This is a genomic window from Corallococcus aberystwythensis, from assembly GCF_003612165.1.
GTDB classification, from domain to species: domain Bacteria; phylum Myxococcota; class Myxococcia; order Myxococcales; family Myxococcaceae; genus Corallococcus; species Corallococcus aberystwythensis.
This window is the reverse complement of the sequence record NZ_RAWK01000029.1, coordinates 1-49,159: the sequence shown is the minus strand read 5'-3', so window position 1 is coordinate 49,159 and position 49,159 is coordinate 1. Positions and strand designations below refer to the sequence as shown.

At 69.3% G+C, this 49,159-nt stretch carries 41 protein-coding genes and 1 other RNA gene; 20 read left to right on the top strand and 22 right to left on the bottom strand.

Annotated elements, in window-relative coordinates; all coding sequences use genetic code 11:
* Positions 1-207: 207 nt before the first annotated feature.
* The gene (locus D7W81_RS06840; protein ID WP_120554517.1) at positions 208-4,794 is read left to right on the top strand and encodes a response regulator; all 4,587 of its coding nucleotides are present in this window, start codon (positions 208-210) and stop codon (positions 4,792-4,794) included.
* Between the two features lie 87 nt (positions 4,795-4,881).
* Here the strand turns inward: D7W81_RS06840 and D7W81_RS06835 are convergent, their stop codons facing one another.
* Positions 4,882-5,109, bottom strand: a complete 228-nt coding sequence (locus D7W81_RS06835) for a hypothetical protein (protein ID WP_120526513.1) — start codon at positions 5,107-5,109, stop codon at positions 4,882-4,884.
* A gap of 190 nt (positions 5,110-5,299) precedes the next feature.
* On the opposite strand from D7W81_RS06835, the gene D7W81_RS06830 reads away from it, so the two are divergent.
* The 7 genes from D7W81_RS06830 to D7W81_RS06800 all read left to right on the top strand — a co-directional run bounded on the left by D7W81_RS06830 (position 5,300) and on the right by D7W81_RS06800 (position 12,806).
* A complete protein-coding gene (locus D7W81_RS06830) occupies positions 5,300-6,241 on the top strand; it encodes an AAA family ATPase (protein ID WP_120554514.1) in 942 nt (313 codons plus the stop codon).
* 123 nt (positions 6,242-6,364) lie between these two features.
* Positions 6,365-7,315 carry a branched-chain amino acid transaminase gene (locus tag D7W81_RS06825; protein WP_120554513.1) on the top strand — a complete coding sequence of 317 codons (951 nt, stop codon included), beginning with the start codon at positions 6,365-6,367 and terminating at the stop codon, positions 7,313-7,315.
* A 59-nt stretch (positions 7,316-7,374) separates the two neighbouring features.
* On the top strand, positions 7,375-8,712 hold the full coding sequence (locus tag D7W81_RS06820) for a DUF8689 domain-containing protein (protein WP_120554512.1): 1,338 nt from the start codon (positions 7,375-7,377) through the stop codon (positions 8,710-8,712).
* Between the two features lie 121 nt (positions 8,713-8,833).
* Positions 8,834-9,673: a Fic family protein gene (locus D7W81_RS06815; protein WP_120554511.1), complete on the top strand. Its 840-nt coding sequence runs from the start codon at positions 8,834-8,836 to the stop codon at positions 9,671-9,673.
* 25 nt (positions 9,674-9,698) lie between these two features.
* Positions 9,699-10,532 (top strand): deoxyribonuclease IV, encoded by an 834-nt coding sequence (locus tag D7W81_RS06810; RefSeq protein WP_120554510.1) that lies wholly within the window; start codon positions 9,699-9,701, stop codon positions 10,530-10,532.
* Between the two features lie 13 nt (positions 10,533-10,545).
* Positions 10,546-11,667, top strand: a complete 1,122-nt coding sequence (locus D7W81_RS06805) for a DHH family phosphoesterase (protein WP_120554509.1) — start codon at positions 10,546-10,548, stop codon at positions 11,665-11,667.
* Positions 11,664-12,806, top strand: coding sequence for a cysteine desulfurase family protein (locus D7W81_RS06800; RefSeq protein WP_120554508.1), 1,143 nt, complete (start codon positions 11,664-11,666; stop codon positions 12,804-12,806). The genes D7W81_RS06805 and D7W81_RS06800 overlap by 4 nt, the downstream gene beginning before the upstream one ends.
* On the opposite strand, the gene D7W81_RS42755 is transcribed toward D7W81_RS06800, so the two are convergent.
* The 3 genes from D7W81_RS42755 to D7W81_RS06785 form a co-directional block, all read right to left on the bottom strand.
* The gene (locus D7W81_RS42755) at positions 12,807-12,980 is read right to left on the bottom strand and encodes a hypothetical protein (RefSeq protein ID WP_167508037.1); all 174 of its coding nucleotides are present in this window, start codon (positions 12,978-12,980) and stop codon (positions 12,807-12,809) included.
* Between the two features lie 108 nt (positions 12,981-13,088).
* Complete coding sequence (locus tag D7W81_RS06790) at positions 13,089-14,096, bottom strand: serine/threonine-protein kinase (protein ID WP_120554506.1); 1,008 nt, start codon at positions 14,094-14,096, stop codon at positions 13,089-13,091.
* The gene (locus D7W81_RS06785; protein WP_147445368.1) at positions 14,093-15,088 is read right to left on the bottom strand and encodes a tetratricopeptide repeat protein; all 996 of its coding nucleotides are present in this window, start codon (positions 15,086-15,088) and stop codon (positions 14,093-14,095) included. Before D7W81_RS06785 ends, D7W81_RS06790 begins: the two co-directional genes overlap by 4 nt.
* A 159-nt stretch (positions 15,089-15,247) precedes the next feature.
* Between D7W81_RS06785 and ssrS the strand changes: the two genes are divergently transcribed.
* From ssrS to tyrS, 3 genes are all read left to right on the top strand, one after another.
* A non-coding RNA gene (ssrS, locus tag D7W81_RS06780) (6S RNA) lies at positions 15,248-15,440 on the top strand.
* Between the two features lie 19 nt (positions 15,441-15,459).
* Positions 15,460-16,092: a 5-formyltetrahydrofolate cyclo-ligase gene (locus D7W81_RS06775; protein WP_120554504.1), complete on the top strand. Its 633-nt coding sequence runs from the start codon at positions 15,460-15,462 to the stop codon at positions 16,090-16,092.
* A 93-nt stretch (positions 16,093-16,185) separates the two neighbouring features.
* On the top strand, positions 16,186-17,448 hold the full coding sequence (gene tyrS / locus D7W81_RS06770) for a tyrosine--tRNA ligase (protein WP_120554503.1): 1,263 nt from the start codon (positions 16,186-16,188) through the stop codon (positions 17,446-17,448).
* Between the two features lie 27 nt (positions 17,449-17,475).
* On the opposite strand, the gene D7W81_RS06765 is transcribed toward tyrS, so the two are convergent.
* Positions 17,476-18,300 (bottom strand): SDR family NAD(P)-dependent oxidoreductase, encoded by an 825-nt coding sequence (locus D7W81_RS06765; protein WP_120554502.1) that lies wholly within the window; start codon positions 18,298-18,300, stop codon positions 17,476-17,478.
* 86 nt (positions 18,301-18,386) lie between these two features.
* Between D7W81_RS06765 and D7W81_RS06760 the strand changes: the two genes are divergently transcribed.
* Positions 18,387-19,559, top strand: coding sequence for an EndoU domain-containing protein (locus D7W81_RS06760; RefSeq protein WP_120554501.1), 1,173 nt, complete (start codon positions 18,387-18,389; stop codon positions 19,557-19,559).
* Between the two features lie 47 nt (positions 19,560-19,606).
* On the opposite strand, the gene D7W81_RS06755 is transcribed toward D7W81_RS06760, so the two are convergent.
* Positions 19,607-25,660 (bottom strand): alpha-2-macroglobulin family protein, encoded by a 6,054-nt coding sequence (locus D7W81_RS06755; RefSeq protein ID WP_120554500.1) that lies wholly within the window; start codon positions 25,658-25,660, stop codon positions 19,607-19,609.
* A 51-nt stretch (positions 25,661-25,711) separates the two neighbouring features.
* Complete coding sequence (locus tag D7W81_RS06750; RefSeq protein WP_120554499.1) at positions 25,712-26,353, bottom strand: SAM-dependent methyltransferase; 642 nt, start codon at positions 26,351-26,353, stop codon at positions 25,712-25,714.
* Between the two features lie 81 nt (positions 26,354-26,434).
* Between D7W81_RS06750 and D7W81_RS06745 the strand changes: the two genes are divergently transcribed.
* The gene (locus tag D7W81_RS06745; RefSeq protein ID WP_120554498.1) at positions 26,435-26,842 is read left to right on the top strand and encodes a hypothetical protein; all 408 of its coding nucleotides are present in this window, start codon (positions 26,435-26,437) and stop codon (positions 26,840-26,842) included.
* Between the two features lie 52 nt (positions 26,843-26,894).
* Positions 26,895-27,182 (top strand): hypothetical protein, encoded by a 288-nt coding sequence (locus D7W81_RS06740; RefSeq protein ID WP_120554497.1) that lies wholly within the window; start codon positions 26,895-26,897, stop codon positions 27,180-27,182.
* On the opposite strand, the gene D7W81_RS06735 is transcribed toward D7W81_RS06740, so the two are convergent.
* Positions 27,183-28,322, bottom strand: a complete 1,140-nt coding sequence (locus D7W81_RS06735) for an acyl-CoA dehydrogenase family protein (RefSeq protein ID WP_120554496.1) — start codon at positions 28,320-28,322, stop codon at positions 27,183-27,185.
* A 334-nt stretch (positions 28,323-28,656) separates the two neighbouring features.
* Here D7W81_RS06735 and D7W81_RS06730 point away from each other — a divergent pair, with 334 nt between their 5' ends.
* From D7W81_RS06730 to D7W81_RS06715, 4 genes are read left to right on the top strand one after another with little or no spacing between them, the layout of a single operon-like run.
* Positions 28,657-29,757 carry an efflux RND transporter periplasmic adaptor subunit gene (locus D7W81_RS06730; protein ID WP_120554495.1) on the top strand — a complete coding sequence of 367 codons (1,101 nt, stop codon included), beginning with the start codon at positions 28,657-28,659 and terminating at the stop codon, positions 29,755-29,757.
* A 35-nt stretch (positions 29,758-29,792) separates the two neighbouring features.
* Complete coding sequence (locus D7W81_RS06725; protein WP_120554494.1) at positions 29,793-32,945, top strand: efflux RND transporter permease subunit; 3,153 nt, start codon at positions 29,793-29,795, stop codon at positions 32,943-32,945.
* Positions 32,945-33,508 (top strand): MarR family winged helix-turn-helix transcriptional regulator, encoded by a 564-nt coding sequence (locus tag D7W81_RS06720; protein ID WP_120554493.1) that lies wholly within the window; start codon positions 32,945-32,947, stop codon positions 33,506-33,508. The genes D7W81_RS06725 and D7W81_RS06720 overlap by 1 nt, the downstream gene beginning before the upstream one ends.
* 52 nt (positions 33,509-33,560) lie before the next feature.
* Positions 33,561-34,670 carry a hypothetical protein gene (locus D7W81_RS06715; RefSeq protein WP_120554492.1) on the top strand — a complete coding sequence of 370 codons (1,110 nt, stop codon included), beginning with the start codon at positions 33,561-33,563 and terminating at the stop codon, positions 34,668-34,670.
* 32 nt (positions 34,671-34,702) lie between these two features.
* On the opposite strand, the gene D7W81_RS06710 is transcribed toward D7W81_RS06715, so the two are convergent.
* From D7W81_RS06710 to D7W81_RS06670, 9 genes are all read right to left on the bottom strand, one after another.
* Complete coding sequence (locus D7W81_RS06710) at positions 34,703-36,454, bottom strand: AMP-binding protein (protein ID WP_120554491.1); 1,752 nt, start codon at positions 36,452-36,454, stop codon at positions 34,703-34,705.
* A gap of 28 nt (positions 36,455-36,482) precedes the next feature.
* Positions 36,483-37,400, bottom strand: coding sequence for an alpha/beta fold hydrolase (locus tag D7W81_RS06705; RefSeq protein WP_120554490.1), 918 nt, complete (start codon positions 37,398-37,400; stop codon positions 36,483-36,485).
* Positions 37,397-37,846, bottom strand: coding sequence for an acyl-CoA thioesterase (locus tag D7W81_RS06700; RefSeq protein ID WP_120554489.1), 450 nt, complete (start codon positions 37,844-37,846; stop codon positions 37,397-37,399). Before D7W81_RS06700 ends, D7W81_RS06705 begins: the two co-directional genes overlap by 4 nt.
* Positions 37,847-37,885: 39 nt before the next feature.
* On the bottom strand, positions 37,886-38,251 hold the full coding sequence (locus D7W81_RS06695; protein WP_120554488.1) for a holo-ACP synthase: 366 nt from the start codon (positions 38,249-38,251) through the stop codon (positions 37,886-37,888).
* Positions 38,251-39,210, bottom strand: coding sequence for an acyl-ACP desaturase (locus D7W81_RS06690; RefSeq protein WP_120554487.1), 960 nt, complete (start codon positions 39,208-39,210; stop codon positions 38,251-38,253). Before D7W81_RS06690 ends, D7W81_RS06695 begins: the two co-directional genes overlap by 1 nt.
* Entirely contained in the window at positions 39,207-39,503 is a 297-nt protein-coding gene (locus tag D7W81_RS06685; protein WP_120554486.1) for a hypothetical protein, read from the bottom strand. The genes D7W81_RS06690 and D7W81_RS06685 overlap by 4 nt, the downstream gene beginning before the upstream one ends.
* 147 nt (positions 39,504-39,650) lie before the next feature.
* Entirely contained in the window at positions 39,651-40,829 is a 1,179-nt protein-coding gene (locus D7W81_RS06680) for a CaiB/BaiF CoA transferase family protein (RefSeq protein ID WP_120554485.1), read from the bottom strand.
* A gap of 90 nt (positions 40,830-40,919) precedes the next feature.
* Positions 40,920-41,249, bottom strand: coding sequence for an SCP2 sterol-binding domain-containing protein (locus tag D7W81_RS06675; protein ID WP_120554484.1), 330 nt, complete (start codon positions 41,247-41,249; stop codon positions 40,920-40,922).
* Between the two features lie 98 nt (positions 41,250-41,347).
* Entirely contained in the window at positions 41,348-41,722 is a 375-nt protein-coding gene (locus D7W81_RS06670; protein WP_120554483.1) for a response regulator, read from the bottom strand.
* Between the two features lie 208 nt (positions 41,723-41,930).
* On the opposite strand from D7W81_RS06670, the gene D7W81_RS06665 reads away from it, so the two are divergent.
* Together D7W81_RS06665 and D7W81_RS06660 are read left to right on the top strand one after the other, a co-directional pair.
* Complete coding sequence (locus tag D7W81_RS06665; RefSeq protein ID WP_120554482.1) at positions 41,931-42,986, top strand: sensor histidine kinase; 1,056 nt, start codon at positions 41,931-41,933, stop codon at positions 42,984-42,986.
* A gap of 74 nt (positions 42,987-43,060) precedes the next feature.
* A complete protein-coding gene (locus tag D7W81_RS06660; RefSeq protein WP_120554481.1) occupies positions 43,061-43,297 on the top strand; it encodes a twin-arginine translocase TatA/TatE family subunit in 237 nt (78 codons plus the stop codon).
* A 124-nt stretch (positions 43,298-43,421) separates the two neighbouring features.
* Here the strand turns inward: D7W81_RS06660 and D7W81_RS06655 are convergent, their stop codons facing one another.
* From D7W81_RS06655 to folE, 5 genes are all read right to left on the bottom strand, one after another.
* Positions 43,422-45,290: an AMP-dependent synthetase/ligase gene (locus D7W81_RS06655; protein WP_120554480.1), complete on the bottom strand. Its 1,869-nt coding sequence runs from the start codon at positions 45,288-45,290 to the stop codon at positions 43,422-43,424.
* Positions 45,287-46,027: a tetratricopeptide repeat protein gene (locus D7W81_RS06650; protein WP_120554479.1), complete on the bottom strand. Its 741-nt coding sequence runs from the start codon at positions 46,025-46,027 to the stop codon at positions 45,287-45,289. The genes D7W81_RS06655 and D7W81_RS06650 overlap by 4 nt, the downstream gene beginning before the upstream one ends.
* A 140-nt stretch (positions 46,028-46,167) precedes the next feature.
* Positions 46,168-46,908 (bottom strand): sigma-70 family RNA polymerase sigma factor, encoded by a 741-nt coding sequence (locus D7W81_RS06645; RefSeq protein WP_120554478.1) that lies wholly within the window; start codon positions 46,906-46,908, stop codon positions 46,168-46,170.
* Between the two features lie 230 nt (positions 46,909-47,138).
* Positions 47,139-48,566: an FAD-binding oxidoreductase gene (locus tag D7W81_RS06640; protein ID WP_120554516.1), complete on the bottom strand. Its 1,428-nt coding sequence runs from the start codon at positions 48,564-48,566 to the stop codon at positions 47,139-47,141.
* The coding region (gene folE / locus D7W81_RS06635; RefSeq protein WP_438503349.1) for a GTP cyclohydrolase I at positions 48,563-49,159 on the bottom strand (597 nt) is incomplete at its 5' end. The genes D7W81_RS06640 and folE, both read right to left, overlap by 4 nt.

The window sequence follows — 49,159 nt, the reverse complement described above, 5'->3', positions numbered from 1 at the left end:
GTCCGGATCCCGCCCACCAACTTCCCTGGGCGGGATCCGGACGCGGACGCGTCCCCCGGGTCGGTCCCCCCTGTCGGACAGGGAGCGGTTCGCGGCAAGAACTCGTGAGGCAGCCGACCGAGCACTGCTCGGAAACTTCCCAAGCCTTGCGCCCGCCCGATAGGATGTGGCGGTTTTCACTGCACTTTTTGCTGGGTGAAGGGCTTCATGGAGCGTCGCGTCCTCATCGTCGAAAGCCAGAACGACTTCGCACTCAGCATGGCCTCCGTGCTCAAGAGCGCGGGCTACAACACGGCCATGGCCACCACTGCGTCAGACGCGCAGCGGGAGCTGGAGAAGCGCCGACCCGACCTCGTGGTCGTGCGCGCGGAGCTGCCGGACCAGTCCGGATTCGCCCTCTGTGGGCAGATTAAAAAGGGCAAGTGGGGCCAGAACCTGAAGGTCCTGCTGCTCTCCTCCGATTCCGGGGTGGAGGGTCTGAACAAACACCGTGAGACGCCGGCCGCCGCGGACGGCTACCTCGTCATCCCGTTCGAGATGGGCGAGCTGGCCTCCATGAGCGCGGGCATCGTGCCGCCCGGCTCCGACGAGACGGACGCGGACCTGGACGCCGCGCTCTCCGGCGCACCGCGTGAAGCCCCGCCGCCCATGCCCGGCGTGCGCACGGGCGCCCCGCCGAAGCTGCCCAAGCGAGAGCGCCGCAGCGCGATGACGGACGAGGACAAGGCCTTCATGGACCGGGCCTTCACGTCCATCGCGGACCGCAAGGCGGAGCTGCTGGCGGAGTCGCGCCAGCTCAAGCGCCCGCCCCCGCGCCGCGAGCTGATGGGCACGCCCGAGGGCAAGATTCAAATCCTCCGGGACGAGCTGAAGACGCGCGAAGCCCAGCTGGCGCGACTGTCGGAGATCTGGAGCGTCCGCGAGCGCGAGCTGCTCTCCGTCGAGGACCGCCTCCACGAGAAGGACGTGGAGCTGCAGGGCCTGAAGATGCAGGTGGACGACCTGCTGCGGCGCTTCAACGACGCGCAGCAGTCCATCGTCCAGAAGGAGCGCGAGCACGGCGCCACCGTCGACGACCTGCTCCTCCAGAAGTTCTCCTCGGAGAAGGACCTCATCGAGGTCGTCGCCTCCAAGGAGAAGGACATCAACGTCCTGCGCAAGGAGGTCAACCTCCGCGACGAGGAGCTGGCCCGGCGCGGCACGGACCTGGAGAACTGGCGCAACGAATACGACAAGCTGGAGAAGCACCTCGGCGTCGTCACGCTGGAGTTCGAGGTCAAGGAGCAGAAGCTCCAGGACACCGTCCGCACCAACGAGGCGGACATCCTCCAGCTGCGCGAGCGCGGTGACCAGTTCGAGTCCGAGCTGTCCCGCACCGTCAGCGAGCGCGACCAGCGCTACGCGGAGCTCGACGGTGAGCTGCAGGCCCTCCAGGAGCGGCTGACCCAGACCGAGCAGGAGCGCGACGCCACCGTGCGCGGCCTGGAGGCCCGGGCCACCACCGCGGAGGAGCACGCCAGCCGTTCGGACGCGGAGATTGAACGCCTCAACGCCGAGCGCGCCGCCCTGGAGCAGCGCCTCACGCAGCAGGTGGCGGACCTGGAGTCCGACATCGCGCGCGTCACCGGCGAGCGGGACCAGCTGCGGCTGGACAAGGACGCCCTGGAGGCGGACCTCACGCAGCGCGTGGAGGAGCGGGACGGGAAGATCTCCTCGCTCGACCGCGAGCTGCAGGAGACCATCGCCCGCAACGAGAACAGCGAGGCGGAGCTCAACGCCACCATCCAGCAGCACCGCGAGCGCATCGGTGAGCTGGAAGGCGAAGTCGAGGCCGTCAAGACGCACCTGGAGGACCGCGAGAACGAGCTGAACGGCGAGATCCAGGCGCTCCAGCAGGCCAAGGACGCGCTGGAGCAGGACCTCACCAGCCAGCTGGAGGACCTGCGCGCCGCGAAGGACGCCCTGGAGGCGGACCTCAACGGACAGATCCAGGCGCTCACCGAGCAGCTGGACGCGGCCCAGCGTCAGGGCGAACAGCTCTCCGCGCGCGTGGCCTCGCTCGAGGACACCGTCGCCCAGCGCGACACCACCATCGAGGGCCTGCAGACCGACGTCTCCGACCGCGACGCGCGCATCTCCGAGCTGACCGGCAACCTGGAGGCCACGAGCCAGCAGCTCACCGAGACGCAGGGCACGCTCTCCAGCACGGAAGCCACCCTCGCGGAGACGCGCGGCGAGCTGGAGGCCACCAGCCAGCAGCTCTCCGAGACGCAGAACACGCTCTCCAACACCGAGGGCACGCTCGCGGAGACGCGCGGCGAGCTGGAGGCCACCAGCCAGCAGCTCTCCGAGACGCAGACGACGCTCGCCCGGACGGAGGAGACGCTCTCCACCACGCGCGGCGAGCTGGAGGCCACCAGCCAGACGCTGGCCACCACCGAGGCCACCCTCGCGCAGACGCAGGACACGCTGGCGCGCACGGAGACCACGCTCGCCGACACGCAGGGCACCCTCGCCAGCACCGAAGGCACGCTGGCGGAGACGCGCGGCGAGCTGGAGGCGACGAGCCAGACCCTCGCGGACACCCAGTCCCGGCTCGCGCAGACGGAGGAGACGCTCTCCACCACGCGCGGTGAGCTGGAGGCCACGAGCCAGACCCTCTCCGACACGCAGGCCACGCTCTCCAGCACCGAAGGCACGCTCGCGGAGACGCGCGGCGAGCTGGAGGCCACCAGCCAGACGCTGACGGAGACCCAGTCCAAGCTCGCGCAGACGGAAGGCACGCTCGCGTCCACCTTGAGCGAGCTGGAAGTCACCAGCACGACCCTGGCGCGCACCGAGGCCACCCTCGCGGACACGCAGGGCACGCTGGCGCGCACGGAAGGCACGCTCGCCGACACGCAGGCGACGCTGTCCAGCACCGAAGGCACCCTCGCGGAGACGCGCGGTGAGCTGGAGGCCACCAGCCAGACGCTCACGCAGACCCAGGAGACCCTGGAGACGACGCGTGGCGACCTGGCGAAGGTGACCTCGCACCGTGATGAGCTGGACGCGGAGCTCAACGAGACGCGCGACATCCTCCAGGAGACCAACGGCCTCCTGGCCCGCACCACCGAAGAGCGCGACGCGCGCATCGCCGAACTGCAGGCCCTCCACCAGACGAAGGACGCGCTGGAGCAGGACCTCACCGGCCAGATTGGCCAGCTGCGCGCGGACCTGTCCGAGACGCAGGGGCTCTACGACGCGGAGCGCACCGCCCACGCGTCGCTCGCGGAGGAGACCACCGCGCGCATCAACGCCCTCACCGGCGAGCGCGACAACCTGTTCGCCGAGCTGAACGCCACGTCGCAGCAACTGGCCGACACGCAGGGCCAGCTGGCCAGCACGCAGGACGTCCTGGCCCGCGAAGAGCAGGCCCACGCGCAGTCCCGCCAGACCGCCGCCAGCATGCAGGCGGAGCTCACGCGCCAGCTCACCGAGGCCCAGGCCAACGGCGAGGACCTGGCCGAACAGCTCATCGTCACCAAGCACGAGCTGGGCACCCGCGTGTCGGAAGTCACGCAGCTGTCCTCCAAGCTCGCGCAGACGGAGGACGCGCGGCACGACCTGGAGGACCGCCTCCAGACGCTCACCCACGAGTCGCAGCGCCGTGAGGAGCTCCTCCAGAACGAGGTCGACACCAAGGGCAAGGAGCTGTCGGACACGCTCCGCAAGCTCACGCACGTGACGCAGGAGAAGATGCGTCAGGCGGAGGTGCTCAACCGCGAGGTCGCCACCCGCACGGACCAGGTCAAGCAGCTGGAAGGCCAGCTGGAGGCCCAGGCCGCCGAGGCGAAGAAGCAGGCGGACGCGCTCCACCAGCAGCTGGGCAACGTCTCCGGCGAGCTGGACGGCGCGCGCAAGGGCATCGCGGATCGCGACGCGCAGCTGCAGCAGGCCTCGCAGCAGGCGAAGAAGCTCACCAGCGAGCGCGACGGACTGGCCGGGCAGCTCCAGCAGGCCCAGGCCCAGGCGCAAGCGCAGGCCCAGCAGGCGCAGGCCGCCGCCGCCGAGGCGAAGAAGCAGGCCGACGACCTCGCCGCGAAGCTCGCCAAGGCGGATCAGCGCATCGCGCAGCTCTCCCAGGAGGCCCAGAAGTTCGCGGCCGACACGGAGACGAAGCTCAAGGACGCCCAGGCCCAGCTGCAGGCCCGCACCAAGAAGGCCCAGGACCTGGAGCTGGCGCTGGAGAACGCCCAGAGCACCCGCGCCCGCGCGGAGAAGGACCTCAACGCCCGCGTCGCCGCGGCGGAGACCAAGGCCAACGAAGCGGCCGCGAAGCTCGCCACGGCGCAGAAGGACCGCAAGGACCTGGAGGCCCGTCAGGCCAAGGAGCTGGAGGACCTCAACGCCAAGCAGAAGGCGGAGCTCGAGCGCCGCGAAGCCATCAAGGCCCAGGAGGTCGCCCGCCTCCAGACCTCCGTCCAGGAGAAGAGCAAGGCGCTCAAGGTCGCGGAGCTGGAGCTGGCCCGCTACAAGACCAAGGCCCCGGCCGCCGCCGCGCCCGCCGCGAAGGGCGCCAAGGCCACCGAGGACGAGCACCTGGCCGCCACGGTCCAGGCGAACCCGGTCATCCCGGCCGCCGCGAAGCCCCCGGCGAAGGCCGGCGCCAAGCCCGCCGCGAAGAAGGCCGCCCCCACTCCCGTCCCCGTGGACGACGAGGCCCCGGAGCGCACCATGGTGATGCAGCTGCCCACCGCCCCCGAAGGCGGCGAGGACGACTGGACGGCGCTCGTCGACGAGCTCGACAAGTAGCCCTCCCCGCTGCACCGGAAACGACAAGGGCCCGCGCACTCCTGGGAGTGCCGGGCCCTTCGTCCATCTCAAGACGGCTGCTGCCGGTTACAGCGCCGTGGCCGCCCGCGCCTCACGGATGAGGTCCCGGAAGTGCAGCGCGCCCACCACGTCCCGCACCACCGACACCGGACGGCCCTCTTCGCGGGCCTGCGCCTGCGCCTGCCGCCAGCGCTCCAGCAATGTCCGCGTCGCGATGTACGCCAGCACGAGGGGAAAGCCCCCCGGCATCACCACCACCAGCACCGCCATCGCCAGCTTCAGCCACGCCCACATGACCCGCGACCTCGTCGTCCTGAGATACGCACGCTTCGATGCACGGTACGTGCCCACGGTGCGAAAATAATTACGCACCCTGATTCCGCAGGGTTACAGCTCCCACGGCCCTCAAGAGTGCGGACGGCGCCCCCACAACCCTGGCATTTTTGCCGCAGTCGGCGGGAAACCGTCGGTTAAGTTGACGGCTGTGAGCCCCCCTCAACTGACTCCGGAGATTCGCTCGTTCACCAGCGTGGAGGACGCGGCGCGTCGCCTGGAGGCGGTGGGCTACCTGTCGTCGCCCGAAATCGCCACGGCGGTGTTCCTGGCGGACCGGATGGGCAAGCCCATCCTGGTGGAGGGCCCGGCGGGGGTGGGCAAGACGGAGCTGGCCAAGGCCCTGGCGCAGGCGCTGGACCGCGGCTTCATCCGCCTCCAGTGCTACGAGGGACTGGACGAGGCCAAGGCCCTCTACGAGTGGGAGTACGCCAAGCAGCTGCTCTACACCCAGCTGCTCAAGGACAAGATTGGCGAGCTGACCCAGGGCACGTCCACGCTGGCGGAGGCCGCGGACCGGCTCGCGTCCGGTGACGCGGTGTTCTTCTCCGAGCGCTTCCTCCTGCCCCGCCCCATCCTCCAGGCCCAGCTGTCGGACACGCCATCCCTGCTGCTGGTGGACGAAATCGACAAGGCGGATCCGGAGTTCGAGGCCTTCCTGCTGGAGGTCCTCTCTGACAACGCTGTCACGGTGCCGGAGCTGGGCACCATCCGGGCGAAGCACATCCCCCGCGTCATCCTCACCAGCAACAACGCCCGCGAGCTGTCCGACGCGCTCAAGCGCCGCTGCCTCCACCTGCACATCGACTTCCCGGACCGGGAGCGCGAGCTGCGAATCGTCCGCTCACGCCTGCCGGAGGTCCCCCAGGTGCTGGCCGAGCAGGTCGTGGAGGCCGTGGCCGCCATCCGCGCGCTCGACTTGAAGAAGGCCCCGTCCATCAGCGAGACGCTCGACTGGGCGCAGAGCCTGGCGCTGCTCAACGCCGAAGCACTCAGCGCGGACGTCGTCGCGGCCACGCTCAACCTCGTCCTCAAATACGAGGGCGACATCGAGAAGGCCCGCGCCAACCTGCCCACCATCGCCCAGGCCTGACGCAGGGCGGCGCGCGGGAAGGGCCACGGAACGCCATTCGTTGGCGTTTCACGCTTTGCGTGTGCAGTGGCCCTGGGTACAAGTCCCAGGCCGTCCCACCCCTTGCCCGAGAGGTACTTCCCGATGAGCTCGACCTCATCCACCGTGCTGCGCGCCGAACACATCTGGCTCGATGGGAAGCTGATGAAATGGGACGAGGGCAACGTGCACGTGATGACGCACGCCCTCCACTATGGCCTGGGCGTCTTCGAGGGCATCCGCGCCTACAAGACCCACGATGGCCGGCTCGCCGTCTTCCGGCTGCGCGAGCACATCCGCCGCCTGCTCGACTCCGCGCACATCATCATGCTGCAGATGCCCTACAGCGAAGACGAGCTGGTGGAGGCCACGCTGGAGCTGTTGCGCAAGCAGAAGGCGCAGTTCGCCAACGGCGCCTACCTGCGCCCGGTCGCCTTCATGGGCGATGGCGCCATGGGCCTGGGCGCGGTGAACCCCACCCGCGTGGGCATCACCGCCTGGGACTGGGGCTCGTACCTGGGCGACAAGGGCATGAAGGAGGGCATCCGCGCCAAGGTCAGCTCCTTCACGCGCAACCACGTGAACGTGAACATGGTGCGCGGGAAGATCACCGGCCAGTACGTCAACTCCATCCTCGCCAAGCGCGAGGCGGTGCTCGCCGGCTATGACGAGGCCATCCTCCTGGACGTCAGCGGCTTCGTCGCGGAGGCCTCCGGCGAGAACATCTTCATGGTGAACAAGAAGGGCGTCATCAAGACGCCGCCCCTCTCGTCCCCCGTCCTGGACGGCATCACCCGCGACACGGTGCTCAAGCTGTTGCGCGACGCCGGCCACACCACCATCGAGGAGGTCACCGTCACCCGTGACGCCCTCTACATCTGCAACGAGGTCTTCTTCACCGGCACGGCCGCGGAGATCACCCCCGTGCGCGAGGTGGACAACCGCCAGGTGGGCGACGGCAAGCCCGGCCCCATCAGCCGGTTCGTCCAGGACATGTACTTCCGCGTCGTGCGGGGCCAGGAAGCCCGCTATGCGGACTGGCTGACCTACGTTTGAGGACAGTCGTTGGACGTGAAGTCCCGGCGGACGGGGGAATCGGGTAGAACCCGTACCCGATGCCTCCCGCCGGCTACGCGTACGAAGACAATCCGTTCAAGCTGGAGAACCCCTCCGTCCTCGACATCGCTCCCGCGGAGCCGAAGTCGCTGGAGGACACGGGCCTGAGGATGGGTCTGCTCGCGGACCTGGGCCTCAAGTTCCTGTACTACGCCGGCACCGGCACGGGCATGGCCATCGCGGAGAGCATGTGCCTGCCCTGGTCCGGCGTCGTCGAGCACGTGGTGGACTTCCTCGCCGCGGAGAAGCTCGTGGACCTGCGCGGCGGCAAGGGCTTTGGCCGCGCGTCCGTGGAGTTCGCCCTCACGGAGAAGGGCCGCGAGTACGCCCGCGACGCCCTCTCCCGCTCCACCTACGTGGGCCCGGCCCCCGTCCCCATCGAGCAGTACAACGCCCTCATCAGCAGCCAGACGGAGGAGACGCCCGTCGTGGGCCAGGAGGACCTGGTCGCCGCCCTGGGCCACCTCACCGTCTCCGCGGAGTTGATGGACAAGCTGGGCCCGGCGGTGAACTCCGGCCGCTCCCTGTTCCTCTACGGGCCCCCGGGCAACGGCAAGACGAGCCTGGCGGAGGCCATCTCGCACATGTTCGGCGGGGAGGTGTTCGTCCCCCACTGCCTGGAAATCGACAACCAGATCATCAAGGTCTTCGACAGCATCATCCACACGGCCGTACCGCTGGAGATGGGCCGCGACGGCAACGGCCGCCGGCAGACCTTCGAAATGGACAAGCGCTGGTCGCTCTGCCGGCGCCCCGCCGTGGTGGTGGGCGGCGAGCTGACGCTGGAGACGCTGGACCTCATCTACTCGGAGAGCACCCGCTTCTACGAGGCGCCGTTCCAGGTGAAGGCCAACGGCGGCATGCTCCTCATCGACGACTTCGGCCGCCAGAAGGTCCACCCCACGGACCTGCTCAACCGGTGGATCGTCCCGCTGGAGAAGCGGGTGGACTTCCTCACCCTGCACACCGGCAAGAAGTTCGAGATTCCGTTCGATCAGCTCCTGGTCTTCTCCACCAACCTGGACCCCAAGGAGCTGGTGGACGAGGCCTTCCTGCGGCGCATCAAGTACAAGATTGAAGTGGGCAATCCGGACGAGGAGTCCTACCGGGAGATCTTCCGCCGGGTGTGCGAGGCGGCGGGCATCCCCTACGTGGACCAGGCCATCACCTACCTGGTGGAGCACTACTACAAGCCCCGGAGCATGGAGATGCGCTCCTGCCACCCCCGGGACCTCGTGTCACTCATCCGGGACGCGGCCCGATACCGGCAAATCCCGCCAGCCCTTTCAAAAGACCTGCTCGACCAGGCGTGCGAAGTGTTCCTGGTGAATCTCTAGTCAGGTTTTATTTGTTCCAACCGCGCGGAATTTCTAGACTCCGCGTGCCGTTGTACCTCCCGGCGCAGCCTCTAGAGAATCAGCGCCCGGGGCGGGCCGGAGCGAGAAGGAGCCGCAGTCCGTGAAGGAACGCTACCAGGACATCGACGAGAAGAACGAGCAGCTGCGCGAGTACCTTGAAATCTACAAGGGCAAGCAGCCAGCACGTGAGTACCTCGACCGCTTCGAGATGTCGTGGATCTACCACGACGCAGCGCTCGAAGGCGTCGTGTACACGCACCAGGAGCTGATGGCCGCGCTCTTCCCCGCGCGCACCGCGGCGGAAGCCTCCATGATCCCGGTGGTGCTGGAGATCCGCAACCACAAGGCGGTGGCGGACTTCATCCGCGAGGAGGCCGCGGGCGCGAAGAAGCAGTCCGCGCTCACGCTCACCACCATCAAGCGCATGCACGACCTCTTCCTGGGCAACACGCCGGAAGCGCTGGCGGAGCGTGCGCGCATGGAGCGCCGCGAGCGCACGGAGAAGGAGCTGGCCAAGGAGCGCGACCGCGCGGGGCTGCGCAAGGACATGCCCCTGCACCGCACCTACTTCCACGACATCACCCAGCCCGCGAAGATCCAGGCCCGGCTGGAGAAGCTCGTGGACCACACCGCCAGCGCGGAGTTCCGCGAGTTCCACCCCATCAAGCAGGCGGCGGTGGTGCAGCACGAGTTCCTGCAGATCTTCCCCTTCACCGAGCACAGCGGGAAGGTGGGGCGCATGTGCAGCAACCTCATCCTGCTGCGCAACAACTACATGCCCGCGGTCATCCACTCCATCGACCGGCAGCGCTACTACGAGTCCTTCCGCGCGCCCGTGGCCACGTTCCGCACGGTGCTGATGGACGCGATGGAGAACTCGCTCGACAACGGCGTGAAGTACTTCCGCGACCTGGGCCGCAAGTACAAGACCGTCGAGTAGTCACGAGAGAGACGACGTCGAAGCCGTGCGCATCGGGGCTCATGAATCCATCGCTGGCGGCGTGAGCCAGGCCTTCCAGCGAGCCGAAGCGCACGGCGCCCGCGCCCTGCAGATCTTCACGAAGAACGCGCGGGGCTGGAGCGCCCCCGCGCTGACGGACACGGAGGCCGAAGCCTTCCGCGCCGAGGCCCGCCGCACGGGCCTGCCCGTCATCGCCCACGGCAGCTACCTGGTGAACCTGGCCGGTGAGGCGCCGGAGGCCCGCGAGAAGTCGCTCGCGTGCGTCACCGAGGAGCTCACCCGCTGTGAGCGCCTGGGCATCCCGTTGCTCATCCTCCACCCCGGCTCGCACCCGGACGTGGCGCGCGGCCTCCAGCTCATCGCCGAGGGGCTGGACGAAGTGCACCGCCGCTGCCCCGGCTTCCAGGCCCGCGTCTGCCTGGAGGTGACCGCGGGCCAGGGCAACGCGCTGGGCTGGCGCTTCGAACACCTGGAGGAGCTGCTCTCCCGCGTCGCGGACGAAGCGCGCTTGGCGGTCTGCCTGGACACGTGCCACCTGTTCGCGGCGGGGTACGACCTGCGGACGGCGAAGGGCTACGCGGCGGTGATGGAGGAATGCGACCGGCGCGTGGGCCTGCACCGGGTCCGTGCCTTCCACCTCAACGATTGCAAGAAAGATCTGGGTTGCCGGGTGGACCGGCATGAGGAACCGGGCAAGGGGGCAATCGGACTGACGGCCTTCCGCTGCCTCATGAAGGATGAACGGTTCGTCGACACCATTGGGGTGCTGGAAACACCCTTTCCGGAACGTTACGGGGAGAACATCCGACTTCTCGAATCCCTGTGCCGGAGGAAGTAAAAGAAGAGTCCCCATGCCTGTGACCCCGACCCTCCAAAGCCGCCGCACCCAGCTTCCCGCCGGGAGCGAGCTCACGGAGCCTCCGCCAGCGCGGTTGGCGAAGCTGCCCGCCGCCGACAAGCTGGGCCGCTTGCTCCAGGTGGCCAAGGGCCACCGCCGGGCGCTCATCCTGACGCACGACAACCCGGACCCCGACTCCATGGCGGCGGCGGTGTCGCTCGCCCACCTCCTGGAGCACAAGGCCGGCATCGAGGCCCACGTGGGCTACGGCGGCATCATCGGCCGGGCGGAGAACGTCGCCTTCGTGCGCGTGCTGCGGCTGCCGGTGTCGCACGTGTCGCAGATCGACTTCAGCCAGTACGACCTCTTCGGTCTGGTGGACACACAGCCGCCGGTGCGCAACCACTCGCTGCCGGCGCGCTACCGCGCGGACCTGGTGGTGGACCACCACCCGCTGCGCGAGGAGAGCCTGCTGGCCCCCTTCGCGGACGTGGGCGGAGACTTCGGCGCCACCTCCACGATGCTGGTGGAGTACCTGCGGGCCGCCCGGCTGGAGCCGTCCGTGGACATCGCCACCGCGCTCTTCTACGGCATCAAGGCGGACACGCGGGACCTGGGCCGTGAGACGACCCAGACGGACGTGGACAGCTACCTGTGGCTGTTCCCCCGCTGCGACAAGCAGCTGCTGGGACAGATTGAACACCCGGAGCTGCCCGCGCGCTTCTTCCAGCTGTTCCACACGTCCATCGAGAAGGCGAAGGTCTACGGCACCGCCATCATCACCGACCTGGAGGAGGTCTACTCCCCGGACATGGTGGCGGAGGTCGCCGAGCGGATGATGTACCTCGAGGGGATGAAGTGGTCCCTGGCCTACGGGACGTTCCGCAACCAGCTCTTCCTGAGCCTGCGCGTGAAGGACCGGCGCATGAACGCGGGCCGCCTCATCCGCGAGCTGTGCGAGGACCTGGGCGGCTCGTCCGGCGGCCACGGCAGCATGGCGGGCGCGCGGCTGCCCCTGTCCGGCAGCGCGAACAAGCGCAAGGCGCTCAAGCGCGAGGTGGTGTCGCGCTTCATCGAGGCCTTCGGCGTCGCCGATGAGCGGCCCAAGTCGCTGCTGTCCGCGCAGGACACGTGATCTACTGGGACCACAACGCCGCCGCGCCGGTGCGCGCGGAGGTGGGCGCGCTGCTCGCGCGGGCCTTCACGGAGGGCGGCTTCGGCAACGCGTCCAGCGTGCACGGCGGAGGGCGCGAGGCCCGGGCCCGGCTGGACGCGGCGCGAGCGAAGGTGGCGCGCGTCCTGGGCTGTGAGCCGAAGGAGATCACCTTCACCGCGTCAGGCAGCGAAGCGGATGCGCTCGCGCTGATGGGGGCGTACGCGGCCCGGCCGGTGAAGGAGCGCCGCCGCGTCGTGTCCACCACGGTGGAGCACCCGGCGGCGCTGGGGGCGCTCACGCAGCTGGAGAAGGACGGCGCCCAGGTGGTGCGGCTGTCCCCCGCTTCCGACGGCCGCGTGCCGCTGGAGTCCGTGCTGGAGGCGCTCACGCCGGACACCGCGCTGTGTTCGCTGATGTGGGCCAACAACGAGACGGGCGTGCTTCAGCCGGTGGCGGAGACCGCGCGCGCATGCCGTCAGCGCGGCATCCTCTTCCACACGGACGCCGTGCAGGCCGCGGGCAAGGTGCCGCTCACCTTGCGCGAAGTGGACGCGGACCTCCTCTCCCTCTCCGCGCACAAGTTCGGCGGCCCCCAGGGCGTGGGCGTGCTCGTGGTGCGCAAGGGCGTGGACGTGCGGGCGCTGACGCCCGGGCACCAGGAAGGAGGCCGGCGCGGAGGCACGCAGAACGTGCCCTACGCCGAGGCCCTGGCGCTGGCCCTGGAGCTGGCCTCCGCAGATCAATCCGAAACCGCCGCGAGGGTGGCGGCCCTTCGAGACACCTTCGAACAGCAGGTGCTCCAGCATCTGCCCGGGGTGACGGTGAACGGAGCCCTCGCGCCCCGCGTGCCCAACACCAGCAACCTGCGCTTCGACGGCGTGGAGGGCGAGGCGCTGCTGATGGCGCTGGACCTGGAGGACATCCGCGTCTCGTCGGGAGCGGCCTGCGCGTCCGGGACGCTCTCACCGTCCCACGTGCTGCGCGCCATGGGCCTGACTCCCGCCGAGGCGCGCGGCAGCCTGCGCTTCAGCCTGGGCCCCTCCACCACGCGCGCGGAGGTGGAGCGCGTGGTGGAAGCGCTCCGCACCCACGTCCCCCTCGTGCGCGCGCTGGGCTGATCACCACTTCTGCTCGGGCAGGTTCTTCTCGCGGACCTCCGGGTCGGGCTGCCCGTAGCCGGGCATCCCCTCCTTGGCCTCATCGGCCTTGGGCGGACGCCGCTCTTCGCCGTGCCGCGTCTCGCGGGTGGGCGGGTCCTGTTCGGGCTGCTGCTGCTTTCGCTCGGTCGCCATGGATTCCTCCCGGTGCATGTTCGCGGGAGGAAAGGTCATCATCCGGGGCAGGCGCCGCAGCGGGCTCCACCGTCCGGGAGGCCACGCGCCAGGGCCCTGCCCGCCCGCCTACCCGTTGCCGTCGGGGGAGCCGTCGGAAGGGCCGTTGCTGGGCGGCGGGCTGCGGTACGCGGGCATCTCGTCCGTGGTGCCGAACAGGCCACGCACCACCGCCGCGATGGCCAGGGGCGTGCCCACGTTCTCGTCGAAGTGCGGTGACAGGGCCTTCGCGTACTCCTCCGCGGACGGGAAGCGGTCCTCGGGGTTCTCCGCGAACGCGCGCGCCAGCACCGCGTCCAGCGCCTGCGGGATGTCCGGACGCACGGAGCTCAAGAGCCGGTACTTGCGCGACAGGATGCCCGCGAAGACCTCTTCTGGCGTCGTGCCCACGAAGGGCCGGCCCAGCGTGAGCAGCTCGTAGAGCACCACGCTCGCGGCCCACAGGTCCGCCTCCGGGGTGACGGCGCCCTGCAGTGACTCCGGGGACAGGTAGTACGGCTTGCCCAGCACCTCGCCGCCCTGGAGCTTCCCGTCCACCAGCACGCGCGACACGCCGAAGTCGCCCAGCTTGATCTCCCCCACCCGCGAGATGAACAGGTTGGAGGGGGACACGTCGCAGTGGACGATGCCCAGCGGCGTTCCGTCCGGGCCGGTGGCGGTGTGCGCGTACGCGAGCGCCTCCAGCAGCACCTTGGCCAGGTACACCGCGAAGTCGAGGGGGAGCGGAATCCCGCGCGCCTTGCACCGGCGCAGGATGTGGCCCAGGTCGCGCCCGTCCACCAGGTCCATCACCAGGAAGGACACGTCGTCCAGCATCCCGGCGTCCAACACCTTCACGATGTTCGGATGGTCCAGCTGGCGCGACAGCTGCGCCTCACGGCGGAAGAGGTCCACCGACGCCGGGTCGCGGGTGAGCGCGGGGAGCAGCCGCTTGAGCGCCACCGTCCAGCCCTCGTACGGACCGGAGCGCACGCGCGCGCGGTACACCTCGGCCATGCCGCCCTTGCCCAGCAACGACAGGATTTCGTAGTTGCCGAAGACCCGGACGGGCTTCGACACGGGGGTCGGCGCGTTCACGGGCTGGCGCTTCCAGCTCCTTGCGGCTCACGACCCTGGACCCGCTTGCGGCCGCGGGCCTGCTTCAACTGCGCCTCGTACAACGTCCCGTCATTGGAGAACTGCTGGAGCTCGCGCTCCACCAGCACGTTGCCCTCCGGCGGGGACCAGCCTTCCGCCAGCGCGCGCCGCAGCGCCTCCTGCGCGAGCCGCGACTCCTGCGCCGCCCGCTTCACGCACGCCGTCCAGAAGAAGGCCTCCGCCCGGGCCGCGCCACTGCCCACGCTGCGCGCCTGCTCCAGGTACTTGAGCGCCTCCGGCTGCTGCTTGCGCAGGAAGTGCGCCACGCCCATGCCCGTCAGCGCCCAGGCGTTGTTCTTCTCCTTCTCCTGGGACAGCACCAGCTGGAAGTGTTGCGAGGCCGTGATGGGGTTCTGCGCCAGCAGGGCCGCCTGCCCCAGCTTCAACGTGGCCGCCACGTCCACCGGCTCCACCCGGCGCTGCTGCGCCACCTGCGCGGCCCCACCGGACGGCGGAACCTGCGCCGGAGCCTGCGCCTGACGCTGCTCGGGGGCATGCGCCGACACGGGCGTCAGCACCGCCCCCTGCTCCGGCGCCCGCAGCACGAGCATCCCGTTCTTGCCCAGCGCCGGAGACTCGCACCCGGGCTCCAGCTTCACCACGCCGCCCAGCGCCCGCTCCTCCACGTTGTAGACGAGCATCACCGGGAAGCTCCGGGACGGGGTGCAGGTGTCCCCCGTCTGACAGAGCGTGATCTCCCCCAGGAAGACGTTGCCCTGGAAGTCACCATTGAGGATCTGCTCGGCGACCGGGCGCTGGCAGGGTCCTCCGGCCGGCGCCGTGCCAGTCAGATGTTCCCCGTCCGAGCGCAACTCGATGGGGCCGAAGGCATCTCCCTGGTAGGTACTGTTCAGCTGCGGACCCGCCCAGGCGAATCCGGAGGCGAGGCAGGCTACCGCCGCGAGAGCCAATGTTGGGGTCGGGAGCGACATGTCGGGGACCCGGGCATCATAGAAGTCCACGGGGCGGCTTGTAAACGCGCGAGGACGGCTTGACCGCACGCTTCTCCATCCTTATCATTTTCCCAGAACGCCCTGGGATTTTCCCAGTGATTCTAAGGACTTGTAGCGGGATTTGAGCAGTAAAAGGTCTGTTCCCTGCGGGGTGCGTGATGCCCAGCAGAAATTCGAACCGATACGTCCATTCCGGGGTCCGTTTCGGTCGCCATGTGCAAGCCCTCCCCCTTCACCGGGGATGAGGGAAGCCTGCGGTGACATGATTTCGGTCCCCACCTGGCTTCTAAGGGTTCAATGGACGCTGGACACACGGCTCGGCGGGGGACTCTTTCTTTGGAGCGGCGGCGGTGAGCGAGACGGCGGCGGATACGGTGGCGGCGGCGGCGGAGAAGAAGGTAACGCTTCGTGAGGAGCTCACGGCGCGCCGCAAGGCGATGACCAATGACCTCATCGACGAGCGAGGCCTCAAGGTCCAGTCTCGATTCCTGGCATCCCCCTATTATCAGAAGGCACGGACGGTGGCGCTCTACGCCCCCATCCGGGGTGAAGTGCCCACGCGGGACATCCTCATCGCGGCGCTGCAGGACGAGAAGATCGTCTGCTACCCGCTGTCCCATGTGCACGGGCGCATCCTGGCCTTCCGGGCCATCAAGTCAGAGAGTGAGCTGGAGCCGGGACGCCTGGGCGTCCGCGAGCCCACGAACTCCTCGGACCTGATTGCCGTGGATCAGATCGACCTGTTCGTGGTGCCCGGTCTGGGCTTCAGCCCGGACGGCAAGCGGCTGGGACGTGGCGGTGGCTACTACGACGCCACCCTCAAGGCGGCCAGCTCGCGCAGCCGCCGGGTGGGTCTGGCCTTCAACGACCAGATCGTCCAGGCGCTGCCCACGACGAACGACGACGTGGACATGGACCAGATCGTCACGGAGAGCCAGACGCTGCGCGGCCTGTGCCGCAGCTTCGACTTCCTGGACACCTGAGTCGTCAGGCTGACGACTGGACCTTCACGGGTGGGGCGGACTTGAGAAGTCCTGCCCTGCCCGTCGTCTTTTTTGGGTACTGTCCGCGGCGCCATGAACCCGGACGCACTGCGCAAGGCGACCCCCGAAGAGCAGTACGAAGAAGTCACTCGCGGCACCGTGGATTTGCAGGTGCCGGAGGACCTCAAGAAGAAGCTCCAGCGCTCGTATGACAAGGGCAAGCCGCTGGTCATCAAGGCGGGCTTCGACCCCAGCCGTCCCGACCTGCACCTGGGCCACTCGCTGCTGCTCACGCGCATGCGGCGCTTCCAGGAGTTCGGCCACACGGTGGTGTTCCTCATCGGTGACTTCACCGCCCTCATTGGCGACCCCACCGGCAAGAACGCGACCCGGCCGGCCCTCACCCGCGACGAGGTGAAGGTCAACTCGGAGACGTACAAGCAGCAGGTCTTCAAGGTCCTGGACCCGGACAAGACGGTGGTGAAGTTCAACTCGGAGTGGCTCGACGCGCTGGGCACCGAGGGGATGATCCGCCTGGCCTCGCGCTACTCCGTGCAGCGCATGCTGGAGCGCGACGACTTCAAGACCCGCTACCGGGAGAACCGCTCCATCTCCCTGCACGAGTTCCTCTACCCGCTCTTGCAGGGCCATGACTCCGTGGCGCTGAAGGCGGACGTGGAGCTGGGCGCGACGGATCAGCTCTTCAACCTGGGCGTGGGCCGTCAGCTGATGAAGGACGCGGGCCTGGAGCCGCAGGTCATCATGACGGGGCCCATCCTGGAGGGGCTGGACGCGAAGCTCGTGGACGGCGTCATCACGGGCGACAAGATGTCCAAGAGCCTGGACAACTACGTGGGCATCGACGAGCCGGCGGACAGCATCTTCGGCAAGTTGATGAGCATCACCGACGACCTGATGTGGCGGTACTACAAGCTCCTCTCCTCCATGCCGCTCAAGCAGGTGCTGGAGCTGGAGGAGCAGACGAAGTCCGGCGCGGCGCACCCCAAGGTCGCGAAGGTCGCCTTCGCGCAGGAGATGGCCTCGCGCTTCCAGGGTGCGGAGGCCGGGCGCAAGGCCGCGGAGGACTTCGAGAAGCGCTTCGCCAAGAAGGAGCTGACCGCGGAGGAGCTGCCCCAGGTGGAGGTGTCGCTCGCGGGCGCGGAGAAGCTGCTGGTGACGAAGCTGCTGCCGGAGACGAAGCTCGTGGCCTCCGCCACGGAGGCGCGCAAGCTGATGACCCAGGGCGGCGTCCGCGTGAACGGTGAGAAGGTCACCGACCCCAAGGCGGAGCTGGGGGCCGGCGAGTACACCGTGCAGGTGGGCAGGCTGAAGGCGGCGCGGGTGAAGCTGGCCTGAGGCCCGGGTGCACCGCCCGCGCTGGGGTCACGGCGCGGGCGGCTCCTTCGGCAGCGCGCCTTCGTACAGCGCGGCCGAGCGCCCCATCATGAAGCCGTGGGGCAAGAGCTTCATCATCGTGGAGAGGAAGCGGTTGAGGACGCCGGGCACGGAGAGCTCGCGGCGGTGCACGAACGCCTCCACGGCGGTGCGCGCGCAGGCCTCCGCGGACATGATGCCCACGTCGCCCGCCTTGAACTTCCGGTCCAGTCCGGACACCGACAGCATCTCCGTGGCGATGCCGCCGGGCGCGAAGACGGTGACGGACACGCCCGCCTTGCGCAGCTCGAAGGCGAGTCCACGCCCGTAGCTGATGACGAACGACTTCGTCGCCGCGTAGGCCGTCTGGTACGGCAGCGGCGCGAAGCCCGCGGTGCTCGCGACGAGCATCAGCGCTCCTCCCCCGCCCCGCTTCGCGAAGTGCGCGCCGAAGAGCTGGGACATGCGCACCACGCTGGTGATGTTGGTGGCCAGCATCGCGTCGAAGGACTCGGGCGGCTGTTCCAGCGCGTGGCCGAAGTAGGTGACGCCGGCGTTGAGGATGACGCCGTCGACGGTGCGGCCCGCCGTGGCGGTCTCGAAAACGCGCACGGCCTCGCCGGCCTTGCTGAGGTCCGCGGACAGGGGCAGCACCTGCACGCCGTGCGCGGCCTCCAGCTCCGCCTTGAGCGCGTGGAGCCGGTCCTCGCGGCGGGCGACGGCGATGATGTGGGCGCCGTGTTCCCTGGCGAGCAGGCGGGCCATCTCCAGCCCCAGGCCGGACGACGCGCCGGTAATGAGCACCCAGCGGCCTCGGAAATTCATCGGTTTCATATCGAGCGCTCTTATTTCGCGGTGCGGCGCCGGGCGCAACCGGGGAACAGCGGGCTTCGGGCACCCCTGTTAGAGTCCGGCGCACCATGCGCCTTTCCGGGTCGCTCGCCGGCTTCTTCCTGGCCCTCTCCTTGTCTCCCGTTGCCCTCGCGGGGAGCGGCGTCTTCGTCACCGAAGAGTCCGTGGACGCGGTGGAGCAGCCCGAGTCCTCCACGGTCGTCTTCGCCGTGCAGCCGGGCGTGTCCTATCCGCTCGTGAAGAAGGGCGGGCCCGACCGCGCGTGGTGCAAGCTCCAGGGCCCCAAGGCCGAGGGCTGGGTGCTCTGCGATGGCACGCCCACGGATGCCATCGAGAAGGCGCCAGGCACGGACGCGCTCGTGCGCGCGGACCGTGAGAACACGCGTCAGCAGCAGGCCTCCCGGGGCGGTGGCGTGTCGCTCGCGGACGCGAGGCCGGTGGGAAGCGGGGCCGGTGCGGGCGCTCCCGCAGCGGAGCCGGACGACGTGGAAGAAGGCGCCGTGGCGGTCCGTGCGCCGGCGAGCCGTGCCGCGCCGCCGGCTCCAGGCGACGCAGCGGCTTGCGCGAGCACCTGTGATCAACCGCCCCTCTTCGCCAAGGCCCCGGCGCTGTCCGCGTTGGACCGCGAGGTGCTGGACCTGTGCCCCGCGCGTCCCGACGCGAGCGTGAGCGCCGGTGACGTCCAGCGCTTCTTCGCGAAGCACTACGACGACGCGCGGATCCAGCGGGCCCTGTCCGCGGCGGGCCGTCCGGGTTCGCGCCAGGCGAACATCGAATGGCTCACCAGCCTGTGGGTGAGCACCGGTCCGCGCAACGCGTTCACGCACGTCTTCTGCGGGGATGACTGGCAGCGCGGCCCGATTGGCGGCCTCCACTTCCTGCCCCGCTACGCGCAGCTCGAGGCGGAAGGAAAGGTCTGCTACCAGGGCCCCGCCAAGGGCGAGGAAGCGGTGCGGGGAGAGCAGTACCTCATCCGCTTCAAGGGCCTGTCCCCCTGGTCCTGCGGCGTGAAGCGGACGGGCGGCTTCTCCACGTCGCAGGACGCGATCTCTCTCACGGCCATTGGAACCCGCGCGTTCGCGCGTTGCTGCGCGCGCGGCGGGGCCAAGAAGGAAGGCGGCGTGTACTCGGCGCCGGACGTGGGTGGCGGCAACTGGCGCATCTGGTGCGGCACGCGCAACGGCACCTACGGCATCGCCACGCTGCACCCCACCGACGAAGCCGCCACCTGCGCGGAGTAGCGGACCCGCGCCCGTGAAGGACGCGGGCCCCCTGCCCCGCTGACGGGCTACGGCGCCTTGTCCACGGTGAGCACCGTGCCCGTGGAGTACGCGGTGAACTCCGGCGCGTACATGGACTGCACCGTCGCCGGGCCCACGCGGAAGGTGCCCGCGAGGTTCGCGCGCAGCCGGTACTTGAACGTGTACTCGCCGACCGGCAGCTGTTCGAAGAAGAAGTTCGTGCCCGAGTCGCGCGTCTCCTCGTACCAGACGATGCCCAGGTCCCACTTGTGGCGGGACTGCGCGTTCTCCGGCTCCAGGCCCGCGGCGCGCGGGTCGCGCAGGTGCACGTACTCCGCCGCGTGCTTCAGGCGCAGCGACAGCTGGACCTCCACCTCGTCGCCAGGGTGCAGCCTCGCGCCGTCCGACAGCGGGCGCAGCAGCGTCTGGGTGCCTTCGCGGATCCGCACGAAGTAGCGGCGCGACACCTGGAAGAAGTCACCGCGCTCCTCCTTCGGCAGCTCCTCCGTGGAGAAGTGCCACGTCGCGGAGGCGAAGGCGAAGCCCGGCGTCTTCTTCTCCACCACCGTGGTCGCCGTGTCCGGCTTCACCTCCGGCCCGCTGAGCACCACCTGGTTCTTCTTCCCCGTGTACACGTCCGGCGAGAAGCTCATGGGGACCACCTTCGGGCCCACCGTGACCTTGATTTCCTCGCGCACGGCCAGCGCCCCTTCCGCCTCCAGGTAGTTCACCAGCGCGTAGAGCGCCTCCGCCGTGGCGCGCGTGGACTTCCAGTGGCCCAGCTTCTTGTCCAGGAGCAGCCACTGCACCAGGCCCGCGCGGCGGGGGTCCTTCGGGCGCAGCTCCGACAGCGCGCGCAGCGCGAAGGCGTGGGTCTCCGTGCTGTCGTTGTACCAGAGCCAGCTCCGGTCCTCCGCGGCCCAGAACGTGCCCTGGTCCTCCGTCGTCTTCGCGGAGTCCATCACGCTGTCCCAGACCTTCTGGGCGTCCTTCGTGCGCTTCGAGCGGTGCAGCGTGAGCGCCAGGTAGCCCTTGAGGTACGGCGAGTGCTGCTTCCAGTGCTTGAAGGAGAAGTCGAGCATCCGCTGCCGCTCGGCCGCCGTGAGCGCCTCGCCCGTGTAGCGCGCGTCCGGATACGCCGACGCCACGAAGTTGAGGAACGTGAGGAACTCCCAGCCCAGGTCCTTCTTCATCAGCCGGTTCGCGTAGTCGCTCCGGAAGTGCGTGGTGAGGTAGCCCCACGCCGGCTCCGTCATGGCGGGCGGCACGTCCACCCCGTGCTCCATGGCGCGTGACAGGCCGTGCAGGATGTAGAGCGTCATGTACGGCGACGACGGGCCGCCCGGCCACCAGGGGAAGCCACCGTCCGCGTTCTGTGACTTGCGCAGCTTCTCCTGCGACGACACGCGCTGGGCCTGGGCCACCTTCGGATCCAGCACGCGCAGGAGCGCGTCGTCGTTGCCGGTCCCGCCCTTCGCCTCGTTGAGCCAGGGCGTCTCCTCCAGCGACATCTTCCGGTTGGGGTCCACGCCGTCGAAGGTCTCGAAGCGCGTGCTCCGCTGGCTCAGGTCCTTCGCCACCTTCGCCACCGCCGGATACTTGCCGTAGAGGCTGGAGACGATGCCGGTGGACACGAAGCGGTTGAGCGTTTGCTCCGTGCACTCATAGGGGTAGTCCACCAGGTACGGCAGCGCCTGGAGCACGGAGTAGAACAGCTGCGCGTCCACCGTGACCACGAGCTGCTCGTTCACGCGGGTGGGGTCGTCCGAGCGCTTCAGGTCGTCGAACGTCAGCGTCTTGCGGTCCTGGTCGCGCAGCGTCACGAAGCGCGACTGGGACAGGTGCATGCGGCCGGGCAGCACCGGCACGGGCCGCAGCTCACCGTCGCTGAAGGCGCCTGTCTTGGCGACGACGCGGAAGGCCACCGGTCCCACGCGCGCGGGCGTGGTGATGGGGAAGCGCAGGTGCGTGCCCTTCCCGGCCGCCACCGTGAAGGCCTGCGTGGCCGTCTTCACTCCGAAGTCCGCGGCCAGGCTCTTCTGCGTGTCCGGGTCCACGATGTCGAACGTGAGCTGGCCCTGCTGCGTCTGCGAGCCCGCGTTGTTCACCACGACCTCCAGCTCCGCGCGGTCCCCCTCGCGCAGGAAGCGCGGCAGGTAGGGGCGCACCATCAGCTCCTTCACGCTGCGGGTGGCGCGCTGCGTGGAACCACCGCGCAGGTCGCGCGTGAGCGCGTGCACCCAGACGTCCCACGCCGTCACCGAGTCCGGCACCGTGAACTCCAGCACCGCCGCGCCGTCCGGTCCGGTGAGCAGCTGCGGAATCCAGAACGCCGTCTCCGCGAAGTTCGTGCGCAGCGGCTCCTCGGGTGCCTCGGCGCCGCCGGAGGAGCCCTTGATGATCTGGATGATCTCGCGCCGCTTCTGTTCCAGCGGGCGTTTCCTCTCACCGGAGGCGGAGGGAGGAGCGGGCGGCGGGGGCGGAGGCGCCGCGTTCGCCTCGTCTCGCGATTCCCGCTGCACGGCCCCGGGCTTCGCGGCCATGGCGCGCATGCGGTGCCCTCCGTAGGAGTTCCGGTAGCCCGGACCGCCCAGCCCGTAGCCATCTCCGAACTTCAACGCGTCGTCGTCAGGCTCCGGCGCGGAAGGGTGGTCCGGGACCAGCTGGTCGAAGAGCCAGTCCGCGCTGAAGGAGTTCCCCGAGGACTGGACGTCCACGTACACCGACTGCTGCGGGTACAGCTGCGCCACCTGCGGCGGCGTGTGCGGCCCGAAGACGTTCAACGACTGATCGTACATGTACGCGAGCAGCTCCGCGGCACCCGCCTCCAGCTTCGCGCCCTTCGGCCCCTTCACCGTCACGCGGAAGGTCTCCTTCGCGCCGGGCCGCAGCGTGTCGCGGAACGTGGCGAACTCCAGGCTGAGCTCCTTGTCGTCGAAGGGCACGGACACCGTCTGCTGGAAGCTCATCGCCTGCCAGTCGTGCACCAGCGAGAGCACCACCGTGAAGCCGCCGCGCAGCGACTCCGTCACCGGAATCTCCACCACCGCGCGCCCCTGCCCCGCCGTCACCTTGCGGTGCTCGACGCGCTTGCGTCCCTGGTACACGTCCATCACCAGCGGCTGTCCCTCGAAGCCGGAGGCCACCAGCAACCGCGCCACCTCGCCCACGGGCACGGACGCGCGCTCCACCTCCAGCACCGCCGGCAACCCCGCCGGAGCCCTGACTCCCGCCACCAGGAAGTCCCGCTGCGCGGTGGCCTTCTGGCCGAACGCATCCGTCGTCTCGTAGCGCAGGCGGTACGCCCCCGCGCGCAACGCCGGCAGCTTCACGGCGGCGACACCGTCCGCGCCATGCGTCACCGCCGCCTGCGCCACCTCCGCGCCGTCGTCCCAGCGCTGCAGCGTCTGATCCACGTCGAAGGCCGATTCCCAGCGAGGCTTGAGCGCGTCACCCGGCGTGGGGGACACCTCCTTGCGCTCCTGCGCTGCCGCGTCCAGGGGCCGGGGCTTTTCGACTGGGACCTCCGACGGCATCAACGGGCGGGACGGAGCCTTCAGGGCGATGAGCCGCCAGCGGCCCGGTCCGGCCTGCGGCGCGCCATCCAGGTTCGAGCGGATGAGCCGCACCTCCGACGGGAAGTCCTCACGCACGAAGCCCACGTCGGACTCCACGCGGCCTTCCACCGACACGAAGCCCAGGCGGAAGGCACGGCTCGCGGAGCGCGTCTCGCCGCCCTCGTCCGTCAGGTCCGCCTCCACGCGGTAGCGCCACGACATGCCCTGAGCCTTCGCCAGCCGCTCGTCCGCCTCCGGAGTGAAGGCCACCGTGAAGCCGCCGTCCTCGCCGACAGTGGCGGAACCGGAGGCCACCAGCTCCGTGGTGGCCGGGATGCGCTCCCAGAACCACCAGCGAGGCAGCACCGGCTCGCGCGACACGCGCCACTTCACCGCGCCGCGAGTCACCGGCAGGCCGAAGTAGTAGCGCGCCTCTCCCTTGAACGTGGCGCGCCGGTTGAGCCGCAGCGCCTCGGGCGCGTCCTTCAGCGTGACCTCGAACGTGGGCCGCTTGTACTCCTCCACGCGCACGCCCGCATAGCCGTTGGGGCTGGTCCGCACGGCCCACTGTCCCAGGGGCCGCCCCGAGGGGATGTCGAACTCCCCGGCCACCGAGCCGAACGTGTTGGTGCGCACTTCACGCTTCGCCACCTCCTGGCCGTTGGGGTCGACGAGCGTCACCGTCACCGGCGATTCCGGGAGGACGCGGTACCGCTTGGACATCTCCTCCGGGCGGTAGGTCACCACCTTCCACAGCAGCTTCTGCTGGGGGCGGTAGACGGCGCGATCCGTGTAGATGAGCGCCTGCGCCTGCGGGGTCGAGTCGTAAAGGGGCGACAGGTACACCGAGCCCGGAAACACCATCGCGCCCTTCCCCCGGCCCACCACCACCAGCATGTTCTCGTAGCGGTTGGCCTCCGTGCCCTCCAGCACCAGGTCGCCGTTCGCGTCCGTACGTCGGCTGACGACGCCGAACTTGCGGGTGCGGTAGTCGGGCGTCACCAGCCGCACCTCCACGTCCGGAGCGCCCGCCCCCGTGGCCCCGTCCACCACGCGAAGCTCCGCCTGGTTCGGGTTGGCCTTGTGCACCGTCACCGCCCAGGGCGACACGGACATCGACAGGGAGAGCATCCGGCTGTCCTTCTTCGCGAAGTCCTCGCGCGTGGACAGGACGATGACGTACGTGCCCGGCTTGAGCGCAGGCGGGGTCACGAAGGTCTGGTGCCGCTGGAAGTCGGGGGTGGGCGCCAGCGCCGCGCTCCAGGCAGCGTCGGGCTTGCGGGACGCCACCATGCGCAGCGCCTCGTTGTTCGAGGCGTACAGCGACAGGTCCACATCGGGCTTCGCGAGCCGCGCTTCCACGTCCAGCGCGAACGCGCGGAAGTACACCATGCCCACGTTGCGGTGCTGCACCGAGATGGACCGCTTGCCCGGCCCGTCCACCTGCATCACCGAGGCGTACAGCTCCGGCGCCTCCAGGCTCGCCACCAGCCCGGCGCACTGCTTGCCCCCCACCGACTTCGGCCACGCCTCCGCGCCCTCCTTCGCCAGTGTGCGCGCCGTCACCGCGCGGCCTGCGTGCTGCTCCAGCTTCGCGAGCTGATGCTGCCCCATGGACCACCACGGCACGTCCCGGAAGCCCTTCAGGTGCGCGGCCAGGTGCTCCCGGATGCGCCGAAGATCCGCCACGTCCGCGAACGCCCCCGCCAGCACTTCGTAGCGCCGCAGCCGCGCCTCCAGCGCCGCCTCACGCCGGCCCGCCGCCAGATGCCACGCCTCCAGGTCCCCCAGCACCGCCGCCACCTTCGTCAGCGGATGCGCGGACGGGTCCTTCAGCTCCACCTTCGGCGTGCCCTCCAGCAGCGTGCCCAGGTCCAGCCGGTACACGCCCTGCTCCTGCTCCGGGCGCCACAGGTCCGTGTCCTCCAGCGACGCCACCCACAGGTACGTCACCGCGTCCCGGACGGTGGAGCGGATGCCCTCCGGATACGTGTTGGGGGTGACGTACTCGGACAGCACCTTCACGGGCTCGGTGCCGAACTTCTGGCGCAGCTCCCAGACGGCCGCGTACTCGCGCTGGACCTCCGCCGACAGCTGATCCTTCGTCCACGCCTTCAGGTCCACCGTCCCGGAGGACACCACCTGTTCGCGCTGGCCAATCTCATAGCTGTACGCCTGCATGTACCGGGCGATCACCGCCGCCTGGAACAGGTGGAGCGTGGCCTGTGGGCGCAGCCCCTCCGGCCAGGGCTGCTCGCGCAGGAAGCGGACCGTCGTCTCGTAGCCATGCAGCCGCGTGCGCAGCTGCACGGTGCGGATCAACGCCCGCGTCCACTCGTCCGCGTCACCCCGGGCCTTCGCCGCCGCGAGCCGGGCCTCGGCCTCCTGCGCGGCGGACTCCACCTTGTCGTCGTCGACGAGCGCGTCGATGGCCTTCCACGTCGGGGGCGCCTTCTCGGGGGCCGCCACGGACACGGAGGACAACAGGAGGCACAGCAGGCACGACACGACGGCGAAGGGGCGCGGGCGCGGAGGAGAAGGCATAGGGGCGGCACTCTAGACGCCGCCCGCGTCCCTGGCGTTCCCTTCGCTGTTTCAGGAAGCGGCGGGCGCGGGGGCCCGGCGCCGCAGCCCCACCACGTAGACCTCCATGCTGGCGCCGCGCGTGGCCTCCGGGCGGACGATCTTCACCTCTTCAAAGTGCTTGCGCACCTCGTCGCGGAAGGCCTCGAAGTCGCCGCCCATGAAGACCTTGGCCACGAACGTGCCGCCGGGCTTGCCGCGCGCGGCGGCCACCTCTAGCGCCTTGCCCGCGAGCCGCAGGCTGCGCGCCTCGTCCGTGCCCTTGATGCCGGACGTCTTGGGCGCCATGTCGGAGATGACCGCGTCGTAGGGACCGTCGTACAGCGCGGCCAGCTTCGCGTCGAAGTCGTCCGCGAGCACGTCCAGCACCGCCGTCGTCACCCACTTCTGGGAGAACGGCCGGATGGCCGAGATGTCCACGCCGATGACGCGCCCGTGCATCCCCACCGCGTCCGCCAATATCTGGAGGAACCCGCCCGGCGCGGCGCCCAGGTCCAGCACCGCCGCGCCCTTCTTCACGGACGTAGGAAAGCGCTTGAGGATCTCGTCGACCTTGAACGCGGAACGCGCGCGCAGTCCCTCTTGCTTGGCTTTCTGGAAATAGTGGTCTTTAGGACGGTAGGGCTTGCCCATGTCAGACGCCGTCCCTAGCATCCGCTACTGTCTTCGGAAAGCCGGAGCAGTCGCGGCCTGTTCGGCGGGTCGCGCCATCGGATAGTCCGGAGGGTTGGTGGCATGGGCACCCGGAGCGTGACAGCGGCCTTGTGCATCTCCCTGTTCTTCGCGGGCGGGGCCGCGTTCTGCTACGCGCGCGCCGAGGGGCTCCAGGCCGAGGGCCGCTGGCTGATGGCCCGGGGCAGCGCCCAGGCCTCCGACTTCGCCCAGAAGCTGGACGGCTCCTCCGTGGACGCCCAGCTGAAGACCTTCAAGGAACGGCGCGTCGTGATGGAGCAGGCCCACCGCTGGCAGCGCGGCATGCTGCTGGGCATCATGGCCGCCGTCCTGTCCGCCCTGTCCGCCTACGTCCTCTTCCTCCTCAAGCGGCTGGACGACCAGCTGCTGGACGCGACCGGAGAGCTGCGCCGGCCCCAGGAAGCCTCCTCCCTGCCCGCCCCGGCGTTGACGCCCAGCGTCCAGCGCTAGGCAGGACTCTGGCAGGATGCGCCCCCGTCACCATCCGACGGGGAGGACCGCCATGCCCGGCTGCGCGCACTGCGGACACACGCTCGACATCATCGCCAACCAGGTGGGCCGGAGCGCCACGTGCCCCAGCTGTGAAGAGGACCTGCGCTCGTGCCGCAACTGCCGGCACTTCGACGAGTCCGTGGCCAAGGCCTGCAAGGAGCCCTTCGCGGAAGCCCCCCGCGACAAGGACGAGGCCAACTTCTGCGAGCTCTTCCAGCTGGGCGAAGGCGGCCTGCACCAGAAGGCCTCACGCGACGCGATGCTCAGCGCCGCGGAGGCCCTCTTCGGCAGGAAGTAGCTAGAAGCCGTACAGCTTGGAGATGATCTCCTTCATCACCTCGGAGGTGCCGCCGCCGATGGTGATGAGCCGCACGTCGCGCCACATGCGCGCGATGGGCGTCTCCTCGATGTAGCCCATGCCGCCGAAGAACTGCTGGCAGTCGTACGCCACGCGCTGGGCCAGGTCTCCGGCGAAGAGCTTCGCCATGGAGATCTCCTTCACCGGGTTCTCCTTCCGGTCGTAGAGGTCCACCGCGTAGTAGTTGAGCCGCCGCGCCGCCTCCACCGCCGTCAGATGCTCCACGAACTTGTGGCGCCACACCTGGAACTTGATGAGCGGCCGGCCGAAGGCCTCGCGCTCGTTGCCATACTGGAGCGCGTCCTCCAGCATCCGGTCCATGCCGCCCACCGTGGTGATGGCGCCCACCAGGCGCTCACCCTGGAAGTTGGTCATGATGTGGTAGAAGCCCTGGTTCTCCTCGCCCAGCACGTAGCGCGCGGGGATGCGGCAGTCCTCGAAGTAGAGGATGGCCGTGTCCGAGGACAGGTTGCCCACCTTGTCCAGCTTCTTGGAGACGCCGAACCCCTTCACGTCCGTGGGGAACGTCACCAGCGAGATGCCGCCGTAGCCCTGCTCACCGGTGCGCACCGCCAGCGTGATGAAGTCCGCGCGCGTGCCGTTGGTGATCCACATCTTGGAGCCGTTGATGACGTAGTCGTCGCCGTCCCGGCGCGCCGTCGTCTTGATGCTCGCCACGTCCGAGCCGCAGCCCGGCTCGCTCACGCCCAGCGCCGCGATGCGCTCGCCCTTGAGCGCGGGCTCCAGGAACTCACGCTTCTGCTCGTCGGTGCCAATCTCGTTGATGATGGGCGTGGCCATCTGGCTCTGCACCAGGAGCGCCATGTTCACGCCCGCGTTGCGGCTGCGGGACAGCTCCTCCGCGAACGCCGTCACGTACCAGTAGTCCAGGCCGCTGCCGCCGAACTTCGGGTCGTGGCTGATGCCCAGGAAGCCCAGCTCGCCGCACTTCTTGAACAGCTCCCGCGGGAAGATGCCTGCCCGGTCCCACTCCAGACCGTAGGGCGCCATCTCCTTCTCCACGAAGGCGCGCACCGACCTGCGAAACGCCTCATGCTCCTCGGTGAACGGGTTGAGCATCGCGAGTCCTCCGGGGTTGCCCCGGCATCGGGTTGATTCGCGAGTCAATAGCAGGCGCCCGCCGTCAGCCACAAGCGACGCCCCCCGTCCAGGCCACGCCTGGAACCCCTCCTCGCGGGTAACGCAGCGCGCCGGTGACGGTGTTGTGAAGAAGTCTGTAGCCCCAGGGGGCAAGCGGCCAAGCCCGCAGGATGACTGAGGAGTGGATAGTCCGCACTCCGGAGTATCCTCTTGACAGATAATCGAGTGTCGGTAATTTCTAGCCCACAAAGAATTAGCCGGAGCAGGAGCCAGGGCGGGTGTCCCGCCGGCGAACCGGCAGGAGTTCGGACGCGTGAATCAGCGAATCTTGGCAGCCGTGGTGGCCGTGGCGGTGTCGGCGGCGGGTTGCTCGAAGGCGGGCGCGGAGAAGGCGCAGCTTCCGGCGCAGCAGGAAGGCTCCACCGCGCTGGGCGTCAAGGCCATCACGCCGGCCACCGAGCTGGAGCAGAACGTGACGCGCGTCACCGGCCAGGTGCGCTCCAAGCAGGAGGCCGTGCTGGGTCCCCAGGCGACGGGCACGCTCGCGAAGGTGAACGTCCGGGTGGGCGACAAGGTGAAGAAGGGCGACGTGCTGGCGCAGCTGGACACGTCCAACGTGAGCATCGCGGTGGACCAGGCGAAGGCGGCCAAGGACATGGCGGAGGCCGGACTGCAGCTGGCCTCCAGCAACCTGGAGCGCATGCGCAAGGTGGCGGAGTCCGGCGGCATCGCGGCCAACGCGCTGGAGCAGGCGGAGATTGGCCAGAAGCAGGCCGCGGCCCAGGCGGCCCAGGCCGGCGCGGCGTACCGGCTGGCGGTGGAGAACCTGAGGGATCACTCCATCATCGCGCCCTTCAACGGCATCATCACCGCGCGCAACAAGAACGTGGGTGACTCGGTGGCGATGACGCCCTCCACCCCGGTGTTCTCCATCGTGGACGCGGACGGGCTGGAGATCCGGATGCTGGTGCCGGAGTCCGTCATCGACAACGTGGCGCCGGGCACCGTGACGCCGGGCACCGTGAACCCCAGCGGCATGCGCTTCGAGGCGAAGGTGGCCAACGTGGGCGCCGTCATCGACGCGCAGAGCCGCACCGTGGAGGTGCTGGCGGACGTGACGGGCACCCCGGAGCGCCCGCTGCGCCCCGGCGCGCTGGTGGAGATGGACTTCTCCAAGGCCGCGGGTGACGCGGGCAACGGCCTGTTCCTGCCGGCGCAGGCCGTCAGCAGCAAGGGCCAGGACGGCTTCGTGTGGGTGGTGCAGGACGGCACCGTGCGCAAGCGCGACGTGCGCGTGCAGCGGGTGCTGCCCGGCTACGTGAAGGTGCTGCAGGGCCTGTCGGCGGAAGAGCGCGTGCTCGCCGACGCCTCGCTGAACGTCAAGGAAGGGACCGCCGTGCGCGTCGCGCAGTAGCGGTCCTCCCTCCCCTCTACTTTCTGGGTATCTGAATGCTCAAGACCTTCATTTCACGGCCCATCTTCACCGCCATGCTGATGCTGGCGGTGGTGGTGTTCGGCCTGTTCGCCTATCCGAAGATCGGCGTGGACCAGTTCCCCGACGTCGACTTCCCCGTCGTCACCGTGACGACCGTGCTTCCGGGCGCGGACCCGGAGTCCATGGAGAAGAACGTCTCCGACCCGCTGGAGGAGGCGCTCAACACGCTCAACGGCGTGGACACGCTCAAGTCCATCAACCTGGAGAGCGTTTCGCAGATCGTCGTGCAGTTCAAGCTGTCCACCAAGGTGGACATCGCGGCGCAGGACGTGCGCGACCGCGTCCAGGCCACGCTGAGCAAGCTGCCGGATGAGGTGGAGACGCCCGTCGTCGAGAAGTTCGACATCGGCGCCGCCCCCATCATCACGCTGGCGCTCGCGGGCGCCCTGCCGGTGGAGGAGCTGACGCGCGTCGCGGACGACATCGTGAAGCCGGCGCTCCAGCGCAACCCGGGCGTGGGCAGCATCGACATCGTCGGTGGCCGTGAGCGGGAGATCCAGCTCGTGGTGGACCCGAACCGGCTGCGCGGCTTTGGCCTGGCCATCAGCGACGTCAGCCAGGCGCTCAAGGCCCAGAGCCTGGACGTCCCGGGCGGCCGCAGCATGGACAGCGGCCGTGAGCGCGTGGTGCGCCTCACCTCCGAAGCCAAGAGCGTGGAGGAGATCCGCAACATCATCATCACCAGCGCGGGCGGCGCGCCGGTGCGCGTGCGCGACATCGCGGAGGTGGTGGACGGTCCCGCCGAGCAGCGCTCCGGCGCGAAGAGCGGCGCGCGCAGCGCGGTGGCGCTGGTGGTGCGCAAGCAGTCCGGCTCCAACACGGTGCAGGTGGCGGACCTGGTCCAGGAGTCGCTGGCGGAGATCAACAAGACGCTGCCCGCCGGCATCCAGGTGGAGACGGTGACGGACAACGCGCGGTTCATCCGTTCGTCCATCCACGCGGTGCAGGAGGACCTCATCCTGGGCGGCGTGCTCGCGGTGCTCATCGTGCTCGTGTTCCTGCGCAACCTGCGCTCCACCATCGTGGCGGCCATCGCGCTGCCGGTGTCCGTGGTGGGGACGTTCGCGGTGATGGCGGCGCTGGGCTTCACGTTCAACATGATCACGATGCTCGCGCTGACCCTGTCCATCGGTCTGCTCATCGACGACGCCATCGTGGTCATCGAGAACATCGTCCGTCACATGGAAGAGGGCGCCTCGCCCATGCAGGCCGCGCTGGAGGGCGCCGGACAGATTGCCCTCGCGGTGCTCGCGGTGACGCTGGCCATCGTGGCGGTGTTCATCCCGGTGGCCTTCATGGACGGCATGATCGGCAAGTTCTTCTACCAGTTCGGCGTCACGGTGGCCGTGGCCACGCTCATCTCCTACGTGGTGTCCATGACGCTCACGCCGATGCTGTCCTCGCGCCTCCTGCGTGAGCACAGCCACCCGACGGGCATCTCCGCCAAGGTGGAGAAGGTGCTGGTGGGCATGGAGAACGGCTACCGGAAGATCCTGGGTGGCATCCTGCGGCACCGCCTCATCACGATGATCGTCGCGGTGGGCGTCCTCGTCCTCACCTTCGGCATGATGCGGTTCCTCAAGTTCACGTTCATCCCGGAGCAGGACAACGGCAACATCAAGCTCACGGTGGAGCTGCCCATCGGCTCCACCATCCAGGAGACCCAGGCGCAGCTGGACACCTTCGCGACCCAGGTCCAGGCGCTGCCGGGCATCGCGTCCACGTTCACCACGGCGGGCGGCGGCGTGCAGGAGGAGGTCCACAAGGGCGAGGTCCTCATCAACCTGAAGCCGGTGGGTGACCGCGCCTTCAAGCAGAGCGAGCTGAAGGCCTACCTGCGCCAGACCATCAAGGCGCCCCCGGGTGTCGTGGTGGCCGTGCAGGACGTGGCCGCGGTGTCAGGTGGTGGCGCGCGTTCGCAGCAGGTGCAGTTCAACCTGCGCGGCGACAACTGGAAGGAGCTGACGGAGTCCGCGGAGAAGATGCGCCAGGCGATGCTCAAGAACCCGGGCCTCACCGACGTGGACATGACGTACCGCTCCGGCAAGCCGCAGTACGACGTGCAGGTGGACCGCGACCGCGCGGCCACGCTGGGCGTGCCGGCCGCGTCCCTGGGCGCCACGCTGCGCTCCTACCTGGGCCGGGACAAGGTGCTGGACTACCGCGAGGGCGGTGAGACGTACGAGGTGAAGCTGCGCCTGCCGCCGGAGACGCTGGCCTCCGCGGACGCGCTGGGCCAGCTGGCCGTGCGCGCGCCGTCCGGGCAGCTGGTGGAGCTGCGCAACCTGGGCCGCATCGTCCCCGCGGAAGGGCCCGTGCAGATCGACCGTCAGGCGCAGCGGCGGCAGATCACCATGCTGGCGAACCTCAAGGAGGGCTACGCGCTCTCCGACGCCATCACCTACATGCAGGGCTACGCTTCCACGGACCTGCCCAAGAGCGTCGTGGGCGAACTGGAAGGCAACGCGAAGGAGCTGGGCAAGTCGGTGGCCGCGTTCGGCACGGCGCTCTTGCTGGGCATCATCCTCATCTACATGATCCTCGCGGCGCAGTTCGAAAGCCTCATCCACCCGTTCACGATCATGCTGTCCCTGCCCTTCGCCTTCATCGGGGCCATTGGCGGCCTGCTGATCACGGGCCAGTACATGTCCATGTTCGCCCTCATCGGCGTCATCATGCTCATGGGCCTGGTGGTGAAGAACGGCATCCTCCTGGTGGACTTCACGCTCCAGGTCCGTGAGAAGGGCCGCACGGCGCACGAGGCGCTCCTCGAGGCCGCCCCGGTCCGTCTGCGTCCCATCCTGATGACGACCATCGCGATGATCGCCGGCATGATCCCGGTGGCCATCGCGAAGGGCGACGGCGCGGAGACGCGCGCGCCCATGGCCATCACCATCATCGGCGGCCTCATCACCTCCACGTTCCTCACGCTGGGCGTGGTGCCGGTGGTGTACTCGCTGCTGGATCAGCTGGCCGCGCGCTTCAAGCGCAACAAGGGCAGCGACGCCGGCTTCGCGGGCGGCTCTGGCACGTCGCACGGTCCGGTCAACCAGGACCGTGAGCGGGAAGCCGCGGCGGCCGCCGCGGCGCGCGTGGAGACGGCTTGATGCGCCGCCCCACCTCCATCACCTCCCCCTCGGAGTCCGAAGTGCGCTCCGAGGGGAAGGATGAGGCCGCCGACGAGAAGGCCGCGATGGAGCACCTGCTCCAGGAAGGGGACCAGTCCACGCCGGACTCGCGCCGCTTCATGGGGCTCATCCGGGAGCTGGCCCACTTCCGCTCCCTGAGGGATCCGCTGGCGAGCCTCTGCGACGACATGCGGCTGACCCCCACGCAGGTGCACGCCCTGGGCTGGCTGGGCATGGACGGTCCCATCCAGGTGGGCGTGCTGGCCCAGCGCATCGGCATCACCAAGAAGACCATCACCGGCGTGGTGGACCGCCTGGAGGACATGGGCATGGTGGAGCGCGGCCGGGACGCGGAGGACCGCCGCGCCGTCACCGCGAAGCTCACCGACCGGGGTTGTGAGATCTACAAGGTCATCCAGCTGATGACGGACGCAGGCATCCGCCGCTTGATGGGTCTGCTTCCCGAGGACGACCGCGAGGCGCTGTTCGGCATCATCGAGCGGATGCTCGCCCGCATGAAGGCCGCCGCTCCGCCTCGCTGAACGGGCACGGCAGGTGCGTGGAGGGGCGCGGGCTGCGACACTGCCCGCGCCCATGCTCCCCTCCTTCGTGGCCCTGCTCGGGCTTGGCCTGAGCGCCGCGCCCCCACCCTCCCCCGCCGCGCCTTCCGCGTCCGCGGTGCTCCACGCGCAGTGCCGCACGCACGCGGCGGACCCTTCACGTCCCTGGGCGCTCGCGCACGGCATGGACCTGGACGGGAAGGCCTTCCGCGCACGCGACGGCCGCCCGGCCTCGGACGCCATCGTCGCGGGGTTCCTGCGCCGCGAGGCCCCCGACGCGGGGGGCACGGCCCGCTACTTCTTCGACGCCTTCACGCCTGACGGCACGCCCGTGGAGCCACACCCGGCGCTCCAGGTGAAGACGTTCCTGCTCGCGGGCCTCCCGCGCTCGCACACGTTCCCCACGGCGTGGGGCAAGGTGACGCTGCGCGAGCTGGTGGCCTCGCTCCAGCACGGCTTCCGCCCCGCGCTCGCCGCGTCACCGGACGGAGCGTGGGCGCTGGACGCGCTGTCGCACGTGCTGGAGCCCGGGGGCTCATTCGTCAACGGCGCGGGGGAGACGGTGCGCATGGACGCGGTGATGGACACCGCGCTCGCCACGCTGGAGTCCGCGAACGCGGAGCTCGCCCGGGGCATGAAGGCGGGCCTGCCCCAGGTGCCCAAGAACAAGCAGGGCATCTACGCGCACCCGTGCGGAGGGCTCCACTTCTTCCAGGCCGTCGCGGGCTGGGCGCGCTTCCCCGCCGTGCGCAAGGCGTGGGGCGCGCGGCTGGACGCGCAGGTGGACGTGCTGGTGTACCGGCTGGGTTCGGAGTCGCGGCAGTACGAGGCCGCGCTCACCGCCGCGCCCGCGTACCGCGTCCCAGTGCTGGTGCAGATGGTGAAGTTCCACGGCCACTTCCTGGAGGCGCTGGGGCGCTACCGGGACGAGACGGGCTGGAAGCCCACGCCCTCGCAGGCCCGCGCGGTGGAAGAAGCGAAGGCCGCGCTGGCGAGCGCCACGCTCCGGCTGGAGGCCACGGGCGCCTTCCGCGACACCGGGGCCCTGGCCCGGACACAGCCCCAGCTCGCCCTGGACCTGGTGGGCGATGCGTGCCACGCGGCGCGCGGCTGGGACCTGTGGGCCTCCGCGAAGGCGCGCTGAAACCCGAGCCTCGGCCGAGCCTCGACCGAGCCTCAGGGCCCGTCCTGACGCTGGCCTCCCGGCCTGAACCGCTGGAGGCCCGCGGAGAGCGCGGCCTTCCCGGAGGCCATCCACCGGCGGCCCCGCTGCCGCGCGACCATCACCGAGCCCAGCACGAGCCGCTGGGCGCGCATCTGGAGCAGGTCCGCGCGCAGCTCCATGGGCGTCACGGTGCGGATGCGGCCCTGCTCATAGGCCTCCGTGATGGCGCGGCGCTGGAGCTTGCCGCTGCTCGTCTTCTGGAGCTGGCCATAGCGGATGAAGAGGACGTCCTCCTTCGCGAGCGACACGCCCACCGTCTCCAGCACCGACTGGCACACCTGCTTGCGGCTGTCCTCCAGGCGCTCCAGCGCGGACGGGTGGTTCACCTCCGCCAGCACCACCAGGCGTCCCTTCACCTGGATGACGGCGGTGCGGCCCGGGCGGATGAAGCCCAGCCGCTCCACGGCCTGCTCGAAGTCCGCGGAGAAGAAGCTCTGGCCGTTCACCTTGATGCGGTCGTTGATGCGCCCGGTGATGAAGAGCTCGCCGCCCTGCTGGAAGCCCAGGTCGCCCGTGGCGTAGTAGCCCTCCTCGCCGCGCAGGGGACGGTCGTCCAGGTAGTACGACGGCGCCAGGCTGCCACCGCGCAGCTCGATTTCGCCCATCTCGCTCTCGCCGCACAGGCGGCCGTCCTCCGCGCGCAGCCGCACCTCGAACTCCGTCAGCGGCTGGCCCACGGAGATGGCGGGCTGGCCGTTGGGCGCGGTGATGACGCGCACCGTCTGGCCCGGCGGCACGCTCGCGACCATCAGCACCGTCTCCGCCATGCCGTAGCAGGGCATGAACACGTCGCGCCGCAGGCCGCACGGGGCGAGGATGGCCAGGAACTGCTCCAGGTTGGGGATGTTGATGGGCTCGCTGCCCAGGTAGATGCTCCGCACGCGCGACAGGTCCAGCCGCTTCAGGTCGGCCGCGTCCGCCTCCTTGAGCGTCTTCAGCGCGTAGTCGATGGCGAAGTTGGGGATGACGGAGCCCATCACCTTCTCGGTGGAGATGAGCTCCAGCCAGCCCATGGGGTCCATCAGGAACGAGGCAGGCTGGGACAACAGCAGGTCATTGCCCACCGCGATGCAGGTGAGCAGCCCGCCGATGAGCCCCATGTCGTGGTAGAGCGGCAGCCAGCTCGTCACCCGGTCCTCGGACGTGCGGCCGTCGTGCCGGGTGATCATCCGCAGGTTCGCGGCCAGGTTCTCCTGGGTGATGGGCACGCCCTTGGGGAACGACGTGGACCCCGACGAGAACTGCACGAACGCCAGCTCTCCGGGCGCCACCTCGCGCAGCTTCACCCCCACTCGCTTCGCACCCGCGGGCGGCAGCGGCAGCCGCTCCAGGGGCAGCTCCAGCCCGGCCAGGCTCGGCACGTCCAGCACGAGCAGGGCGCCGTAGCGCTCGCGGATGCGCGCGAGGAAGTCCCGGTAGGGCCCCTTCGGCGTGCTCAGGATGTACGGCTTCACGGACAGCGGCACCGCGCCCAGCTCCATCAACCCCAGGAAGGCGAAGATGACGGACGAGGACGTTTCGAACGGCAGCACCACGCGCGTGCCCGGTGCCACGCCCCGCGCGCGAAAGTGCTCCGCCGCTCCGGCCACCCGGGAGGCGAACTCCCGGTAGGGCACGAACTCGGGCGGGCCGATGAAGTCTTCGTAGAGAAACAGGCCGCGTCGCGGATCCACCGACTCCAACCGCTGGATGATGTCGAGCATGCGGAAAATCTCCCCTCCTCGGATTGCTTCAGTGCGCGGGCGCCACCTGGCGCATCCACGTGAGGACGCGGGGCAGGACCTCGGCGCGGGCACGCTCTCCGCGCACCACGTCGAAGTGCCCCGCATCCCAGCTCAGCCCCTGCGCGCGTCCCAGCACGGCCAGCTCCTTGCGGGCGCTGCCCAGGTGGACCACCAGCTTCTGCGCACGCACCGGCGACGCATGGAACAGGTCCGCCGCGCCCACGCCCGCGAACACCGGCAGCGTCACCTGGGTCAGCGCGCTCCAGTAGTCCGTCGCGCCGTCCGCGCTCCGGAACGCGCCCGTGGGCGCCCAGTCCGTGAACTGCCGCATCACGCCCGCGGGTTCATCCCAGGGCCCCTGCTTCAGCGCCTTCGCCGGGAAGCGCCCCAAAAGCCCCGCCACCGCGGAGGAGAAGCCCAGCTGGAAGCGCTTCTTGAACCCGCCGTCGGTGTAGTCATTCACCGCCGAGGACAGCGTGACGACACCGGACAGCGACGCCTGGAGCGAGGGGTCCACGCCCAGCGCCGCCAGCGCCGCGTAGCCCGCCATGCTGTGGGCCAGGAGGAACAGCGGTCCGGCGTGACGCGCGCGCACGGCCCGCACCAGGTCCGGGATGTCGTGGCGCACGTACGTGTCGAAGCTCCAGTCGTACGCGCGCTTCGCGGGCCAGCGGCTCTTGCCATGCCCGCGCAGGGACGCGACGTAGGCCACGCAGCCCTCGTCCACGAAGGTGCGCGCGGCGCCATCCCCCTGCCCGCCCAGGAAGAAGCGGCCGTCGGAGAACAGGCCCGGCACGAAGAGGACGCCAGGCGCGGAGGCCGGCGTCGCGGACGTGCGCGCCTCCACGACGTGCAGCGCGTGCTCACCGGACGTGGGCACCCAGAACTCCTGCGAGGCGAACTCCGGCTTCGCGTTCGTGCTCAAGAGCGCGGCTCCTCGACGGCGGCCACCGGGGCGGCGCGCGCGGCGTCCAGGAACTGCTGCAGCGACGCGAGCGACCGGGCCCGCGCATCCAGGAAGGCCACGCTCACCAGCGCCTCCACCGCCAGCGGCCCATCCACGGAGAGGAACACGCGCTGGCGGAACCGCGCGCGGTAGTTGAGGCCATCCTCTTCCAGCTCATCCGCCGCGGGCGACTCCAGCTCCGTGTGCACCACCACGTCGCCCGGGGGAATCTCCCGGCGGTAGTCCACCTCCACGCGCGACACCACGGCCACCACCGGGCCCCCGCGCGTCAGCCCCTGCCGCTCCAACCAGGCCCAACGGCCGGCCTCCAGGTACTCCAGCGTGGTGGCGTTGTTTACGTGCCCCAGGATGTCCAGGTCATTGGGGCGCACGCGCAGCGTGAGGGAGGACTCTTCGAAGTGCACGGGGGATGTCCTTCTTTGCCGCCGGGGGGAGCGGCGACTTCAGGGGGACGGAGCGCGCGTCACGAGGACCACCGTGGAGACGAACCCTCCGCTATGCGACAGCGAGACAGCGACCTGCAGGCCCTCGCGCGCCAGGTGCGCCGCGAGTGTGCCGTGGAACCGGAAGCGCGGCGCGTGCCGGGCGTCGTGGACGAGCTCGGCGTCCGTCCAGAACCAACCCTCGACGGCGGGCAGCGCCTTGAAGAGGGCCTCCTTCGCGCTGAAGCCCGCCGCCAGGCTCTCCACCGGGTTGGCCGCGTGCTCGAAGTGGGCGAGCTCCGCGGCGGTGAAGAAGACGTCCGGCTCCCGCAGGGCCCGCGCGGCCTCCAGCTCCGTGATGGCCTGGAGGTCGTGGCCCAGGCCCATCAACACCCGACGAGGTCCATCCAGGTGTCCTCCACGCCCTCGCGCGACGTCACCGTGATGCCGGTGATCCGCTTGAGCGCGTGGAAGATGAGCTGCTCCTTCTTGCGCAGCGCGTCCGGCGCGTAGAAGCCCTCGCGGTGCTCCAGCTGATCCCACCAGTTGACGTGGGTGTCGCGGGATTCCACGCGCTCGCGCTTGCTGCCGTGCAGCTCACCGCCGTCGCGCAGGAACAGGTGCGCCACCGCGAACGCCTCCTTCGCATGGTACGCGCCGCTGTCCACCAGCGCCTTGGCGAAGGAGACGAAGTAGTTCATGTGCTGCACTTCGTCCGCGGCCACCTGCTTGAACAACGCGCGCAGGCCCGGGTCCTGGACCATCTGCGAGCACTGCCCGTAGTCCACCGCCGCGACGACTTCGGAGATGGACAGCAGCGTGAGCGTGCGCAGCATGTCGTCGTCGGGGAACACCTTGCGGAACTCGATGAAGGTGGCGTCGGAGATGCGCTCCAGCCGCAGCACCGTGGACAGGCGGTTGAACGCCGTCTCGTGGTGCGCCTCCTCCTCGTTCCAGTAGCGGCTCCACGTGCCGCACGCCTGCATGATGGCCGCGACGGTGGGGTTCTTCTCCTGCCACCGGCGGCACTCCACGTCCGCCAGCCGCTCCAACCGGTCCGCGCCCGGCTTCGTCGTCAACTCCGCGCGCCCCGCGTTCCACACCAGGTGCCGGTCGGCTTCTCCCACGTGCGTGAAGTCCACGGTGGAGAGCATCTCCACCACGCTCCAGCGCCGCGATTCGTGCAGCCGCTGCTGTTCCCAGGTGATGTCCACCAGCGACAGGCCCTTCTGGGTCAGGGCGTCGTACAGCTCCGCCATGATGGCCGGGCGGCCTTCGGACGGCACGATCTGGGGGGAGGCGACGGGGGGTTCTTCGTGCTCAAGGCTGCGCGCCAGGACACTCATGCCGACTTCCGCTCCGGGTTCGTGACTTCGCCCATGAACACCGCCAGGACCTTGGACACCGGCGTATCCAGGGACAACGCGGGCAGGCGCACCCGCAGTCCAAAATCCTTGCGAAGCCCGTTGGACGTGCGGGCAAAGGCTTCCATCAGGTCCACGCTGTTGGTCATGCGCTCGGAGCGCGTGATCAGCGTGGAGAGAGTCAGGTCCTCGGAGAACAGCTCCGCCTCCGTGAGACCCACGTTTTCCGCGAACTTCCTTCGGATGTATGACTCGAGCTCCTGCGCGTCGGGCACGGGGGACCTTCCTTCCCAGGGCTTGAAAGTCGATTTCCCAGTCAGAAAACCGGAAAGATCTAACTGTGGCCCCAGAGCTGTCAATCAGCAACGGGTCACTTTGGATCCGCGTGCGAACACGACTTCGCACGTCGTTTCACACGGCATTCATGCAATCAGGTGCGAGATTTCCTCAGACGTGAAACCGGCGTCCTCCAGGATGACGCGCGAGTGCTGTCCCAGCGTGGGCGGTGGACGCAGTGCGACGTCGCCCATGCGCAGCGGCGTGAGCAGGTGCGTAACGCGAATGCCGCGCTGCGCATCATCCGCCTCCGCGAAGAGGCCGCGCGCGCGCAGCTGCGGATCCGCCAGCACCTCGTCCCCTTCCGCCACCGGCTCCACGCAGAACTCCGCGCCGGACAGCTGCTCCTTCCAGTGCGCCAGGGGTTCACTCGCGAGGATGCGGGTGAGCTCCGCCTTCACGCGCGCACCGGCTTCACCGCCCGTGTACGCGTCGTCCAACAGCTCCGGGCGGCCCAGCTTCGCGCAGAGCGCGCCGAAGAACTTGGGCTCCAGCGCGCCCACCGCGAGCCAGCGGTCGTCCGCGGTGCGGTACAGACCGTAGCTGGGATAGCCGCCGTTGAGCGCCTCGGTGCCGCGCTGGAGCGGCGTGCCTGCCTGCCCCATGAACAGGCGTGAGGCCAGGTGCAGGTGGAGGAACGCCAGCGCGCCGTCCGTCATGGACACGTCCACGAAGCGGCCCACGCCGGTGCGCTCGCGCTCGTACAGCGCGGCCAGGATGCCCACCAGCGCGAAGAGGCTTCCCCCGCCGATGTCCGCCACCTGCACGCCAGGGAACGCGGGCGCGCCACCGGCCTCGCCGCCGTAGCCCAGGAGCCCCGCGCGGGCCACGTAGTTGAGGTCGTGCCCCGCCTTGAGCCGGTCCGGCCCCGTCTGGCCGTAGCCGGAGATGGCGCAGTAGATGAGCCGCGGGTTCTTCCCTCGCAGCACCGCTTCGCCCAGGCCCAGCTTGTCCATCACGCCGGGGCGGAAGCTCTCCACCAGCACGTCGTAGCGGGACACGAGGCGCAGGAGCGCGTCGCGCCCCTCCGGCGTCTTGAGGTTCAGCGTGAGCGAGCGCTTGTTGCGGTGCAGCCCGTAGTAGAGCGCGCCCTCGCCGTCGCGGTGCGGCGGCATGTGGCGGGTGGCGTCCCCCACGTCCGGGTCCTCCACGGTGTCGACGGTGGCGCCCAGGTCCGCCAGCACCAGCGTGGCGTACGGGCCGGGCAGCAGGCGTGACAGGTCCAGCACCCGCAGGCCCGCGAGGGGGGAAGACGGCTCAGCCATGGGAGGGGGCTCCAGGGGGAGATGGAGACATGCAGACGGCGCGTCCCCGCGAGGGTGACGCGCCGTCGGTACGACACGATACGGAGAGGCTCAGGCCAGCAGCTTCGCCAGCTTCATGGCGAGGCCCATGTCCATCGGCTTGAACTTGAGCTTGCCCTGCATGGCGGCCATCTGCGCGTTCAGCTTGCCTTCGCGGATCTTCACGAAGTCGTCGTTGCTGACGGAGACCGTCATCTTCGACGCGCCGTTGAGCCCCTCGGACACCCAGCCCTCGGACTTGGTGGTGTCCAGCGTCCACTTGCCGCCACCGTCGCCAGCGACGTCGAAGTGGATGATGGCGTTGATGTCCTTCGCCAGCTCCGGCTTCGCCTGAAGCTTGCTGGGGATCTCCGTCTCGATGATGTCCTTCGCGGTCGCCATGACTCGCTCCTTTTGATCAGCGTTGATTGGTGAATCAAGCCTGCGCGGACCGTAGTGGCGCCCCACCGTGGGGTCAAGCACGGCCCCATGCGCCGTGCTCAGACGCGCGACGTGTCCACGGGGGGGCTGAGCGACTGTCGGACCATCGACAGGAGGTCGTTGAGCTCGAAGGGCTTGGCCAGGTGTCCCATCGCGCCAATGTCCTTCGCCTTGCTGCCGACGTTGCGGTCCGCGCTGAGGACGATGATGGGGATGGCCGCGAAGTCCGGCTTCTGGCGCATGCGCTGGGCGAACTCCCAGCCGTCCATCACCGGCATCATCAAGTCCAACAGGATGAGGTCCGGAGGGTCCGGCTCCAGGCGCTCCAGGGCCTCCTTGCCGTTGCGGGCCCGGCGGATCTCGAAGCCCTCGGCTTCGAGGATCTCCGACAGGGCCTCCAGGATGTCGGGATCATCGTCCACGACCAGAACCACGGGTGCGCCAGAATGCTGTGCGTTGAGCGAGGTCAGAGGTGTCTCCTCGATACCGCTACCAGGGGACGATCTTTCATCATCACTGGCCTTACGGGTGCAAGAAATCAAGGGGTGTTCCCTCGGAGTGGGAGCCCGTTGCAAAACCGACAGTCACTGCCCACCCTTCCGTTGATTCGAGGCCCGGGCAGGGGAGGTCCGCGTGACGTGGATGGGGGAGACACCGGAAGGCAACGAAGCGGCGCCGGGGCTCGCGCTGCTGCCCCGCCAGGGGACGCCACGCCTGCTCGGTCCCCTGCTCCTGGACTACCTGGGGCTGGAGGCCCTGCCCCCCGCGCCGGGGGCGAGCGGCATCGACGGGCTGATGGCCGCCGCGGGCTTCCGCCGGAAGGAAGGCGAGCGGAACCTGTGGGAGCGCGAGGACCGCACCCTGCTGGTGGGCGAGGAGACGCTGGAGGACGGCGGACGGCTGGTGTGGGCGCTGCCGGTGCCCTGGAGCGCGGGCCAGACGGCGTCCCCCGTGTCCGGGGCCGCACCGGTGGGCGAGGGCATCACGGACCGTGTGCGCTACCTGTCGCTTGCCTCGCACGACCTGCGCGGGTCGCTGGCCAACATCCGCTCGTACGCGGCGTTGCTGCTCAACGGGCGCATCCCGCTGGAGCCCAAGGCGCAGCGCGGGCTGGAGACCATCCTGCGCAACGCGGACCGGGCGCTCTCCTTCGCCCAGGACTTCTTCGACTCCAGCCGCGCGGAGCTGGGGGCGCTGGCGTGTGAGCGTGAGCGTCAACCGCTCCTGCCCATCCTGGACGCCGCGGTGGAGCGCACGCAGGCCGCCGCCACCGCCGCCAACGTGGGGCTGGTGCTGGACGAGCTGCCGGAGCTGCCCGACGTGGAGGTGGACGCGGGCCGCATCCAGCACGCGGTGGAGGCCTTCGTGCACCACCTGCTGGGACGCGCGCAGCCGGGCGAGTCGCTCCACGTGCGCGCCGCGCGCCTGGGCCATCAGGTGCGGGTGGAGGTGCGCCGCGACGGCGCCGCCGTTCAGGAAGAGGACACCCGCGCCGTCTTCCAGTGCGAGGAGCGCGCCTTCCGCGAACGGAAGCTGGAGGATCCGCTGCGCGTCTTCCTGGCCCGGCAGGAGGTGGAGGCCCACGGTGGCCAGGTGGGTGCCCAGGCGGACGCGGGCGGCACCACCCTCTTCCTCACGCTGCCGGTGTCATTGTCCGCATCAGGAGAACTCGGGCAGCCAGCGGGCTGGCAGGCGTGAGCGCCCGTGGGAGTTGCTAGCGCGACCCACCTCCCACCGGTATGCTCCCCGCGCATTTCGCGAGGAGCGAAGCCATGGGTTTGAAGCTTCCTGAGATTCTCCTGATTTTCGCGGCGCTGCTGCTGCTGTTCGGCGGTTCGCGGTTGCCGCAGCTCGGCTCGTCCCTGGGCAGCGCGCTCCGCAACTTCAAGCGCGGCTTCTCCACCGACGAGGACAAGGACGAGGCCAGCGACAAGAAGCCCGGCACGCTGTCCGCGTCCAGCAACGTGGACAAGGACGTCGCCGCGAAGTCGCCCAGCCATCACGCCTGAAGCCCGTCCGGGTGGGCCCTTGAAGGCCCCGCCCCTGACGGAAAGACAGCGCTGACGTTCACCCGTGACGCCCGTACCGTGACCGCTTCGAAGCGGCCAAGGACGGGCGTCGGGCGTTGGTACGTCAGTCCATGACCTTCGCGCCCTCGTACATGGCGTCGATGGTCTTGATGTACTTCTGGCTGGCGACCTTGCGCTTCACCTTGAGGGTGGGCGTGAGCTCACCGGTCTCCTGCGTGAAGTCCGCGTCCATCACGGCGATCTTCTTGATGCTGGAGTACGGGGGGATCTCCCCGTTCACCTTCTTGATGATCTCCTCGACGGCCGTCTTGATCTCCGGCCGCTGGGAGTTCTGCGCGTAGGTGCCCACCGCGATGCCCTTGTCCTCCAGCAGCTTGCGCGCCGGCTCCTCGGACACGGTGATCAGCGCGACCAGGAACGGCCGCTTGTCGCCGTACACCATGGCCTGGCTGATGAGCGGGAAGGTCTTGAGCGTGTTCTCGATGTTCTGAGGCGCCACGTTCTTGCCGCCCGCGGTGACGATGATGTCCTTCTTGCGGTCGGTGATGCGCAGGTAGCTGTCGGAGTCCACCTCGCCGATGTCACCGGTGTGGAACCAGCCATCCGCGTCCAGCACCTCCCGGGTGGCTTCCGGGTTCTTGTAGTAGCCCTTCATCACGCAGGGGCCACGCACCAGGATCTCGCCGTCCGCGGCGATCTTGATCTCCGTGCCCGGCACCGGCGGGCCCACGGTGCCGATCTTGATCTTCTCCACCCGGTTGGCGTTGCACGGGGCGCTCGTCTCCGTGAGGCCGTAGCCCTCCAGCACCTTGAGGTCGAGCAGGTCGAAGAAGTAGGCGATCTTCCGGGACAGCGGCGCGCCGCCGGAGATGAAGATGCGCATGTTGCCGCCCAGCTTCTCGTCCAGCGTCTTGCGCACCTTGGAGAACACCAGCTTCTTCGCCAGGGTGAACTGGAGCGAGCTGTACTCGCGGCCCTGGCCCTTGGCCTCGGCGTACTCGTCGAACAGGCCGAAGGCCCACTTGAAGAGCTTGCCCTTCATGCCGGGCGCCGCGGAGCCGTTGGCAACGACGTTGTTGTAGACCTTCTCGAACACGCGCGGCACGGACGGCAGCACCGTGGGGCGCGTCTCCGCCAGGTTCGCCAGCAGCTTGTCCACCGACTCCGCGATGATGAGCCGGAAGCCCATGGACAGCCACGCCGCCTTCACCACCTGGGCGAACACGTGCGCCAGGGGCAGGAACAGCATGACGGAGTCCTCGGGCTTCATCATGCCCATGGCCTGGGTGGCCTTCGCTTCGTAGGCCCAGTTGCCGTGGGTGAGGATGACGCCCTTGGGCGCGCCGGTGGTGCCGGAGGTGTAGATGAGCAGGTTGGTGTCGTCCGACTTCACCTGCGCCACGCGCTCGGCGAACGCGGACTCGGCCGCCTGCGGGTGCCCCTTGCCGGAAGCCACCATGTCCGCGAGCGTGATCTCCTTGTCGCCGGAGACGGGACCCTCGAACACGACGATCTTCTGCAGCGCGGGGATGTCCCCCAGCTTGGAGCGGACGCGCGACAGGCGCCCGGCCTGCTTGGCGTCCTTCTCATCGGAGTCGACGAGCAGCAGCTTCGTCTCCGAGTGGTTCAGGATGTAGTGACACTCATCCGGCGTGTTGGAGCCGTAGATGGGCACCGTGATGGCCTGGGCCGCGCTGATGGCCAGGTCCGCGATGATCCACTGCAGGCTGGTATTGGCGAAGATGGCCACCCGGTCCCCGGGCTGGACGCCCTGGGCGATGAGGCCCGCCGCCTGTGCCTTCACGTCCTCCAATACCTGCGCGTACGTGACGTCCTGCCAGCGCCCGTCCTTCTTGTGGGTCACCCCCACCTTGGAGGCGTTCTGGGCCCGCTGAACGAGCAATTGGACGAGGTTCTGCTCCTGCGTCCCGCCCGCTGCGGGAGCCGTCGTGACCTGACTCTCTGCCCTCACTTGAGCTCCTCCTGGATGTCGGCATCCACCTTCTTGGCCCACTGCTGCACGCGTTGCCCCTCCGCGGGGTTGTACGCGGTGCTTCCCTGCTTGACCTTCTCGATGGCCGCGTTCGCGTCCTTCGCCTTGCCGTCCTTCAACAGCGTCTCGGCCAGGTAGAAGTGCGCGCGCAGCGACTGCGGAAACTTGGCGATGGCCTTCTGGTAGTACTCCACGGACTTGCCCAGGTCGCGCTTGGGCCAGGGCAGCTCATAGAAGTAACGCCCCTTGACCAGCCAGGGACCGCCGTACTCGTACGTGGGGTCAATCTTCAGCGCGGTGTCCAGGCGCTCGTTGAACTTGCCCTCCAGCCCGTCGCCCAGCGCCTTCATGATGCCCACGGCCTGCGAGTACGAGCCGATGCCGCAAGCGGCGAAGTAGTAGCCCTCCACGCGCGCGGGCTGGAGCTTGGAGGCCTTGTCCCCGGCCTCCCAGGTCTGCTTGCCCAGGACCATCTTGAGCTTCTTCTCCGTGGCGCCGTCCGCCTGCCACTGGAGGATGCGCGCCTTGCGCCACGCCAGGTCGAAGTCGTCCGGCGCGGCCTTCAGCGCCTCGGACACGTCCTTGTCCAGCGCCTTCACGGACTCCGCGTCACTGCGCTTCGCGTACAACGCGTCGAGTTGTTCGAGCAGCGCGGGATCCGCAGCGTGTGCTGGGATGGCCCAAAGCACCCAAAGGGCAAGCAATTTCAAGCGCATCGAAATGCCTTAGCACGCACGCTCGCCCACCATCAACCGAACGCGCCAGACGCAGCGCGGCAAAAAAGAAGACGGGGTCGGCAAGGTGCGAACACCCCGCCAGACCCCGTCACCGGTGCAACAGTTTGCTGCCTGCCGCGTCAGGCCGCGTCGGCCGTGGCGGTGTGCTCCTCGTTCTCGTTGAACGCGATGAGGTAGCGCTCCAGGAAGTTCTTCGTCTTGAGCTCCACCTGGCGCACGCGCTCGCGCGACACGCCCCAGCGCTGGCCCAGCTCCTCCAGCGTCAGCGGCTTGTCCTGCGTGAGGCGCTCCTGGAGGATGTCCCAGCCCAGGTCGCCAATGCGCTTGCGCACCTTGGCCAGGGCCTCCTGGATTTCCGTGTCCTGTTCGCGGGAGAGGAACGTCTCCTGCGGCGAGGGACCGCCGTCCTCGATGCGGTCGAGGAAGGTCGTCTCCCCCTCCTCGTCGATGGTGGCGTCCAGCGAGAAGTCCACCATGCTGCCGCGTTCCGCCTCGCCACCGCGCACCTGGCTGCGGTTGTCCTTCAGATAGCGGGTGATGTAGGCGCGGATCCACCACACGGCATACGTGGCGAAGCGCACGTTCTTCTTCGGGTCGAAGTGCTCGATGGCCTTCATCAGGCCCACGTTGCCTTCCTGGATGAGGTCATCCAGGCGGGCACCGCGGTTGGCGAACTTCTTCGCCACGGCGACCACGAAAGCGAGGTTGGAGCTGGCGAGCGTCTGTCGGGCGCTCTCGTCACCCTTGCGGGCCTGGCGAGCCAGCTCGTACTCCTGCTCACGCGTGAGCTGGTGATGCCCACCCAGGTGACGCAGGTAATGCGAAAGGCCCTCTGCCGCGTACTTCGTCGAGTTGGCCATGATTTCCCGTCCTTCCGTTCGTAACTGCCGGACGCGATGAATCCCCCGACGAACCGCGTCCATCTGTTACTAGGACGCGCAACGGCGGAAAGGGTTTCTCATTCCTTCCAAGAAGGGCATTTCGCCCGCTTACCCTTGTCAAAAGCCCGTCACGCGGTTGCCCTTCCGGGCCTCTGGAAGCGTGCGACGCGACGGGTGGGACAGCACCTACGTTTCCGGCCACGGAGTCTTCAACGCTTGGGAGCGGGGAAGATTTTCTCGGGGTTGAGCAGGCCTGATGGATCAAAAAAGGCTTTCAGGCGGCGCTGCAGCTCCAGCAGCGCGGGAGCCTGCTCCAGCGCCAGGTATTCCCGCTTCGCGTGTCCTACGCCGTGCTCGCCGGTGATGGTGCCGCCCAACTCAACGGTGAGCACCAGCATGCGGCGCAGCGCCTCGTCGACGAGAGGGCGCTGGGTGGGGCCGTCGTACAGGATGTTGGCGTGCAGATTGCCGTCGCCCGCGTGGCCATAGGTCGCCACGGTGAGCCCCAGCTCCGCGCCCATCTTTTTCAGCCGCTCGATGATTTCGGGAATTTTCGAGCGGGGTACCACGATGTCTTCGGAGATCTTGGCGGGCTTCAGCGCGCGCAGCGCCGGAGAGATGACCCGCCGGGCGGCCCACAACTTCTCGCGCTGGGACTCGTCCTGCGCGACCAGGGTCTGGGTGGCCCCGTGCCCATCGCAGATGCCCCCCAACAGTTGGAGCTCCGCGAAGACGCCTTCCGGGGTGTTGCCGTCGACCTCGGCGATGAGGGCCGCGCCCGCGTCCGGAGGGAACTGGAAGCTGCCCCGGTGCACGATGGCCTGGACGGCGACCTCGTCGATGAGCTCCAGGCAGCGCGGCAGGATGCCGGCCGCGAGCACCGCGGAGACGCCCCGCGCGGCCTGCAGGACGGAGGGGAACACCACCAGCGCGGTCATCACCTGGCGAGGCAGGGGAATCAGCTGCACCGTGATTTCGGTGGCGACGCCGAGCGTGCCCTCGGAGCCGACGAAGAGCCCCACCAGGTCGTAGCCGGCCACGCCCTTGATGGTGCGCCGGCCCACGCGCAGCACCTCGCCATCCGGCATCACCCACTCCAGGCCGATGACGTAGTCGCGCGTGACGCCGTACTTCAATGCACGGGGGCCGCCGGCGTTCTCCGCCACGTTGCCGCCCATCGTGCAGAACTCCCAGGAGTTCGGATCCGGTGGATAGAAGAGGCCCTGGGCTTCCACCGCCTTCATCAGGTCGCCCGTCACCACGCCGGGCTCCACCACCGCGGTGAGGTCTTCCGAGGAGATGGAGCGGATCCGGTTCATGCGCTCCAGGCTCACCGCCATGCCGCCCTTCAGGGGCAGCGAGCCGCCGCTCTTCCCACTGCGCGCGCCACAGGGGGTGAAGGGCACGCCGTGCGCCTGGCACGCCTTGAAGATGGCGGACACCTGCGCGGTGGTCTCCGGAAGGAGGACGGCGTCGGGCCGGTACACGCCGCTGTCGGATTCGTCGCGCGCGTAGGCGTCGAGCGTGTCCGCGTCGCGCTTCACCTGGCCGTCGGACAGCACGGCCGCCAGGGCCTCCAGCACCTTCGCCACGCGCTCGGGCGCCACCCGCTCGAAGGTCCGGGCGGCGGGATTCATCTGCGCGCTCCCAGGCGGGCCCACAGCTCGCGGCGCAGGGGGCCGTCGCGGCGCAGGCGTCCTTCATAGGCCTCCGCGTGGGTGACGGCGTCGCGCTGGTGGTCGGCCCTGAGGCGCAGACACGCCTGCTCCGCCTCCAGGATGCAGGCGGTGGCGGGACTGTCGAGCACGCGGGCGAGCGAACGCGCCACCTGCCGGGCCAGGTCCTCCTGGAGGATGAGCCGGTGCGCGAAGCAGTCCACCAGCGACCCGAGCCGCCCGAAGCCCACCACGCGAGAACCCGGCACGTAGGCCACGTGCGCGCGGCCGGTGAAGGGCAGCAGGTGGTGGGGGCACATGGAGTGGAAGCGCAGGTCGGTCACCACCACCAGCTCTCCCGAGGAGTCCGCGGGCGCGGGGTACGTCTTCCCGAGCGCCTCCTCGGGCGTGCGGCCGTAACCGTCGAGGAAGCCGTTCGCCCACACGTCGGCCACGCGCGTGGGCGTGTCCAGCAGGTTCACGTCCTGGAGGTCGAGCCCCGCGGCGGTGAGGAAGTCGCGGACCGCCCGGGCCATGGCGGCGGGGTCGGGGCGCACGGCGCGAGGGGCCAGGGC

Excerpts from the sequence above, each read along its gene's own strand:
- D7W81_RS06785 (WP_147445368.1), bottom strand. The coding sequence starts at position 15,088 with ATGTCGCTCCCGACCCCAACATTGGCTCTCGCGGCGGTAGCCTGCCTC.
- D7W81_RS06765 (WP_120554502.1), bottom strand. The coding sequence starts at position 18,300 with ATGAAACCGATGAATTTCCGAGGCCGCTGGGTGCTCATTACCGGCGCG.
- D7W81_RS06650 (WP_120554479.1), bottom strand. The coding sequence starts at position 46,027 with ATGCGCTTGAAATTGCTTGCCCTTTGGGTGCTTTGGGCCATCCCAGCA.
- D7W81_RS06690 (WP_120554487.1), bottom strand. The coding sequence starts at position 39,210 with ATGAGTGTCCTGGCGCGCAGCCTTGAGCACGAAGAACCCCCCGTCGCC.
- D7W81_RS06640 (WP_120554516.1), bottom strand. The coding sequence starts at position 48,566 with ATGAATCCCGCCGCCCGGACCTTCGAGCGGGTGGCGCCCGAGCGCGTG.
- tyrS (WP_120554503.1), top strand. The coding sequence starts at position 16,186 with ATGAACCCGGACGCACTGCGCAAGGCGACCCCCGAAGAGCAGTACGAA.
- D7W81_RS06820 (WP_120554512.1), top strand. The coding sequence starts at position 7,375 with ATGCCTCCCGCCGGCTACGCGTACGAAGACAATCCGTTCAAGCTGGAG.
- D7W81_RS06725 (WP_120554494.1), top strand. The coding sequence starts at position 29,793 with ATGCTCAAGACCTTCATTTCACGGCCCATCTTCACCGCCATGCTGATG.
- D7W81_RS06710 (WP_120554491.1), bottom strand. The coding sequence starts at position 36,454 with ATGCTCGACATCATCCAGCGGTTGGAGTCGGTGGATCCGCGACGCGGC.
- D7W81_RS06735 (WP_120554496.1), bottom strand. The coding sequence starts at position 28,322 with ATGCTCAACCCGTTCACCGAGGAGCATGAGGCGTTTCGCAGGTCGGTG.
- D7W81_RS42755 (WP_167508037.1), bottom strand. The coding sequence starts at position 12,980 with ATGGCGACCGAGCGAAAGCAGCAGCAGCCCGAACAGGACCCGCCCACC.
- D7W81_RS06695 (WP_120554488.1), bottom strand. The coding sequence starts at position 38,251 with ATGGGCCTGGGCCACGACCTCCAGGCCATCACGGAGCTGGAGGCCGCG.
- D7W81_RS06825 (WP_120554513.1), top strand. The coding sequence starts at position 6,365 with ATGAGCTCGACCTCATCCACCGTGCTGCGCGCCGAACACATCTGGCTC.
- D7W81_RS06680 (WP_120554485.1), bottom strand. The coding sequence starts at position 40,829 with ATGGCTGAGCCGTCTTCCCCCCTCGCGGGCCTGCGGGTGCTGGACCTG.
- D7W81_RS06715 (WP_120554492.1), top strand. The coding sequence starts at position 33,561 with ATGCTCCCCTCCTTCGTGGCCCTGCTCGGGCTTGGCCTGAGCGCCGCG.
- D7W81_RS06665 (WP_120554482.1), top strand. The coding sequence starts at position 41,931 with ATGGGGGAGACACCGGAAGGCAACGAAGCGGCGCCGGGGCTCGCGCTG.
- D7W81_RS06840 (WP_120554517.1), top strand. The coding sequence starts at position 208 with ATGGAGCGTCGCGTCCTCATCGTCGAAAGCCAGAACGACTTCGCACTC.
- D7W81_RS06835 (WP_120526513.1), bottom strand. The coding sequence starts at position 5,109 with ATGTGGGCGTGGCTGAAGCTGGCGATGGCGGTGCTGGTGGTGGTGATG.
- D7W81_RS06645 (WP_120554478.1), bottom strand. The coding sequence starts at position 46,908 with ATGGCCAACTCGACGAAGTACGCGGCAGAGGGCCTTTCGCATTACCTG.
- D7W81_RS06660 (WP_120554481.1), top strand. The coding sequence starts at position 43,061 with ATGGGTTTGAAGCTTCCTGAGATTCTCCTGATTTTCGCGGCGCTGCTG.
- D7W81_RS06675 (WP_120554484.1), bottom strand. The coding sequence starts at position 41,249 with ATGGCGACCGCGAAGGACATCATCGAGACGGAGATCCCCAGCAAGCTT.
- D7W81_RS06760 (WP_120554501.1), top strand. The coding sequence starts at position 18,387 with ATGCGCCTTTCCGGGTCGCTCGCCGGCTTCTTCCTGGCCCTCTCCTTG.
- D7W81_RS06720 (WP_120554493.1), top strand. The coding sequence starts at position 32,945 with ATGCGCCGCCCCACCTCCATCACCTCCCCCTCGGAGTCCGAAGTGCGC.
- D7W81_RS06755 (WP_120554500.1), bottom strand. The coding sequence starts at position 25,660 with ATGCCTTCTCCTCCGCGCCCGCGCCCCTTCGCCGTCGTGTCGTGCCTG.
- D7W81_RS06745 (WP_120554498.1), top strand. The coding sequence starts at position 26,435 with ATGGGCACCCGGAGCGTGACAGCGGCCTTGTGCATCTCCCTGTTCTTC.
- D7W81_RS06750 (WP_120554499.1), bottom strand. The coding sequence starts at position 26,353 with ATGCTAGGGACGGCGTCTGACATGGGCAAGCCCTACCGTCCTAAAGAC.
- D7W81_RS06740 (WP_120554497.1), top strand. The coding sequence starts at position 26,895 with ATGCCCGGCTGCGCGCACTGCGGACACACGCTCGACATCATCGCCAAC.
- D7W81_RS06805 (WP_120554509.1), top strand. The coding sequence starts at position 10,546 with ATGCCTGTGACCCCGACCCTCCAAAGCCGCCGCACCCAGCTTCCCGCC.